The 57,671-nt window shown below is 41.7% G+C and carries 50 protein-coding genes and 1 pseudogene (1 of these 51 running past the window's edge); 29 read left to right on the top strand and 22 right to left on the bottom strand.

Annotated features, from left to right (window positions below; genetic code table 11):
* Together H6G86_RS13080 and H6G86_RS13075 are read left to right on the top strand one after the other, a co-directional pair.
* A protein-coding gene (locus tag H6G86_RS13080) for a DUF4347 domain-containing protein (protein ID WP_190934692.1) crosses the window boundary here: on the top strand, nt 1-2,589 show its 3' portion. It extends 2,022 nt beyond the left edge of the window; 2,589 of the gene's 4,611 nt are visible here — the last part of the coding sequence; its start codon lies off the left edge, out of view; its stop codon occupies nt 2,587-2,589.
* Between the two features lie 466 nt (nt 2,590-3,055).
* Entirely contained in the window at nt 3,056-4,339 is a 1,284-nt protein-coding gene (locus tag H6G86_RS13075; protein ID WP_190934691.1) for an aspartate aminotransferase family protein, read from the top strand.
* 47 nt (nt 4,340-4,386) lie between these two features.
* On the opposite strand, the gene H6G86_RS13070 is transcribed toward H6G86_RS13075, so the two are convergent.
* The 8 genes from H6G86_RS13070 to H6G86_RS39515 form a co-directional block, all read right to left on the bottom strand.
* Nucleotides 4,387-4,995 (bottom strand): DUF4129 domain-containing protein, encoded by a 609-nt coding sequence (locus H6G86_RS13070; RefSeq protein ID WP_190934690.1) that lies wholly within the window; start codon nt 4,993-4,995, stop codon nt 4,387-4,389.
* A 112-nt stretch (nt 4,996-5,107) separates the two neighbouring features.
* Nucleotides 5,108-5,596 (bottom strand): DUF2243 domain-containing protein, encoded by a 489-nt coding sequence (locus tag H6G86_RS13065; RefSeq protein WP_190934689.1) that lies wholly within the window; start codon nt 5,594-5,596, stop codon nt 5,108-5,110.
* Between the two features lie 126 nt (nt 5,597-5,722).
* Complete coding sequence (locus H6G86_RS13060; RefSeq protein ID WP_190934688.1) at nt 5,723-6,115, bottom strand: Alr5209 family pentapeptide repeat protein; 393 nt, start codon at nt 6,113-6,115, stop codon at nt 5,723-5,725.
* A 600-nt stretch (nt 6,116-6,715) separates the two neighbouring features.
* On the bottom strand, nt 6,716-7,153 hold the full coding sequence (locus tag H6G86_RS13055; protein WP_012411254.1) for an RrF2 family transcriptional regulator: 438 nt from the start codon (nt 7,151-7,153) through the stop codon (nt 6,716-6,718).
* 353 nt (nt 7,154-7,506) lie between these two features.
* Nucleotides 7,507-8,856: a PAS domain-containing sensor histidine kinase gene (locus tag H6G86_RS13050; RefSeq protein ID WP_190934687.1), complete on the bottom strand. Its 1,350-nt coding sequence runs from the start codon at nt 8,854-8,856 to the stop codon at nt 7,507-7,509.
* A 123-nt stretch (nt 8,857-8,979) separates the two neighbouring features.
* Nucleotides 8,980-12,021: a beta-phosphoglucomutase gene (gene pgmB / locus H6G86_RS13045; RefSeq protein ID WP_190934686.1), complete on the bottom strand. Its 3,042-nt coding sequence runs from the start codon at nt 12,019-12,021 to the stop codon at nt 8,980-8,982.
* A 299-nt stretch (nt 12,022-12,320) separates the two neighbouring features.
* Nucleotides 12,321-14,744, bottom strand: a complete 2,424-nt coding sequence (locus H6G86_RS13040; protein WP_190934685.1) for a sucrose synthase — start codon at nt 14,742-14,744, stop codon at nt 12,321-12,323.
* A gap of 489 nt (nt 14,745-15,233) precedes the next feature.
* The gene (locus tag H6G86_RS39515) at nt 15,234-15,356 is read right to left on the bottom strand and encodes a hypothetical protein (protein WP_265578552.1); all 123 of its coding nucleotides are present in this window, start codon (nt 15,354-15,356) and stop codon (nt 15,234-15,236) included.
* A gap of 82 nt (nt 15,357-15,438) precedes the next feature.
* On the opposite strand from H6G86_RS39515, the gene H6G86_RS13035 reads away from it, so the two are divergent.
* Nucleotides 15,439-15,756, top strand: coding sequence for a HetP family heterocyst commitment protein (locus H6G86_RS13035; protein WP_190934684.1), 318 nt, complete (start codon nt 15,439-15,441; stop codon nt 15,754-15,756).
* Between the two features lie 262 nt (nt 15,757-16,018).
* Here the strand turns inward: H6G86_RS13035 and H6G86_RS13030 are convergent, their stop codons facing one another.
* The 3 genes from H6G86_RS13030 to H6G86_RS13020 all read right to left on the bottom strand — a co-directional run bounded on the left by H6G86_RS13030 (nt 16,019) and on the right by H6G86_RS13020 (nt 22,257).
* The gene (locus H6G86_RS13030) at nt 16,019-16,402 is read right to left on the bottom strand and encodes a protein tyrosine phosphatase family protein (RefSeq protein WP_190934683.1); all 384 of its coding nucleotides are present in this window, start codon (nt 16,400-16,402) and stop codon (nt 16,019-16,021) included.
* A gap of 241 nt (nt 16,403-16,643) precedes the next feature.
* On the bottom strand, nt 16,644-20,531 hold the full coding sequence (locus tag H6G86_RS13025) for a PAS domain S-box protein (protein WP_190934682.1): 3,888 nt from the start codon (nt 20,529-20,531) through the stop codon (nt 16,644-16,646).
* 1,492 nt (nt 20,532-22,023) lie between these two features.
* On the bottom strand, nt 22,024-22,257 hold the full coding sequence (locus H6G86_RS13020; RefSeq protein ID WP_190934681.1) for a DUF4327 family protein: 234 nt from the start codon (nt 22,255-22,257) through the stop codon (nt 22,024-22,026).
* A 299-nt stretch (nt 22,258-22,556) separates the two neighbouring features.
* Between H6G86_RS13020 and H6G86_RS13015 the strand changes: the two genes are divergently transcribed.
* Entirely contained in the window at nt 22,557-23,789 is a 1,233-nt protein-coding gene (locus tag H6G86_RS13015) for a cysteine desulfurase-like protein (RefSeq protein ID WP_190934680.1), read from the top strand.
* Nucleotides 23,790-23,900: 111 nt separating this feature from the next.
* Here the strand turns inward: H6G86_RS13015 and H6G86_RS13010 are convergent, their stop codons facing one another.
* Both H6G86_RS13010 and H6G86_RS13005 read right to left on the bottom strand, forming a co-directional pair.
* Complete coding sequence (locus tag H6G86_RS13010) at nt 23,901-25,184, bottom strand: molybdopterin molybdotransferase MoeA (RefSeq protein ID WP_190934679.1); 1,284 nt, start codon at nt 25,182-25,184, stop codon at nt 23,901-23,903.
* Nucleotides 25,185-25,233: 49 nt separating this feature from the next.
* Nucleotides 25,234-25,860 carry a PEP-CTERM sorting domain-containing protein gene (locus tag H6G86_RS13005; protein ID WP_190934678.1) on the bottom strand — a complete coding sequence of 209 codons (627 nt, stop codon included), beginning with the start codon at nt 25,858-25,860 and terminating at the stop codon, nt 25,234-25,236.
* 207 nt (nt 25,861-26,067) lie between these two features.
* Here H6G86_RS13005 and H6G86_RS13000 point away from each other — a divergent pair, with 207 nt between their 5' ends.
* From H6G86_RS13000 to bchB, 13 genes are all read left to right on the top strand, one after another.
* The gene (locus H6G86_RS13000) at nt 26,068-26,625 is read left to right on the top strand and encodes an RDD family protein (RefSeq protein ID WP_190934677.1); all 558 of its coding nucleotides are present in this window, start codon (nt 26,068-26,070) and stop codon (nt 26,623-26,625) included.
* Between the two features lie 43 nt (nt 26,626-26,668).
* Nucleotides 26,669-26,863, top strand: coding sequence for a 50S ribosomal protein L33 (gene rpmG / locus H6G86_RS12995; protein WP_094333178.1), 195 nt, complete (start codon nt 26,669-26,671; stop codon nt 26,861-26,863).
* A 2-nt stretch (nt 26,864-26,865) separates the two neighbouring features.
* The gene (gene rpsR, locus H6G86_RS12990; RefSeq protein WP_012411240.1) at nt 26,866-27,081 is read left to right on the top strand and encodes a 30S ribosomal protein S18; all 216 of its coding nucleotides are present in this window, start codon (nt 26,866-26,868) and stop codon (nt 27,079-27,081) included.
* A 304-nt stretch (nt 27,082-27,385) separates the two neighbouring features.
* The gene (locus tag H6G86_RS12985) at nt 27,386-29,446 is read left to right on the top strand and encodes a ribonuclease catalytic domain-containing protein (protein WP_190934676.1); all 2,061 of its coding nucleotides are present in this window, start codon (nt 27,386-27,388) and stop codon (nt 29,444-29,446) included.
* A gap of 116 nt (nt 29,447-29,562) precedes the next feature.
* Nucleotides 29,563-29,847, top strand: coding sequence for a type II toxin-antitoxin system ParD family antitoxin (locus H6G86_RS12980; protein ID WP_190934675.1), 285 nt, complete (start codon nt 29,563-29,565; stop codon nt 29,845-29,847).
* Nucleotides 29,847-30,152 (top strand): type II toxin-antitoxin system RelE/ParE family toxin, encoded by a 306-nt coding sequence (locus H6G86_RS12975; RefSeq protein WP_190934674.1) that lies wholly within the window; start codon nt 29,847-29,849, stop codon nt 30,150-30,152. The genes H6G86_RS12980 and H6G86_RS12975 overlap by 1 nt, the downstream gene beginning before the upstream one ends.
* A 132-nt stretch (nt 30,153-30,284) precedes the next feature.
* Nucleotides 30,285-30,482, top strand: a complete 198-nt coding sequence (rpmI, locus tag H6G86_RS12970) for a 50S ribosomal protein L35 (RefSeq protein WP_012411238.1) — start codon at nt 30,285-30,287, stop codon at nt 30,480-30,482.
* Nucleotides 30,483-30,501: 19 nt separating this feature from the next.
* On the top strand, nt 30,502-30,858 hold the full coding sequence (rplT, locus tag H6G86_RS12965; RefSeq protein WP_069069781.1) for a 50S ribosomal protein L20: 357 nt from the start codon (nt 30,502-30,504) through the stop codon (nt 30,856-30,858).
* A 12-nt stretch (nt 30,859-30,870) separates the two neighbouring features.
* A complete protein-coding gene (locus H6G86_RS12960; RefSeq protein WP_190934673.1) occupies nt 30,871-31,686 on the top strand; it encodes a transporter substrate-binding domain-containing protein in 816 nt (271 codons plus the stop codon).
* A 90-nt stretch (nt 31,687-31,776) separates the two neighbouring features.
* A complete protein-coding gene (locus H6G86_RS12955; RefSeq protein ID WP_163930454.1) occupies nt 31,777-32,301 on the top strand; it encodes a tetratricopeptide repeat protein in 525 nt (174 codons plus the stop codon).
* Nucleotides 32,302-32,603: 302 nt separating this feature from the next.
* Nucleotides 32,604-34,592: a primary-amine oxidase gene (locus H6G86_RS12950; RefSeq protein WP_190934672.1), complete on the top strand. Its 1,989-nt coding sequence runs from the start codon at nt 32,604-32,606 to the stop codon at nt 34,590-34,592.
* Between the two features lie 118 nt (nt 34,593-34,710).
* Nucleotides 34,711-35,280, top strand: a complete 570-nt coding sequence (locus H6G86_RS12945; RefSeq protein WP_114084641.1) for a peptidylprolyl isomerase — start codon at nt 34,711-34,713, stop codon at nt 35,278-35,280.
* A gap of 452 nt (nt 35,281-35,732) precedes the next feature.
* Nucleotides 35,733-37,259, top strand: coding sequence for a ferredoxin:protochlorophyllide reductase (ATP-dependent) subunit B (gene bchB, locus H6G86_RS12940; RefSeq protein ID WP_190934671.1), 1,527 nt, complete (start codon nt 35,733-35,735; stop codon nt 37,257-37,259).
* Nucleotides 37,260-37,322: 63 nt separating this feature from the next.
* Here the strand turns inward: bchB and H6G86_RS12935 are convergent, their stop codons facing one another.
* The gene (locus tag H6G86_RS12935; protein ID WP_190934670.1) at nt 37,323-37,748 is read right to left on the bottom strand and encodes a type II toxin-antitoxin system VapC family toxin; all 426 of its coding nucleotides are present in this window, start codon (nt 37,746-37,748) and stop codon (nt 37,323-37,325) included.
* Complete coding sequence (locus H6G86_RS12930) at nt 37,738-37,995, bottom strand: hypothetical protein (RefSeq protein ID WP_190934669.1); 258 nt, start codon at nt 37,993-37,995, stop codon at nt 37,738-37,740. The genes H6G86_RS12935 and H6G86_RS12930 overlap by 11 nt, the downstream gene beginning before the upstream one ends.
* 387 nt (nt 37,996-38,382) lie before the next feature.
* Here H6G86_RS12930 and H6G86_RS39510 point away from each other — a divergent pair, with 387 nt between their 5' ends.
* Complete coding sequence (locus tag H6G86_RS39510) at nt 38,383-38,511, top strand: hypothetical protein (RefSeq protein WP_277883590.1); 129 nt, start codon at nt 38,383-38,385, stop codon at nt 38,509-38,511.
* A gap of 204 nt (nt 38,512-38,715) precedes the next feature.
* The gene (locus H6G86_RS12925) at nt 38,716-41,871 is read left to right on the top strand and encodes a plasmid replication protein, CyRepA1 family (protein WP_190934668.1); all 3,156 of its coding nucleotides are present in this window, start codon (nt 38,716-38,718) and stop codon (nt 41,869-41,871) included.
* Between the two features lie 46 nt (nt 41,872-41,917).
* On the opposite strand, the gene H6G86_RS12920 is transcribed toward H6G86_RS12925, so the two are convergent.
* The gene (locus tag H6G86_RS12920) at nt 41,918-42,202 is read right to left on the bottom strand and encodes a DUF2470 domain-containing protein (protein WP_190934667.1); all 285 of its coding nucleotides are present in this window, start codon (nt 42,200-42,202) and stop codon (nt 41,918-41,920) included.
* A gap of 251 nt (nt 42,203-42,453) precedes the next feature.
* On the opposite strand from H6G86_RS12920, the gene H6G86_RS12915 reads away from it, so the two are divergent.
* The gene (locus H6G86_RS12915; protein ID WP_190934666.1) at nt 42,454-43,209 is read left to right on the top strand and encodes a metallophosphoesterase family protein; all 756 of its coding nucleotides are present in this window, start codon (nt 42,454-42,456) and stop codon (nt 43,207-43,209) included.
* 83 nt (nt 43,210-43,292) lie between these two features.
* Here H6G86_RS12915 and H6G86_RS12910 read toward each other — a convergent pair whose 3' ends face one another.
* The gene (locus H6G86_RS12910; RefSeq protein WP_190934665.1) at nt 43,293-44,153 is read right to left on the bottom strand and encodes a M48 family metallopeptidase; all 861 of its coding nucleotides are present in this window, start codon (nt 44,151-44,153) and stop codon (nt 43,293-43,295) included.
* Between the two features lie 394 nt (nt 44,154-44,547).
* On the opposite strand from H6G86_RS12910, the gene H6G86_RS12905 reads away from it, so the two are divergent.
* A complete protein-coding gene (locus tag H6G86_RS12905) occupies nt 44,548-45,081 on the top strand; it encodes a DUF4330 domain-containing protein (RefSeq protein ID WP_114084633.1) in 534 nt (177 codons plus the stop codon).
* Between the two features lie 100 nt (nt 45,082-45,181).
* Here the strand turns inward: H6G86_RS12905 and H6G86_RS12900 are convergent, their stop codons facing one another.
* Nucleotides 45,182-46,174, bottom strand: coding sequence for a metal ABC transporter solute-binding protein, Zn/Mn family (locus H6G86_RS12900; protein WP_190934664.1), 993 nt, complete (start codon nt 46,172-46,174; stop codon nt 45,182-45,184).
* Nucleotides 46,175-46,807: 633 nt separating this feature from the next.
* On the opposite strand from H6G86_RS12900, the gene H6G86_RS12895 reads away from it, so the two are divergent.
* The 6 genes from H6G86_RS12895 (at nt 46,808) to H6G86_RS12870 (ending at nt 51,547) form a co-directional block, all read left to right on the top strand.
* A complete protein-coding gene (locus H6G86_RS12895) occupies nt 46,808-47,143 on the top strand; it encodes a hypothetical protein (RefSeq protein WP_190934663.1) in 336 nt (111 codons plus the stop codon).
* A gap of 237 nt (nt 47,144-47,380) precedes the next feature.
* Nucleotides 47,381-47,731, top strand: a complete 351-nt coding sequence (locus H6G86_RS12890; RefSeq protein WP_190934662.1) for a YtxH domain-containing protein — start codon at nt 47,381-47,383, stop codon at nt 47,729-47,731.
* An 11-nt stretch (nt 47,732-47,742) separates the two neighbouring features.
* Nucleotides 47,743-48,282: a DUF948 domain-containing protein gene (locus tag H6G86_RS12885; RefSeq protein WP_190934661.1), complete on the top strand. Its 540-nt coding sequence runs from the start codon at nt 47,743-47,745 to the stop codon at nt 48,280-48,282.
* A gap of 379 nt (nt 48,283-48,661) precedes the next feature.
* Nucleotides 48,662-49,471: a TPM domain-containing protein gene (locus H6G86_RS12880; protein WP_041565603.1), complete on the top strand. Its 810-nt coding sequence runs from the start codon at nt 48,662-48,664 to the stop codon at nt 49,469-49,471.
* A 104-nt stretch (nt 49,472-49,575) separates the two neighbouring features.
* Nucleotides 49,576-50,205 (top strand): precorrin-8X methylmutase, encoded by a 630-nt coding sequence (locus H6G86_RS12875; protein ID WP_114084626.1) that lies wholly within the window; start codon nt 49,576-49,578, stop codon nt 50,203-50,205.
* A 100-nt stretch (nt 50,206-50,305) separates the two neighbouring features.
* Entirely contained in the window at nt 50,306-51,547 is a 1,242-nt protein-coding gene (locus tag H6G86_RS12870) for a right-handed parallel beta-helix repeat-containing protein (protein ID WP_190934660.1), read from the top strand.
* 351 nt (nt 51,548-51,898) lie between these two features.
* Here H6G86_RS12870 and H6G86_RS12865 read toward each other — a convergent pair whose 3' ends face one another.
* The 4 genes from H6G86_RS12865 to H6G86_RS12850 form a co-directional block, all read right to left on the bottom strand.
* Nucleotides 51,899-52,585, bottom strand: a complete 687-nt coding sequence (locus H6G86_RS12865; protein ID WP_179073515.1) for a DUF8619 family protein — start codon at nt 52,583-52,585, stop codon at nt 51,899-51,901.
* Nucleotides 52,586-52,624: 39 nt separating this feature from the next.
* Nucleotides 52,625-53,461 carry a 4-hydroxy-tetrahydrodipicolinate reductase gene (gene dapB / locus H6G86_RS12860; RefSeq protein ID WP_012411217.1) on the bottom strand — a complete coding sequence of 279 codons (837 nt, stop codon included), beginning with the start codon at nt 53,459-53,461 and terminating at the stop codon, nt 52,625-52,627.
* Nucleotides 53,462-53,810: 349 nt separating this feature from the next.
* Nucleotides 53,811-54,014, bottom strand: a complete 204-nt coding sequence (locus tag H6G86_RS12855) for a hypothetical protein (RefSeq protein WP_190934659.1) — start codon at nt 54,012-54,014, stop codon at nt 53,811-53,813.
* A gap of 100 nt (nt 54,015-54,114) precedes the next feature.
* On the bottom strand, nt 54,115-55,449 hold the full coding sequence (locus tag H6G86_RS12850; RefSeq protein WP_190934658.1) for a hypothetical protein: 1,335 nt from the start codon (nt 55,447-55,449) through the stop codon (nt 54,115-54,117).
* Between the two features lie 534 nt (nt 55,450-55,983).
* Here H6G86_RS12850 and H6G86_RS12845 point away from each other — a divergent pair.
* Both H6G86_RS12845 and H6G86_RS38665 read left to right on the top strand, forming a co-directional pair.
* The gene (locus H6G86_RS12845; protein WP_190934657.1) at nt 55,984-56,781 is read left to right on the top strand and encodes a peptidylprolyl isomerase; all 798 of its coding nucleotides are present in this window, start codon (nt 55,984-55,986) and stop codon (nt 56,779-56,781) included.
* Between the two features lie 391 nt (nt 56,782-57,172).
* A pseudogene (locus H6G86_RS38665) lies at nt 57,173-57,573 on the top strand (ISKra4 family transposase); the annotation flags it as partial.
* Nucleotides 57,574-57,671: the final 98 nt, after the last annotated feature.

The raw sequence follows: 57,671 nt of genomic DNA, 5'->3' as shown, positions 1-57,671 counted from the left end.
AGCAGTGGGGCATTAACAGTCAACTTCTCTGCCAATGGCAATGCGAGTATTGCAGACTACAACCTAAGTGTGGGTGGCAAACCTGTCAGTGGCAACAGTATCGTGATTGCTAATGGGCAAAGCTATGTAGATATCACTTTGACACCTGTCAACGATATTCAGGCAGAAGCGGTGGAAAATCTGACTCTCAACTTGGCAGCAGATTCGGCTTACCAAATCGATAACGTGAATTATACCGCCACAGTAGCGATCGCAGCCAATGATTTAGTCGTCACTAATACCAACGATTCTGGAGATGGGTCGTTGCGGCAAGCTATCCTCAATGCTAATGCTACTGCTGGGGCAGATATTATTACCTTTGCAGGAGTTTTTGGTGATGCCACTCCAGATATCATCACCCTCACCACCGGCAAACTAACAATTACCGATGATATTACCCTTTTGGGCACTGGGGCAGCAAACCTCACCGTGAGTGGAAATAATGCCTTTGGCGTGTTTGAAATATCAGGAACAGGGACAGATGCCAACATTGATGGCTTGAAGATTGCTAATGCTAACGATGCGTTTGGCAGTATTTTGGTTAATAACAATACTAGTCTCAACTTGACAGGAAGCATCGTCTCTGGAAACAAGGGAACAGTAGGCGGCATCTTTAACAAAGGTACTCTCAGCCTCACTAACAGCACTGTCTCTAATAACAGTGGGTCATCCTTCGGCGGAGGCATATTTAACAAAGGCAACCTCAGCATTACTAAAAGTATTGTCTCTGGTAATAGTGCATCTATCAGTTTCTCCTCAGCCTTCGGTGGTGGCATATTCAACATAGGTACTCTCAGCATAACGGGAAGCACTATCTCTGGTAATGGGGCTTTTGCCAGTGGTCTTAATCGCGGTGGGCCTGACCCTTACCCGTCCTACGGTGGCGGCATCTTTAACTCTGGCAGTGTCAGCTTGAGTAATACTACTATCTCTGGTAATTCAGCACTCTCTGGAGGTGGCATATCTAATTCAGGTATCCTTAACATCACCAGCAGTACTGTCTCTGGCAATAAGGCAAGTGGAGGGAACGGCGGCGGCATCTCTAGCTCAGGCATCCTCAATCTGAACAGCACCACGATTACTAATAACACCGCAGAAGACCTTTACAACTGGGGGGGCGGCACTGGTGGAGGTGTTTCTGGTGGCGGGACTATCAACGTTGGGAACACCATTATTGCAGGCAACTTCAACAATAGGAATCTTTATGGCGGTGATATCAACCCCGACGTTTCCGGCGACTTCATCGATGACGGTAATAACCTGATTGGAGATAACACTGGTAGCACTGGTTTTACTAGCAGCAGTAGCAGTATCGTTGGCAACAGCACCAACCCAATCGATCCGAAACTTAGCCCATTGCAAAATAACGGTGGTACAACCCTTACCCATGCCTTATTTGAAGATAGTCCCGCCATTAATGCTGGTAACAATGCCCTGATTCCGGCAGGTATTATAACAGACCAGCGCGGCATCGGATTTGACAGAATATCTGAGGCTAAAGTTGATATTGGTGCATTAGAGTTCAACGGTTTGATTGGAACTAGTGGCGCTGATAATCTAGTGGGCAACAACTACGCTGACATAATTTATGCTAAAGCTGGGAACGACATTATTGCAGGTAATCAAGGCAACGATATCCTAACTGGTGGCGGTGGCAAGGATAAATTTGTTTACAACTTAGGTGACGGCGTTGATACCATTACCGATTTCGATGGGTTAGGTAAAGGCTCAAATCCGTCAGCAGCAATCATTGGCCAATTGGATACCCTGAAATTTCAAGGGGCTGGATTGACTGCCCGAAATTTACTACTCACCCAGAATAGTAACAATCTGGAAATCACCTTTGAAGGAGTAGGTGATGACAAAGTTATTCTGCAAAACTTTCCCCTAGAAAACTTAGACAATCTCTCCAGTATTGGCAATATCCTGTTTGATGGGCAAACCAAAATTCGTGACAGCTTTGATGTCTTTAATGCCAACTCTACCCAAAGCACCATCTTCAACAAAAATACAGTTACCTTTTTTAATGACCTAAACAACAATGTCAATGGCTTTGACAACTCAGCTGATGTTATTAATGGTCAAGGGGGAAATGACCGCATTGATGGCAAGAGTGGCAACGACCTACTACGGGGTGGTGAAGGTAACGACACCCTGCTTGGCAGTCTAGGTAATGATAGCCTTCTCGGTGGTGCTGGAAAAGATAGCCTTCTTGGTGGTGCTGGCAATGATATTCTTATTGGTGGTTCAGGTAGCGATACCTTGACTGGCGGGAGCGGTTATGACCAGTTCATCTACCAAACCTTGAACGATTCCGATGATACAATCACTGACTTTGATCCGAGCCAGGATAAGTTAGTCTTCACTGACCTGTTTAAGAGTCGGGGCTACAGTAGCAGCAACCCCATCTTAGATGGCAATCTCCAATTTGTGCAATCGGGTACTTTTACATTAGTTCAAGTCCTTGGTTATTATTCTTTTTACACCTTCGCAACTTTAGATAATTTCACAGCGACAAATCTAGTAGTTGGTGGTAATGTTTTTGTCTAGCACTCAGATTTAGCATATTATGGCGGGAATACACTTTTACCGGACACCATAACCAGGGACTTCCGGTAAAAACATATACCATCGTGGTAGCGTGGCAAGACTAAAATAGTGCATTGGACGTAAGCTGTTAAGCATTTAATTTGCACATTGAGATCGCAGGGGACAGGGAGCAAGGGAGAGGGTTTGCAGCCGTGCTAGTAGGTTAGGTGGAGTGAAACGCAACCCAACATTACCACCTTATTTATGTTGGGTTACGCGATCGCTGCACCCAACCTGCATCCTAGATTGGCTATCGCTCAGACTCTTGCACAAGTGTTAAAGTCCAAAGTTTTTTCACCACCGCCAAGGTTATATAAGCGTTACTCTAAGAAGAAGTGCGAATTGTGCTAAATAAAAAGTATTTTTTAGGGATTTCTAGGAAACTAGTAAATAACTATATAATGAAAAACTTTCAGGAGGAGCGGTAGTGAGCCTACAAACTCTCGTTGACCAAGCCACCATCCCCCCAGATTCAGGGTCTGTAGCATCTAGTCCCTTTGATGCAGATAGCTTCAATGAAGCTGTCATGTCTACCTATGGTCGGTTTCCTTTAGCTCTAGAACGGGGTGCTGGATGCCGGGTTTGGGATACACAGGGGCGAGAATATCTGGACTTTGTAGCGGGAATTGCCACTTGCACTTTGGGACACGCCCACCCAGTTATGGTAGAAGCGGTAACACGCCAAATTCAGAAGCTGCACCATGTCTCTAATTTGTACTATATTCCTGAACAAGGTGAATTGGCAAAATGGCTTGTTGAACATTCTTGTGCCGATCGCGTATTTTTCTGCAACTCTGGAGCTGAAGCTAACGAAGCTGCAATTAAACTGGCACGAAAATATGCCCACACAGTATTAGACATTGAAAAACCAATTATTTTAACCGCCAATGCCAGTTTCCACGGGCGGACTTTGGCCACCATTACCGCTACAGGACAACCGAAATATCAAAAGTATTTTGATCCTTTGGTTCCTGGGTTCTACTACGTAAATTACAACGATATTAACGCTGTGGAAGTGGCGATTAGCGAGTTGGATGAAGGTGATTACCGAGTAGCAGCAATTCTGATTGAGCCATTGCAGGGAGAAGGCGGTGTGCGTCCGGGAGATGTTGCTTATTTTAAAAAGCTCCGGCAGATTTGCGATGAAACTGGTATTTTATTGATTTTTGACGAAGTGCAAGTTGGTATGGGGCGCAGTGGCAAATTATGGGCTTACGAACATCTTGGCGTTGAGCCGGATATCTTCACCAGTGCCAAAGGCTTAGGTGGCGGTATCCCCATCGGTGCAATGATGAGCAAGAAATTCTGCGATGTTTTTCAGCCAGGGGAACACGCCAGCACCTTTGGCGGCAATCCTTTTGTGTGTGGTGTAGCACTCAGTGTTTGCCAGACATTGGAACGGGAAAATATTTTGCAGAATGTGCAAGACAGGGGTGAACAGTTGCGATCTGGGTTGAGAGCGATCGCAGCGAAATATCCTCAGCACATTAGCGAAGTTCGGGGTTGGGGTTTAATCAACGGTTTGGAGTTGCGAGCCGATATCCAATTAACCGCAGCAGATATTGTCAACGCTGCCATCAAAGAGGGTGTATTACTAGTACCAGCCGGGCCAAAAGTAGTCCGGTTTGTGCCACCGCTAATTGTCACAGAGGCGGAAGTAAACACTGCCTTGCAAGCTGTAGACAAGGCGATCGCGGTTCTCACCAAATAGAATATTGTTTGTTTTGTGTAGAGACGTTGCAATGCAACGTCTCTTTTTCATTCTGGGGAAATTTCCCGATAAGCTTGTCGGCACTGCTCATAATTGTCTGGCAAAATCTCGGCATTCCCAAAACATAATTGCTCGTGAGTGGTAATTAAAGTTTCATAAGGCTGTATGGGAGTCACAGCCGATCGCAGCAATTGCAGATATTCTCCATCTGTACGGCTGAGTTTGTGGGGTGCGATCGCTTTTTGATGCAACTGCTGCAACATTGCTAAATAGACACAACGGCAAGCCTCACGGTAGTTACCTTGACGATAAAATTCTTGCGATCGCTCCAACAAAAGTGCTGTAGATGCCTCACTAGAGCGAGTTTTTGCACGAAAATCAGTCAGGTTGCCACTTCTATTCAGCCAAGAATATACATAAGGGCTGAATTCCCGCCATAATTGCCAACCCACCCAAACTACAAATAAGCCAATTACCAGCCAAAACAGAAATTTCAGCAACTCACCTAACCAAGGGCTAATCGACCATCCATTAGGCAATTCTGGTAGAGTTTTCTCAAAGCGGTAAAACTGGTATTCCCACCATTCTCCCGCTTGTTGTTGAAATTGGGAAAGCTGCCAACTCCAGCTAGTTTTTTCAAAAGTATCTGTAGGCATAGAGGGGATGAGGGAGCAGAGGGAGCAGGGGAGGCAGGGGGAGCAGGGGGAGAATTCGTAACTCCTAACTCTTCACTCATCACTCAGCACTCGGAACTGTTTTGCCCAATGACTAATGACTAATTACTCTTGACTCCTTTTTTATCATTATCCAGCCGATAACAACAAGTAGCGCACCGAATGCCAGAAATCCTAGATCCCAAGCTAACTCATTTGGGCCTGGTTTCACATGATGAACACCGAGAATTTGGTGGTCAATTAAACCTTCAACCAAGTCGAACAACCCACTGCCAATCAGTATTGATCCAATAAAGGTCTGTGATGACCAAGGAACATCATCACGCCGTCCAGCACGCCATAGTAACACAAGTCCAGTCGCGGTGAATATCCAATCTAAGGTATGAAAGAACCCATCCCACACCATGTTCAAATCGATATTCGCTCTGTTTGTCAGAGGTCGAATGTTACTAAGCATGTGATGCCACTGGAGGATCTGATGCAGTAAAATTCCATCAATAAACCCCCCAAGACCCACACCAAGAAAAATCCCAGCAGTAATTAATGGTGCGCGTCGGTTGATGGTTCCACTTTTTGCCTCCATTGTCAACCTCATAGATAGGCTTTTTCACCAAAATACAACTCTTTTGGCAAAAATATCTTCTATCTTGAGGCAAGTAGGATCTTGAAGGAGGCAGGAGGGCAATATTCTTCTCTTTTGAAAAATTAATTAATCTTCAACTTTTATTTGCATACCAGCTTTCACTGGGTCGAAATCTTGGGGAAAATGGGTGCTGCGATCGTAGTCTGCTTTTTCCAGCTTTGCTCCTTTGAGATCGGCTTGGCGAAGATTCGCTGACATCAACAATGCTCCCCTAAGATCGGCATCCCTCAAATTAGCTTGTTCGAGATCGGCGAAACTCAGGTCGGTTCCCCTGAGATTAGCGCCACTTAGGTTAGCTTCACTCAAGTCAGCATAACTCAGGTCACATCCTTTCAAGTTAATGCCTTGCAAATCGGCATCACCCAGTTCTGCTTTACTAAAGTCCCGTTTTCCTGCTGCATAACTCTCCACAAGAGTAGCGGCAGTATTTATGGGCTGTTGGGAATTAACTTCAGGCATATAACAGCCTCACAGGTTGTCTGGTTATTAATATTAATAAGGATTACATCACAAAAAACGTCTAACTAGACAATTGAGATAGCAAATTTTTGAAACCTATCTTGCTTGAGGTGTGGTTCAACTGGCTAGTTACTCAAAATTTTCTTCTTTTGACTATATTTTTTGTAAAAAATATTTTATATTATGTCCATCTGATTACTTACTAAACCGACAAAAAGCCGCCTTGCTAAAGCTATACTTTGTATCTACTCCCTTTGCTCTGTATAGAAATAGCAGATTAGAGGCTCTGACTCTAGTGATACATTTAGCCAGAGCCTCAATGAATGCATTCCCATACGGTGTATGGGAAGGGAACGAGCAAAGCCTCATCAAGCTAGATTTTTATTACTTGTGTAGACACCGTAGGCTAAGGGGAAGGGTGAAATGACTGTGGGAATTGTAACTAATTACCCAGACTTGATATCATACTAAGAATTTTCTGCTTACTTACTTGAAATTACTGCAAATCTACATGTAACATCCAGATGTGCTAAATATGGTCAAAGCGGAAATGACTATCAATTCAAGATAAAGGATGAAAATTTTCCCACTTCACCCTTTCTAAATGTAATACATGAGTTCCTTCTGCTTTCTTAGCGATCTTCGTTCACAAAGGTCTTGGAGTGTATATTTTTCCAAAACGGAGTTAGCAGCTTGACGTGCTTCCTGCCAGACTTCTTGAATTAGCTCACCTTCTACCGTGTTGGGAGTCGGCTCAGAATCAGATACAACAATATCTGACCCCTCCATGCAGCTAAAAGCATCTAACACTGTAATCTTTCCAGGGTCTCGTGCCAAAACATAGCCACCTTTGGCTCCGCGTATACTCTTAATTAAACCTCCACGTCTTAATGTTGCCAGAAGTTGTTCCAAATAGCGGTTTGGTATATCTTGTAAGACCGCTATTTCTCGAATTTGCAGCGCTTCACCCTTAGGGTAGCAGGTTGCTAACTCTAACAGGGCTAGAAGTGCGTATTCTGATTTGTTAGAGATTACCACAGGCGTAATATTTTAAACTCACACTTAAATATACAAATTCCTTGAGTTTGTTTCCCTAAGCTATTGTTAAGAAAAACTTTACAATCAACTAATTGTTGACCGGCTAACTCTACTTTAAAGACCTTTTAGTATAGAAGCAATTATTTTTTGTTTTGAATTCGATAAATAAAAGTGATTGATTATTGTACGGTCTTCCTCGGTTTAAAGTGACTCAAAAACTTAGTATATCTAGCTTGAAACCCAATGTTGTCAGAGTTTGTTAGCCTGAAATTGAAGGTCTACGCATCCATTGGAAGGCAAGAACATTCAATAGTAAACCAATAAGAAATAAAAAGAAGCATTAGTGCAAGCCACTATACATGCAAATCTCTCGAAAATGGCAGGATGACTGTAAAGGTAGTTCCTGCATCGATCGCACTTTCGACAATAATCTCGCCGCCATGTAAATCTACAGCCTGCTTGACGATGGACATCCCTAATCCCATTCCTGGGATATTACCTGTATTACTGGCGCGATGGAAGGGTTCAAATATATGTTCAATGTCAGCAGGAGGAATGCCAATACCAGAGTCTTGAGTCTGGAATATAGCTCGCTCGTTGGCAGTGGTTACAGAAAAAGTAACTGTGCTACCAATGGGAGAGTATTTTAGACAATTCGAGAATAAATTACTCAAGATTTGTCGCAGTAGTTTTGCGTCTAGGTTAGCTGTGGTACATTGGCACTCACTGCTAAAAACGATCGCATGTTGGGAGTGATCGCTCTGTTCTAATTCTTCTAATAAATCGCGGCAAAATTCCACCAAATTTAAGGGTGTTGGATTAAATTCTAACTTGCCTGTTTCATCCTGATTCAGCACCAATAAATCATTCAGTAACTGGGTTATATGCATAACAGATGTTTGAATGCGACGTAGATGAATCTGTTGGCGCTCGTCGCTCCATAGATGGCGATAATGTTCTAGTAGTTCCGCCGAAGAGTGGATGGTAGCCAAAGGGTTGCGAAACTCATGAGAGGCGGTGGTGAGCAACCGAGATTTAAGTTCACTAAACTCTCTTTCTTTGGCAAGTGCTTGTCGCATCGCCTCTTCTGCCCATTGCAGCTTGGCTTGAATGCGCTTGCTTTCGCTAATATCGCGCAATAGCCAACGCAGACCAACTAAGTTACCTTGTTGATTACGGATAGCAGCCACCTTCATTGCAGCAACAATGGGTGTTTTGTTACGTGGCCGCAGATTTACTTCCCACTCTTGCATTTTCCAGTCTGGAATTTCGGAGCGATCGCTCAGATGAGTCAGTTTCAAATGAAAAGCAATCAGTTCTTTCTCAAGTACAAAAATTCCTAAAGGTTTGCCCAACAGGAAATTCTTTAAGATGTTCAACATATTCTGGGCGGCAGAATTAGCTTCCTGAATTACTCCTCTTGGATCAGTTACCAAATAGGCATCTGGTACTTCCTCAAACAATTCTTGGTAGCGTTGACCTTGTGCTATTAACGACTGTTGAGCGTAGAATAATTCTTCATTCTGTTGCTGTAAGTCTTCATTAGCTATTTGCATTTCTTCCAGAGCTAGGTAGAGTTCCTTGAATACATCTGTGATTAATTCAATCTCTTCCTCTGCTTTTTGCTGTTCACTCTGGCGTTGCAAAAGGGCGACGCGCTTACGCATAAGCTGTATCTGTAAGGCTAAATCGTCCAAATTCACGCTTTTACTCCTAATTTGGAACTCTAAAGTTGGGTTTTATTTTAGATTCTCTTCTTGGACGATCTTAGCTTTATATCTCCTGGTCTAAAGGCAAGGGGTTTTACGCATCACACTTCATAAATTTTATTGGGAAGTCCCTGAATGTTTTTGTCTGGCAATATCACTCAATTTGGCTCTTAAATCTGCCCATTTGATACCTTCTAAGCTGGGTAAGACAACATGAGCGGCTCCAACTCGTTCAACGGGGCCAAGTCCTACTGCCCACATCCCAGCAGCTAGAGCCGCCTCAATGCCTGCTGCGGCATCTTCTACAACTACAGATTGCGCTGGTTCAAGTCCTAGCTGCTTGGCTGAGTACAAAAATAGATCGGGTGCTGGTTTAGGTTGCTGTACACTATAACCGTCTGCGATCGCATCTACTTTATCAGCAATGCCCAATCGCTCGATTACTGTACGGGCATTTTTGCTGGCTGAACCAATGCCGATTTTAATCCCAGCTTGTCGCAGTTCATCCAAGAAGGCAATCGCACCTGGTAACAAATCCTTGGATGTCATATTTTGAATCAATTCCACATAGTAGCGATTCTTCCGCTCCATCATCTCTTGGATTTGTGCTTCCGAATATGGTCTATCCCCAAGAATTAGCATGAGGGAAGCACGACGAGATACACCCCGCAGCGCTTCGTTATCCTGCCGATTAAATGGTATACCCTCTTCATCTGCTAACTTCTTCCAAGCTAGATAATGAAGTTCTGCTGTATCTGTCAGCACACCATCTAAATCGAAAATGAATCCTTGGATGTTGGGGGACTGGGGATTCGGTATTGGGGAAGATGAGACAGATAAAGAAGAATAACTCTTACCTTCTGCCCCCTGCCCCCTGCCCCCTCCCTCATTTGAGGGGGGATTTGGAGATAGGGAAAGTTGGAGATATTGTAGTTGACGATTTATATCTTGGCGGACTTGCCCTTTGCGGAGATCGAAGTCGTGCCATTTATCGCCCCAATGCAGTTTAAACTTCAGGCGCGTCCAGCCATCAGGCAGATGGGGGTTGGCTACTGGGCCATTTTCGGTGATTTGGATGCCACCGAATCCAAAAATTACAGCTTGCCAAATGCCACCAGCACTAGCACCATGAATTCCATCGCTGGTGTTACCTCGGTTATCTTCAAGATCCACCATTAATGCGTGCAGAAACACTTCGTAAGCTTTGGTTGATTTGCCCAAATCGGAAGCTAAGATGGCGTGAACTGCTGGGCCAAGGGAAGAACCATAAGTAATATCGGTACGGGGTGCGTAATAATCCCAGTTTGCCTGCAATGCTTTTTCGCTGTAGGGAAAATCTGCTGATTCTCTCATTAAATAAAGAAGCATCAATATATCTGGTTGTTTGATTACTTGATATTTGTTGATTTTCTCAACACCCAAGATCGGTTGCATAGAGCGATCACGTGGTTCGTAGTCTGCTAAATTTATATCTTCTAATTGGAAAAACCCCTCGCACTGCTCAATGAGTTGTGTTGATGGGTCATAGAGAAACAATATTTTGTTGATAATATCTTGCCAGTGCGTTCGCTCTTGGACGGTGAGTTGTAGTTTTTCTTCTAATTCTCTGGCTCGTTCGGGGAATTTTTGAACCAGCCAATCATAGACTGCGATCGCTTTCTCTAAATGCCATTGCGCCATCCGGTTTGTAAAGGCGTTGTTGTGAACGAGTTCATGGTATTCATCTACTCCGATCACGCCGCGAATTTCATACTGTTGATGCTCAGGATTGAATTCTACCCGACTTGCCCAGAAGATAGCGGTATCTAAGATGATCTCTGCGCCGCACTTTTGCATCCACTCATCATCACCAGTGGTTTGCCAATAATTCCAAGCGGCGTAGGGAATATCTGCATTGATATGAATTTCGCGATCGCGACACCAAATCCGCACATCTTCACCATAAAAATCATTTCCGAGGGCCCAACGTGGTGTTACTTCATCTCCACTATCAGCACTTTCCCAGGCAAACATTGCCCCTTTATAGCCGTAATGGGCCGCCTTGCGTCTAGCTCCTGGTAAGGTATGCCAACGGTAAGTAAGTAAGTTTCGGGCGATCGCTGGCTGGGTGAATATAAATAGGGGCAGCATAAAAATTTCTGTATCCCAAAATATATGACCGCGATAGCCAAACCCTGAAAGGGTTTTAGCAGGAATGCTCACCCTATCATCATCCCGTGCGCCAGCAATCAGCAGCTGAAACAGATTGTAGCGAACAGCAAAAGCAGCTGTGCTATCCCCCTCAATCAGGATGTCACTTTGTTGCCAAACCTCATCCCATGCCTGCTCATTGGCTTTTTGTAGTGTTGCGTAGTCTGGGAGGTGTGCGAGTTTTTCTTGAGCGGCTGAGACTGGGGTATCAATCTCCCGCGAGGTAAAAATTGTCACTAATTTTTCTACTGTTACAGTCTGTTGTGCCTTAGCTAAGAAGTTACTGCTTAAGGTTGGATAACCAGGGGCAGTATTGACTTGCAAAGATGCTTCAGCACCTAATATTGTCACCTTAGCTCCCATCCCAAGTTCAATTCGGGAGTGGCGGGTGCGGCGTTGCAACCAGATTCCTTGGTCAGTTTTGCCCTGATCTAGTCCTTCCCAGTGATTAAAACCCTGATTTTCGGGATAGCCGTTGATACTAGCTTGAATTTCAATTAACCCATCAAAATCTATTGGCGTTAAATGGCAGCGTAGCGCCAAAACGTGCGGATCTGCGAGACTGGCAAAGCGTTCAAAGCTGATGTCTATGGTGTTTCCACTAGGAGAACGCCAACGCAAAGCCCGGATGACTAATCCCTGACGGAGATCGAGTTGGCGATCGTAGCTCAATATCTCACCTTGATCGAGACGGAAGCGATCGCCATTCACAATTACTATCATGGGTAGCCAGTCAGGGCAATTTACCAGTTCCGTGTACACTACCGGCACATCGTCGTAGACACCGTTGATAAAAGTAGCTGGTAATGAATGAGGATACCCTTCCTCAAAACTACCTCTAGTTCCCAAGTATCCATTGCCGATTGTAAAGACGGTTTCTTTAGATTGTAATTGGTCAGGATCAAACTGGGTTTCGATTAATATCCAGTCTGTGTAAATAAAATGGCGAGAATGGTCTTTTGTTTGCATAAAGTGGGGAGTAGGGAATGGGGAATGGGGAAATGGGAAATGGGAAATGGGGAAATTTGATTTAGAGGTGGATGAACCACTGATTTGAGCCTAATGTTTCAAGTTCTAAGAGTGTGATGTTAATCACATTTTTACCCCCCTTAATCCCCCTTGGAAAGGGGGAAAACTGTTCCCTCCCCAATACATACGGGGAGGGTTAGGGTGGGGTAAAAAATATTTGATACACTACTATAGACTTTTCAAACATCCTCTGAGTCCTCCTGATAGACTCAAAATCACCATCCAGTCACAATTACGAATTACGAATTACGAATTAGCCCCATGTGCTTTTCTAAAATTTTTTCGGCTCTAGGTTTATAAATGAGATGGAATAATGTTTCCATATAGCGATCTCTGGCTTCGTTATTTTCTGGCGCAACAAAGTTCCAAAAAGTAAACATTTTTGCCAGTAGTAGTAATTGATTACTATGTAAATGCCAATTGTATCGGTTATGAACTCGCTGACTCATCCACTCTGAAACTTCGTACCAATGTTCAGGATGAGTATTGCATTGGTCAATAAAATCTAAAATTTTCTTTGCTGTTTCTCCTAAATCTGTAGGATTAACATTAAATTCCTCCTCTTGGTTTTCGATAATTTCTAAAGAACCGCCAAATTGAGTAGCAAAAGTTGGCAAGCCCGAAATCATCGCTTCCAAAATGCTCCGTCCAAAGGATTCAAAGCGGGCAAAGTGGACAGAAATTCCCTGACAATCTGCAACTACTCGGTAGGCTTCGCCAAGGTTGCTGCTAGGAATACGCATCCCCAGCCAGCGAATCTTACTATCGAGATGATATTCATCAATAATATTGTGGAGTTTTTGGATTTCTTCTGCTTCTTCTGGGTTTGTAGCTTCATCAGGATGCAGTTTACTACTCAAGAGGATCAAGTTACAATGCTCTTGCAACCTCTGACTTTGACCAAAGCACTCAGCTAATCCCGCAAGGTTTTTGATTGAACTGATGGAACTAACGGAAAAGATTGGTCGCTTATTAGGGCTATCTAAATGACCTAATATTTGGGGATCTTCGCGGGTAAAGAGTAGGTCGTGAATTTCTGTACAAAGGTTAGAATCTCGGTTTTCTTTGTGGCTATAGGGAAAGAAAATACTTTCATTTACTCCCGGTGGTACTAAGTTGAATTTGGGACTAAACAAATCAATCCCATCAACTACGTGGTACAACTGCGGCATAGTAAAGCATTTATACGATTCGTATTGACCTATAGTGTCTGGTGTGCCGACAATTTCTTGATAGGAAGATGTGATGATAAAGTCGGCTGCATTCATGCTAATTAAATCAGCAGTGAATTGTGCCGAAAAGTGGTATTGATTTTCTAAATCTTGCCAATATAAACTACTAAATAGATATTTAGGCTTTTCTAAAGAATGGGCAATATTGCACTGGGTAACTTTCATCCGGCGAGATAAAAGAGAAGCTACTAAGTTACCGTCGCTGTAATTGCCAACAAGAAGATTAGGTTTACCTTTGAATTGAGTTAGTAATTCTTTTTCTGCATCGATAGCAAATTGTTCTAAATAAGGCCAAATGTCAAATTTAGAAATCCAATTGTTAGTAATTTCTGGATTGAATTCACCAAAAGGAACGCGCAATATCCAAGCATTTTCAGTATCTTCGACTTTTTCTAGGGGCAGGTAGCAAAATGTCCCTTCACAGTTAGGGATTAGTCGGGTAAGAATAATTACATGGGGTTTGATACCTAGCTGGTCTAGTCCAGCGAGTTTGATTTGTTCACGCAGTTCGTTTTCTAAGCTGCGAGCTTGTTCTAGGACGTAAATAACTTGACTGAGTGTTTCATCTCTTCCGACAACATCTTCCTGTCCAACCCAGCCGTGGATGGAAATGAGGACGACACGAAAAACGGCGGGGACGCGGGCCACAAATGCTTCTAATATGCCCGGTTCTGGAGAGTAAATGAGTCGGTCGAGAAGTGCTAGGGTTTCGGAGACTCGCGCCACAGTGTTACCCCAACCTGGTTCAAAGCCTAGTTCTTGGAGGTCTAAGCGGAATTTTTCATAAGGTTCATCAGGCGATCGCTCATTCAGTAATTTGAGCGCTAGCTTAATTTGTTTGGCTAAATGAATACCGGAGGGAATGCGATCGCTCAACAGCAGCCGAATCCCATCATGTTGTAGCCCCTGTAATGCTTTAAACAACATTTCTACCCAATATTCGGGGTCAGCCAACAATTGATTGCACAGGTAACGGTTAAGGTAGGCTAAACCTTGACCAATATTTCTGGGGTCGTCAATTCTTGGAGAATCCTCGTAAAAGGGGTGGAGGTCGATTTCGAGGATACCGGGTTGGTAGCGGTTGACTAGGCGATCTCTTACATCTAACAGCGCTTGTTGCGTCATCTGCTCGAAGCTATCCAAATTGGCTGTCAATCGCCAAACTTCCTGGTTAGCAATCGTGGGTCGAATCACAAACCAGATACTTTCCTCTTCGATAATTATTTCGTGAGTGTACTGTATCAGTTTGCCAATAGAAGAAGAGTGGTAAAAATAGGCTGGCTTTTGGGATTCATGACAGTAATCGGCAAAAGCTTGCAAAATCTCATTTCTCAGAAAATAACCCTTACCTGAAGCACTCAACGTATAAATTAACTGATGCAGAGCAGTTTTTTCATCACCGTTGAAGACAGCTTGAACTAGTTCATACATGATGACGAATTCCAAAACTTTAGCTAGTCCACGACCTCATTCTTTTTTCCAGTTTCCGGTTCCGTGAGGTACATTTCCCACCTAATAGTAGGTAACTATAAAGACCACGCGCGTCTAGCTATGGGATGAAACCTTGCGAGGACTTCAAATCTATGGGATGAGGGAGTTACCTGGATTTCTCATAAGTGAGAAATCCAGGAGTGTGGAAGGTGTGGGAGGATGGGGAAGAAATCTGACCCCACACACTCCCCACACTCCTCTGCCTACACTATGCGTGAGAAATCCGGAGTTAGTCATTTGTCATTTGTGAGCAGAGAAGAACTTTTTGTTTGATTCCATACTCAATGCTCAATTCAAAAAACTGTCAATTTGGCTGGAGTAACAGCAAAGACAGATTATTCTATGTATAGTAGTTAGTTCTCAATCAGGCATAAAACACTATTCTCGGTCAAGCAATACAGCCAAATTTGAGCGATCGCTAGTAGAAAATTACTCCATAAATAAGTTAAATCCAGCAAGTTTTAGCATAATCAAACCAAATGTAAGCAGATTAAAGGCTGGTAAAACAGTCACTGCTAAAATTATCATCCGTCGTCGTTGTATTGCAGACATACTACTCAGCCAAATTCCAGCAACAGCTTATGGTGGCATAAACTGATACACCTCGATTTAGATAAGTTACATCAGGTTAGCTATGAACTACCACATTTCTTCTTCTGGGAAAAATTTTCATAAAGCCATTAGTCCAGAACAATTAGAGCAAGTTATGGAAGCCATTAGTGATGGTCGATATTCCTGGGCCTGTGTACTAATTTTGCGTTTCGTTGGTTACAATCCACTCCACTTTATTCCCCAACGAACTTACAGCCGTTTAATTAAAGACAATAGCCAGGTTTCAAATTCGTCTACATCTACAACAAATCAGAGCCAAGCAAATATCAAATCTTCTGTGACTAGCTCTAGTGCTTTTTACCCCACCCTAACCCTCCCCTTGGAAAGGGGAGGGAATTAGATTTCCGGCTTCCCCCCAATCCATCGGGGGGATCAAAAGCCTGTGGCGCAACTCTAGAAGACTTGTGTGTACACCGTAGCCTAAAAAGAGAGAGGTCAAACTGTATTGCTTCTATTCGAGAACCGCTATAGGAATCAAGAGAATAGAGAATTCCGATCCATCACTGATAGTGTAGCGCTAGCGATGTGAGGGTTTTTGCACCGAATTAATTATTAATTCTTAATCCTGAATTCTTTATATTAAAAATAAATTTAATTTGTAATTATATTAAGCCTAAAGTAATAACTTTTTGCAAGGCTTTTTCAAAAGTTATGCCCTGTTTGATAGCGATATACAACAATACTATTGCGGCGGAACGAATTGAATTATCACAATGTATCAGAGTCGGTTTGGGTAATTCAGCGATCATTTGATATATCTGGAGCATACTTTGATGATTAATGTCTTCAGTTTTGGTTGGGAAGTTAACATAGTACAATCCCAAAAACTCAATCTTCTTCTGTTCGTCAGCTAACAAGCCTGTTTCATCGGGTAAACGTAAGTTCAATACAGACTTATAACCCTCATCAGCTATTTGTTTGAGCTGGTCTAGTGTAATTTGTCCGGCGATCGCTAACTGATCGTTAATCTTCCTAACAATATTCATTAGCTACATTTATCCCTTTTTATCAATGTTGGCCATCCTCTAAATTTAAGAAAACAATTTGAGGAACTTGTGAGGGATAGGGCATTGGGAATCAAGACTTGTCGGGTTTTGGGGAATTGGGTTTGGGGAAAGAAAAAACCTTTAACCTTTTCCCCAAACCCAATTCCGAGTTAAAAATTCTTAACCGAGCAGTATTGCATTGGGAATTAATTCTTACCAATACACAATACCTACTCCTAGCTCATAACTCAGCACTGCCTCTAAATAAGTTGTGTAAACTTTTCAATAATTCTCTGGCCGTATAGGGTTTTGATAAAACTGCTTTCACATTAGCATCACAAGCTTGAGAAAAGATTTCCATCGAGTTCAGTCCGCTACAGGCAATGATTTTAACCTGGTTGTTCATTTTTTGCAGGGTGCGAATAGCGGTGATTCCGTCCATCTCCGGCATCATTATATCCATCAACACGGCATTGATTTGATGCTTGTATTGGGCATAGAGTGCGATCGCTTCTATGCCATTGCTGGCAGCTAGTATCCTATAGTTATAGTTTTCTAAAATGATTGCAGTAATTTCTCTAATTTGAGCTTCATCGTCTACAACTAAGATAAATTCTCCCTCTCCTGGAAGGACATCCAGGTCTTCTATCTTGAACGCTTCAGTTGCTTCCACTGCTGGTAAAAACAGGTCAAATTTGCTGCCTTTACCAACATTGGTAGACACTTTGATAAAACCGGCATGGCTTTTAATGATGCCTAACACTGTTGAAAGTCCGAGTCCTGTACCTGTGTTGACTTCTTTTGTAGTGAAAAATGGCTCAAAAATTCTATCTAATATTTCTGGCGGTATCCCAACTCCGTTATCGGCAACGGTAATCATAATGTAATGCCCAACTTGGGCATCGAGATTCATTCTGGTGTAAGCTTCATCAATAAACTTATTTTCTACAGAAATTGTGATCTTGCCACCATCTGGTAAAGCATCGCGGGCATTTACTACCAGATTCATCAACACTTGATGCAGCTGTGTGATGTCCCCAGTGATAGCCCAAGTGTCTTCTGGGATAATCGTGGACAATTCAATAGATTTGGGAAATGTTTCTTTAACGATTTGGGTAATTTCTGAAATCAGATACTTAACTTGGATAATTATCCGCTCTCCTTTAAATCCTCGCGCAAATGACAAGACTTGCTTCACTAAAGCTGCTCCACGTTGGGCGTTGCTTTCTACAAGTGCTAGCAGTTGTCCAGACCGCTCTTCGTCTTGGAAAAATTTTCCTTGTATCAATTGGGCTGCTGCCAAAATTGGTGTCAATATATTGTTTAAATCGTGGGCAATACCACCTGCAAGGATACCAATACTCTCCAATCGTTGAGCGCGAAAGAACTGTTCTTCAAGTTGTTTCTTTTCGGTGATGTCAGTGTCAACACTCAGGATAGATTTAGGTTTTCCTTCAAGATCGCGCATCAATGTCCATCGGCTTTGCACAACAATTTCTTTACCGGATTTTGTCACTTTAGATAACTCACCTTGCCACGAGCCACTCTCAATTACACTTTTTAGAGGTACTTCCAGTTGGTGCTGGGTTCCTGCTGGGTACAAAATTTTCCGGATGTCTTTTCCTATAACCTCTGTAGAGAGCCAACCATACATCCTCTCTGCACCTTTATTCCAAACTAATATTTGAGATTGGAAATCTCTAACTAATATGGCATCGGTGGTGATATCAAGTAGAGCGGCTTGTTCGGAAATTTTTTGTTCGGCCAGCTTGCGCTCAGTGACATCCCTATTTGTGCCGATCATCCGAATCGGCTGACCAATTTCGTTATAGTAAGTCTGACCTTTGCAGTTTAACCAGTGTAGGCTGCCGTCGGGCCAGATAATCCGATACTCTACAGATCCCTGTCCTTCCGCAATCATCCGAGCTATATTCGCAGCCACAGATTCCCGGTCTTCTGGATGGATTAAATTGAAATAATCTTCAAAGCTTGGACACAAGGTGTTGCTCGGTAGACCATAAAGTGGCCCCATATTGGCAGACCAAATACAAGTATTGGTGATCAGGTTCCGATCCCATATACCCATTTGGGCTGCTTCGGTAGCTAAACTCAATCGCGCTTCACTTTCTCGCAATGACTCTTCTGCCAATTTACGCTCGGTGATATCTTCGGCGATACCACCATAGTACTGAACTTTTCCTTGGTCATTATAGATAGCAAAGCCCCGATCCCAGATCCAGCGCATCGATCCATCAGGTCGAAAAATTCGATATTCTATTGAAACCAACTCACTAATAAGCTGTTGCTTTGCTGCAATAGTTAAGCAATCGCGATCGTCTGGATGAACGTTGTCTATCCAAGACTCAGGTTGCTCCAATAGACTTTGGCAAGAGCGACCCCAAATTTTTTCATAGGCAGGACTAACGTACAAGGTTCGGAATGAATCTGGGCTGGCAATCCAGATGACTGCATGGGTATTTTCGGCAAAAGTGCGAAATTTTTCCTCGCTTTGGTGTAATGCGGCTTCGGCAAGTTGGCGTTGGTGTAACGCGGCTTGCTGTTCAGTAATATCTCTGCCTACCCCTTGGATTTCAACAACTTCCCCTTTGTCATTATGAATTGCGATCGCATTCCATTGAAACCAACGAATACCTTTAACTGTAAATATCAGTCGTTCAGAATTAGTCAAGGGTTGGGATGAAGATCCTAAAGCTGTGATATTCTCCATCACTTGAGGCAAGTCATCTGGGTGAAAAAATTGCCAAAATGACTGACCATGATACTCATCTTGTTTCCAGCCAAAAGTTTGACAGGCAGCCATGTTAGCGAAGGTAATCTGCCCCTGCAAATCAATGCGGATAACTATGTCAATTTGACTTTCCACAAGTTGGCGATAGAGGTTTTCGCTTTGCCGTAATGCAAGTTCTGCGCGTTGGCGATCGGTAATTTCTTGTTGCAACAAAACGTTGGACATGGCAAGTTCTGCTGTCCGTTCCACCACTCGTTGCTCTAACTCCTCGTAAGCTTGGCGCAGTGCTTCCTTTGTCTGTTGACGTTCGCTAATATCGCAGAGTAACCAGCGCCAGCCAACAAGATCCCCTTTCGAATCGTAGATAGCAGCGACTCTAATTCTAGCCGGAAAAGCTTTACCTCCGCGTGGTTTTAGGGAAATTTCCCACTCCTGTAACTGCTGCGAATTATTTAGTCGGGCGTTAAAAGCCTGACGGTCTTGATGAGCAATAAATAAAATTAATGGTTTGTTTCGTAAATATTTTTGCCGGACAGCCAGCATGGTTGCTGCCGCTCGATTAGCCTCTTGGATAATCCCTGCTACATCAGTTACCAAATAACCATCTGGAGCAAATTCAAACAAATCCTGGTAACGTTGGCGCTCCAATTCTACTAGCTCACGGGCAACAGACAACTCTTCGTTTTGTTCGCGTAGTTCTTCTTCCACTACTTGGAGTTCTTCGAGAGCTAGCTGAAGTTCCTGATTAACTTGCATGATTTCAGCCGATTGTGCCTCAACCCATACTTTTAAGTAATTTTGAGTTTGGCTGCGGACTTGCTCTATCTCAATTGGCTGATTAACCCGCCTGAAATCATCTGTGGGTTTTTGTAAATATTCTTGCAAGCCTTCAACGACCCCAACCATTTTTACCAAGTCAAATGCTTGTAGCAGGCTAGCCTGGGTAATGATTCCTAGTAACTGCCCGCGATCGTCCAAAACGGGCAAATAGTCAGTCTGATGCTGACGCAATAATGACAAGGCAATGAAAATATCATTAGAATCGGATTGTCTAAGGGTAACTACTGGCTGCGTCATCACTTCAGCCATTGTCAGCGTGGATAAGTCTACTCCAGAAGCTATAAGTTTGATTACGTCCTTTCCTGTAAAAATACCTAATAATCTTCCTGCCTCCAAAACGAAGATGCAACTAGTTAGTGGTTGAGTTCTAAAGCCTAAATCTAATGAATTTAAACTAATAGGTGCATAATTGCTAGCTATTTCTTGACTCATTAAGGCAATAGCTTCGACTACAAAACTATCAATGCTAATCGTTAAGGGAGAACGATTAATAACATTAGTTAAACTAGGTATGTTAATCAGAGGATCGTTGAATCGCATAGTTAATTCGTCAATTCTAATGATCTTTTCGATATCAGTACGAAATAATAAAAGCTAGAGTAAGTAAATTGTTGAAAATCAATAATTATTCTGCTGCAATTGCTAATAAGTCAACTATTTGCCCTGTAAACCTTACAAGAGCTAACACAGGCGATACGATACAAGTTAGTAACTAAACCAGGAAGTAGATAGAATTTTAGAATTGCTAAACTCATTCTATTGTCAAATTAGAGATAGCAGATCATCTATCTCAAGAGATTACCCTAATTGATGGTCTTGGTAGTCTTATGAGTATGAAATATTTGCAATTAATTGAATAGTGTAAAGATTAAAACCTTGCTCCCGAACATTTGTACTTTTGGCTTTTATTGATAAGGCTCCAGCCACACTTTCAAGAGACAGAAGCCTTAAAGGAAAAGGGTTTTACATGTTTATTCAATCATAGTGACCTGCACGCCACCAGTAAGGCTGCTCTTAAGCCCAGATAATTAGAGAATTTCTCAATAGCCTAAAGTTATTACTTAAAAACTATGTATAAATATTGCAGAAATATTAAGTATCTTAAATTTCTTCACAAGTTCCTCATTTTTTTAAACTATAGTCAAAATATAAACAAGTTGTTTTAAATACCTACGTGCTTGTCAAGTGACTACTCTGATTTGCAATAACACTTTTATTAACAGGTTTGAGAAAATATGAATTACTGTCCTTGCTGTTCAAGCTTACTTTTAGAACATATACGCGGTGCAGATAGTTACTGGTTTTGTCGACACTGCTGGCAAGAAATGCCAGTTTATAAGCTGAACGAATCCAGTTTATTCACAGAAGCTGTCATAGGGAAAATACCTAGGAAGCCTCAAAAAGAAAAATGTAAAAATAATACTGTTTACGCAAGCCAATGGCAACCTATCAAAGAATGGATAGGGCTACAAGATTTATCTGCCTAATCTGAACTTACCGTGATCGTTTTGGTATAATTCAGATCTCAATAATTTGGCAAGTAATAGTCATAAAGTGTAAGGCTAGAGTTCAACCATAAGGTATTAACTGACACGGCTAGAAATATCAAGTCTAAAAAAGCTTGATTTTCGATTGTTATCTCATTTATCGCCTCTACATAGGAATGGCTAATAGATGCCTTGCCTCTAGTCAGCCATTAACAATTCGTAACGCTAGCACTGGTTCTCTGCTATTCTCCAGCACCTAACCCATTCATTAAGATTTATTGTTGACTTCAATAATTTCTTCTAGGACTTACGCAAACAATAGTCAAAACCCTGATTCTCTGGTAGGGGCGATTCATGTAGATGCGGAGCGGCTACTCTTACGAGAACGCTTTCAGCGAACCCGCAGGGTATTGCCCCTACCATGTGTAGTTTTGTGTAAGTCCTATCTTGTTTAAAACCCCCGACTTAATTCGAGGGTTTTAAATGCATGAAAAATGAATTTTTAATTTTGATTTTATCGGGATACTGCTAATGGGGCACTGCTTCTAGATGTACCCTGTATCATCTTCCCAAGATTCATGATTGAGTAGGTCGATAATTCTATCTCTGAGTAGAAATTCGTTTTTTTCTAACTCAAGTTCAAAATTAACCCAGTCACGATGAGGAATATATTTACATAGGGTATAAATCGGCTGCTGACGGTTAACAAGTCTCTTTTTAACAAGTTGAAGTGCTTCTTCCTTGATAACTTCGATGTTGTATTTAACCGTAGTGTTCATAGGTCGTTCCTTTATTTTCAATCAAGGAATTAAGAATCAAAACAATGGTTTCTTTGACTCTACCTTAAACTTATCAAATAAATTAGCGAGAATTGTGAAGAATCAAGACATTAACTCTTGCTGGAAGTTAGATATCTCAGTAAGATACTCTTTGAGTTTCCCAGTATACCCCCCCAGAGAGATTTTTGCAGAGCAATAACGCTAATATAAGAAGCTGTAAATAGCAGATGTAGATACTCTTTGGGCGACTTACCAAAAGGTAGGTTAGGGTAAATAACATTCTCTACAAAACTTATACTATGCTTTTGAATCTTGATAAAGTTCGTCAATATTTTCCTGCGCTAGCTGGTGAATGGACTTTTTTTGATAATGCTGGCGGTTCACAAACTCTAAAAAAAGTAGTAGATAGAATTAGCGAATTTCTCCTAAGTTCCGATGTCCAGTTGGGAGCTTCTTATGCGGTTTCTCAACTTGCGGGAGAAAGATTAGCTTTAGCAACTAGAGGAATGGCTACTTTGATTAATGCCAATTCTTCTAAAGAAGTAGTGATGGGCCCATCTACGACAATGATGTTGAAAGTTCTCTCAATTTGTCTAGGTCAAACCTTTACATCTGGTGATGAGATTATTATTACTAATTGTGACCATGAAGCCAATATTGGTGCTTGGGTGGCTTTGGAAAAACAAGGCATTAAGGTTAAAGTATGGCAAATTCGCCCAGATACCTTAGAACTTCATTTAGCAGATTTAGAACAATTGATGAGTCAGCGCACTAAATTAGTAACTTTGACTCATGCTTCTAATGTTCTAGGAACTATTAACCCAATCAAAGAAATTGCTACATTTGTACACGATCGCAACGCGATGATTTGTGTAGATGGTGTAGCTTATGCACCCCACAGATTAATTGATGTGCAAGATTTGGATGTTGATTTTTATGCTTTGAGTTGTTATAAAGTCTACGGGCCACACCATGCCTTACTTTATGGCAAAGAAGAACATTTATTAAGATTGCCCGGACTTAATCATTATTTTATTCAACAGACAGATATACCTTATAAATTTCAGTTAGGGAATGTCAATTTTGAATTAAGTTATGGAATGTTAGGCTTATGTGATTATTTAAGTGAATTAGCACAACTGCACTACGGCGATAAAACTGCACCTGATTTGAGAAGTCAGATGGTGCAAGCGTTTGATTTAATTAGCATACATGAAGAAGAAATTAGCGATCGCCTCTTAAGCTACCTCAACAGTAAGCCTAATGTCCGAGTAATTGGCCAACCAAATGCTGACCGTCAATGCCGTGTACCGACTATATCTTTTGTAGTAGATGGAATGAATAGCTCAACCATTCCGCCAAAAATTGACAAACATCATATTGGGATTCGCTACGGAGACTTTTACGCTAAACGGCTTATTGAATACTTGGGGTTAGCCTCACAAGGTGGAATAGTCCGGGTGAGTATGGTACATTACAACACCCTTGAGGAAGTTAACAGCCTGATTGAGGCTTTTGAGCAATTATTTTAAAATTGGGACTTGGGAATTGAGAATTGGGAATGGGGCATTGGTCATTGGTGATTAATCAATAATTCTTCTTCCCCTGCCTCCCCCGCTCCCTTGCTTCTTCCCCATTCCCTATTACCCATTACTAAGCTGCAAAACTTGTACCTCTTCTTGTGGAGAAATTAATGTTTTACCCACCGGGAGAACAGCTAAAGCATTAGTTTGAGCCAAATTAATTAAATTTCCAGAACTGTGACTACCACCAGCTTTGTGAAATTCATAAACACCATCAATTAAATGCAATTTACCCCAAAGGTAAGTTTCCCGCTTGCCATCAGATCGCAATTCATCATGCGATCGCACTTTCAAAAACACTGGTTCCCAACCTTCAGTAATTCCCGAAAGTTTATTGATTGCTGGTAGCACAAACCGCCAAAATGTCACCAACACAGCCGCAGGGTTTCCTGGTAAACCAAAGTAGAGTGGGAAGTTTGTAGAGACGCGATTAATCGCGTCTGTAGGATTAATCGCGTCTCTATTGGGAAAAGTGGCGACAGTAAGGGGTTTCCCTGGTCTCATTTCCACAGATCGAATGTGGATTTCTGCTTTTAGAGACTCTATAATTTTGTCAACATAGTCATAATCTCCCACTGAGACACCACCAGAAGAGAGAACTATATCAGCGATCGCAACGGCATGGGCAATAACTCTCTCCAGAGCAACTGGATCATCTTTCACAATCCCTAACAGTATTGGTTCTGCGCCACTCTCCTTTACCAAAGCTGCCAGCGCATACTGATTAGAATCCACAATTTGCCCTGATTGCAACGGTTGATCAACAGTCACTAATTCATCACCAGTAGAAAAAATTGCCACACGTGGACGGCGGTAAACATTTAATTGCGGACATTGTGCTGCCGCCAATACAGCTATTTCTGAGGCATTTAACTTAATTCCGGCTGGTAACAGTTGTGTTCCAGCTTGGTAAAAAGATGCTTTGTGTCTGACAAATTCTCGCGGTTGTGGCGCAGCCAGGATAAATACACAGTTTTCCTCGCGGCGTGTCCTCTCTTGGATGACTATAGTATCCGCACCTGCTGGAATCACCGCACCTGTGAAAATCCGCGCGGCTTCTCCTGATTGAATCCTAGACTTAGGTTGATATCCAGCCGGAATATCTTCAACAATTTCTAAAACGGCTGGTTGTTCCATGCTAGAGTGCTGCACATCTTCGTAGCGAACTGCGTAACCATCCATTGCCGAATTATCCCAATGGGGAAAATCTAGCGGACTGGTGACAGGTGTTGCCAAAATCCGACTATTGGCTGCCAATAAATCTACAACTTCTGCATCTCGTTGATAATCCAACGGTTGTACTAAATTTAAAATAATTGCTTGTGCATCGCTGACTGATACCATAGCGATCGCCTCCGACTTTTTACTTTATCTCTGTAAAGTAGCACTGAGTCTACTCTTGATTAGCTCTGGAGAGATTTCTATGAGCAGTTAATCCCAAACTACACACTGCTAGTAAACCTATAATTATGCTTCCTTCGGGAACTTGGGATACCTGAACGGAATTGTTACTTAAATCTAATATTTGCTTTGTGCCTGCTGCATCTCTATTGTTAAAACCAAATTCTTTAGCTAGAACCTCATCGCTAAAACCTTCATCTATGAGTGCGAGATTATTATTAAGCCAGGTGTCGCCAGGAAGTTCATCATCCTTGCCAACATCAAAGGGGCCAAAAATTTGCTGAGTAGTGTTATCAAAGTTAAATCTCAAAAAGCTGTAGTTAGATACACTACCAAGTACTGGAGTGAAACTATTTATCAGATTACTAAATGGATCGAAGAAGGAAATTGAGAGAGACTGCAAGTTCTTCGTAGCTCCCAAACCTGTTTCAGAAATGACGCTTGGAGCAGTTGTTGTGTCGTAGTTAAATGAACCTTTAGCTGAATAACCGGTGTCTCCCTTCCAATTAAAGTTAAACTCAGCAGCATCAGCTAGATCGTGAGTGGTTATGGCGATCGCTAATGCTAAAGCAGTAGTCGTCACCATCCCAATAGCTGTTTTAGCAAACAGATTTGTCATAGATACAACTTCCAAATAGGTTTTACAACAAAACAATACAATATTTACCAAAAACAGACTCTTGTGGAATGGGCAACATGAATGCCCTAATTATGGAACTTTTGTTTGTATGTAAGGGTTTAAAGACCAAACCCAAGTCATCACCTTAATATAAAAACAGCAGCAATCATTATTCTCCAACCCCTAAATAAAAATACTTAATTTTGTATGACTATCGAACGACTTCCCCAAAAACACTATCCCAAGGCTGAAATTGGGCGGCGAGGTATGGCATTAGGGCTTGATTTCCTTGGTGTCTGGTTAGTCAGTTCCCTACTGGGAGGAGGCGATATTGGGATTCAATTTTTGCAAATCCTAGTTTTTGTCATATTTTGGCTGATTTTGCGGGTGTTGGTGGTATACAACAATCAAGGGCAAAGTTTAGGGCGTTGGGCGTTCGATTTAAAGGTGTTAGAAGTCGAAGATGGGGAAGTCGTGGGCAGAATTCCAGATTTGCTCTCACTGGTGAAGCGAGAGGCGATCATCGGCTTGGGTGCGCTTTTGGTGTCAATTGCCCTGAGCAATATTAGAGCCAATCCCACTGCTATACTGCTAGTACTTCCCCTAGCAATTGATTGTGGGGCTGCCTTCTCTGATACCCAGATGCGGCAGGCTTTACACGATCGCTATTGTGGAACTTTCATTGTTTCGTCGCGTCGTGGCTACTCACTTGATATAAAAGTTAAAAGATTAGTTGAAAATATGCGGCGGAATGTGAGAAGATAGTCATTTGTGTTAATTCTCTTCAGGCTTCACTGTTTGTAAGATTATGGCTAAGAGTAAAGGTGCCCGCATTATTGTGACACTAGAGTGTACCGAGTGTCGGACAAATTCAGATAAGCGTTCTGCTGGTGTTTCACGTTATACCAGTACCAAGAATCGCCGCAACACCACTAACAGGCTAGAACTGAAAAAGTTCTGCACCCACTGCAACAAACATACCGTTCACAAGGAAATTAAGTAGAGATGAGTTATTTCCGTCGTCGTCTTTCTCCGATCAAGCCAGGAGAACCAATCGATTATAAAGATGTTGATTTATTGCGTAAATTTGTCACCGAGCGGGGTAAAATACTGCCACGGCGGATTACTGGGCTTACGTCTCAGCAACAGCGAGAGTTGACATTAGCAATTAAACGTTCGCGGATTGTGGCTTTGTTGCCATTTATCAATGCAGAAGGTTAGAGCAATTTTAGATTTGGAATTTTAGATTTTGGATTATAAAGGGAAGCTGCATTTTAAATAAACATCTGGCTTTGTCTTTCTGATTCCAAAATCTCAAATCTGAATCAGAGAGTGTAAAATGAATTGCTGCATGAAAAATTGTTGGATTTAGGATTTAATAAACACCAGTTATAAAATCCCTTCGGGTTCAGCAGTCGCTCATGGGGGAAACCCCCAAGACCGCGCTGCTTCACCAAAATCCAAGTTGCGCTGTAAGCGCACCAAAGGTGGAATCAAAATCTAAAATTATTAGAGCGCGAGAGTTGTGGAGAAGGGCACGCTAGTTGAATTTAGGGTTCAAGGCGATCGCCGTCTGGGGATCGTAGAACGTCCAGACGGTAAAACCCGCTGGTTTGTGGTAGACGAACGTGGTCAATCCCACAGCCTCGCGCCTAGACAAATAACTTATACAGTTACCGGACAAACTTACAAGCCCTCTGAGATCGCGAGCTTTTTAGAGCAAGTCAACCCTTATTTAGACCCATCTAGCTTAGAGGTAGCTTGGGAAATACTGGTTGAAGATGGGGAAACAATCACCCCAGAGCTGATGGCGAATCTGTTATTTTCGGAATCAGCCGCGCCTCATTGTTACGCCGCCTATTGCTTGTTATCAGACGATAAACTTTATTTCAAGCAAAAAGGAGACGCTTACGAGCCGAGAACTGCTGCTCAGGTGGCAGAACGTAAGCACCAGATGGAAGTAGAGGCATTAAAAGCTAAAGGACAGCAGGAATTTTTAACTCGTGTTGAGCAGGCGCTCAAAGGTGAAGCAGTAGAATGGCAGCGCCACGATCGCCAGCGTCTAGAAGGACTAGAAAAATACGCAGCGTTGCTTGCTGACACAGTGCGGACGGGAGTTAATTATGACTCATTAGCTCGCGCTTACCCGCCAAGCGCTCCAGTATTAGAAACTATGACTATGCTGGGACGGCCCACAACGCCTCAAGGGGCTTTTCAACTATTAGTAGATTTGGGTTGCTGGAGTCCTTATGAAAACTTGTTCCTGCGTCGTTCTTCAATTCCGATTCAATTTCCTAATAAGGTGTTAGAAGTGGCGCAACAGCGTTTGGATTTCCCGCCGATTGACTCAGATACAAACCGCCTTGATCTGACTCACCTGAAGGTTTACACCATTGATGATGAAACTACCACAGAGATCGACGATGGTCTAAGTTGGGAAATTCTACCCGATGGACGGGAGCGCCTGTGGGTGCATATCGCCGATCCCACCAGATGGTTAGTGCCGGAAGATGAATTAGATTTGGAAGCCAGAAAGCGGGGCAGTACAGTCTACTTACCTACGGGGATGATTCCGATGTTCCCAGAGGTATTGGCAACTGGGCCAATGAGTCTGATCCAGGGACGTGTTTGTTGCGCCCTCAGTTTCGGAATTGTTTTAGGTACAACTGGGGGAGTAGAAGATTACAGCATTCATACCAGTTCCATTAAGCCGACTTATCGCCTCACCTACGAAGATGTAGATGAAATGCTGCAATTACGGGTACAGGCAGAACCAGAAATTGCTGCGATCGCAAGTTGGGCACAGAAGCGCAAAGCTTGGCGTTACGCTCAAGGGGCAATTAGTATCACAATGCCCGAAGCGATGATCAAAGTCAAAGGTGACGAGATCAACATTGATATTTTGGACGATTCCCCATCACGGCAAGTAGTCGCAGAAATGATGATTGTTGCCGGTGAAGTTGCGGCTCGTTATGGTAAAGCTCATAACATACCTTTACCCTTTCGCGGTCAGCCCCAACCGGAATTACCCCCAGAAGAAGAATTACTGCTACTTCCAGCCGGATTCGTTCGCGCCTGCGCCATGCGTCGTTGTATGCCCAAGAGTGAAATGAGCATTACGCCTCTGCGCCATGCTGGTTTAGGTTTGGATACCTACACTCAAGCAACCTCTCCCATCCGCCGCTACAGTGATTTGCTTACCCACTTTCAACTGAAAGCCCATTTGCGCGGTGAAGTTCTGCCATTTTCCGCAGATCAACTGAAAGAAGTGATGATGAATGTCACCAGCATTACCCAAGAGGTGACGATGGTAGAACGGCAAACCAATAGATATTATGCTCTAGAGTATTTACGCCGTCATCCAGAGGAAACTTGGGATGTAACTGTATTGATGTGGCTGCGAGAAGACAGCAACTTGGCCTTAATTTTGATCGAAGATTTAGGTTTGCAGTTACCAATGGTTTTCAAACGTTCTGTGAACTTGGGCGAACAGATAGTAGTGAAAGTTAGCCATGCCGATCCGCAAAAAGATATGATTCAGTTTCAAGAAATAATTTATCAAGAAGCCCAAACAGCAGCGAATTAACTAATTTGTCATTTGTAATACTTGCTAGAGGCTAGTCTTATCAATTACAAATTATTTTAGCCTTGCTCTAACCCCTGTCGGTTAGGATATAGGGTAAATGGAATGAGGTAATAGTTGTGAATATATCTTTGACCCCAGAACTGGAGCAGTTGGTTAAGGATAAAGTTAGTAGTGGGAAATACCACTCAGTTAGTGAAGTGATGGGCGAAGCATTGAGATTGCTAGAAGAACGCGATCGCCTTCGAGATCAGCGTCTAGCAGAATTGAAAGCTAAAATCCAAGAAGGAATAGAAGCCTCAGAGCGTGGTGAAGTAGTCGATGGCGAAGAGGTATTTGCAGAAATTGAAGAAGATATCCGACGCGCTGAAGCTCAAATGCAAGAAGCAGAGGCCGCTAAATAATGAGTCGGTATGTTTTAACAATTCCAGCCAAGCAAGACCTCAAGGAGATTAATCGCTATATTATCCGCTTTAATCCTGGTGCGGCTCGAAGCCTCAACGAAAAAATAAAACAGCAGTGTAAACTATTGGCTGATTTTCCTAATATGGGGCAAAGTTGCGATAATTTTGCAATCGGTTTACGGAGTTTTCCAGTAGAAGATTATTTGATATTTTATCGTCCCATTGATGGCAGTGTCGAAGTTGTACGTATTGTGAGTGGTTATCGGGATTTAGAGACAGTTTTTTTAAGTGAGGATATCCCTTAAAATTGCATTTGATCTTAGCGATCGCCTTTCCGGAGAGTGACAGAAGAGAGTTATAACGGACTATCTAACTTAATTTCCATTCCAGCAATTTTATTAGTATAATAATGGATCGTGTCGAATTAAAGCTATACCATGCCTAAACTCAAGACTCGTAAAGCCGCAGCGAAGCGATTCCGTGCCACCGGCACCGGTAAAATCGTCCGTCGGAAAGCTGGCAAAAGCCACCTTTTAGAACACAAATCTTCCGACAAAAAACGTAGCATGTCCAAGACCACACTTGTACATGAACGCGATGAACTCAACGTGCGCTTAATGCTCCCATATTTGTAAGTCCTTCAGGAAATAAGTTATGACACGGGTAAAACGCGGTAATGTAGCTCGGAAGCGCCGCAATAAAATTCTCAAACTAGCTAAAGGTTTTCGCGGTTCTCACTCAACTCTGTTTAGAACTGCCAACCAACAAGTAATGAAGGCACTACGCAGTGCCTACCGCGATCGCAAAAAGAAAAAGCGCGATTTTCGTCGCCTCTGGATCACCCGCATCAACGCTGCTTCAAGACAACACGGCTTGAGCTACAGCCAATTGATCGGTAACTTGAAAAAAGCTGATATCCAACTAAATCGCAAGATGTTGGCACAATTGGCAGTCCTCGATCCAGCTAGCTTTGGCAAAGTTGCGGAACTAGCAAATCAAGCTAAAGGATAAAGGTGGCAAGGGATGTATAACAGATGTAACAGATGGCAAATAATTACTCGGTTACATCTGGTATTATCCGCCACGATATTTTGGATATCTTGCTTTTCCATAGTGGGGACAGGATTCACTGCATCTGCCGCCGAAATGCCAGAAATTCAGCAGCGCGGCTATCTAACTGTTGCTGTTAAAGACAACTTGCGTCCCTTGGGATTTAAAGATGCCAATGGTAATTTGCAAGGCTTAGAAATTGACTTGGCACAGCGATTAGCACTTGACTTGATTGGGAAAAGAGATGCTGTCAAATTGCAACCTGTAGCGAATCGCGATCGCCTGTCTGTTGTTTTAGACAAGAAAGTTGATTTTGCGATCGCTAGGGTGACAGCAACCGAGTCACGCAGCCGTATAGTTAGTTTCAGTGTTCCCTACTATTTGGATGGCACTGTATTAGTTACAAAAGATGCCTCTGTGAATAAGTTGAGTGATTTGGCAAAACAAAAAATTGCCGTACTTAACAACTCCAGCACCATTGCTCAAGTACGGTTCTATCTGCCAAACGCCGAGTTGGTAGGAGTAAATTCATATCACGAAGCGCGAGAGAAAATAGAAAGTAATACCGCCGTAGCCTTTGCCGCAGATGCTAGCGTTCTAAGCGGTTGGGTGCAACAATATCCTCAATATCGGCTACTGCCAACTAAGTTATCAACTGAACCCTTGTCTGTAGTTATGCCCAAGGGATTGCAGTACGATGAATTAAGACGAAATGTGAATCAAGCGATCGCTCGTTACTTAGAACAAGGTTGGCTCCAGCAACGCTCTCAATATTGGGGTTTACCGTAAATTGGTCATTAGTCATTAGTGAATAACAAATAACAAAGGACAAATGACAAATGATAAATAACAAACTTTATAATATTTGTATTTGCAGCAATGGATAACAGTCTAGCCGTTGTTTATCTCTCAATTTTGGTGTTTATACTCACAATTGCAGCCGTGAGTGTTTTTCGCCAGATTTTCAAAACTCGCAAGATTGAAGGCTCCTTTGCAAAATTGCGAAAGAAGTTAGAGAAAGAAAAGGGTACGACTCAAGAATATTATGAGTTAGCCAGTATCTATTCAGAAAAAAAACTATATTCCCAAGCGATCGCGCTGTTTCAAAAAGCTCTGAAAGCTGCCGAAGAAGAGGGAGAAGAAAATATTGCTCCTATTTACAACGGGCTGGGTTATATTTATTTTACCCAAGAGCAATATGACCTCGCAATTCGTCAGTATAAAGAAGCCCTGAAATCTAAACCAGACTACGTAACAGGGTTGAATAATATCGGTCACGCTTACGAGAAGAAAAAATTAACTACTCAGGCGTTACAAAGTTACGAAGAAGCACTAAAGTTTGATCCAAATAACCCTATTGCTAAACGCCGTGCTGAATCTTTACGCCGTTTGGTTTCTGCGTAAATGAGAGAATACAATACGGTTCGGTTAAGGAAAGAGACGCGATAAATTGCCGTCAAGACAAAGGACTGATTATTGTAAAGACGGCGATTTATCGCGTCTTTGTGATCTAGGGCGTGTCATCAAAAAACCTTATCCGAACAGTATTGTGAGAGAATTGGACATGAGGTATGGAAAAAAACTTTATTAGTCCCCAATTACCCTAATCGCTAACAAATTAATTTGGCTTTAGCTTCTTAATTTATCGGGTTTCAAGCTTCGGCTTAGAAATAGATAACTATACGTCTTTTGTAAGAATGTGAAAGATGATTAAGCGGCTAAGGCATTTTTTGTGGCTAGCTATTGCCATAATTGTTTTTATTTGTATCTCACTTGGTTTCATCGGAATATTGACGGCTCAACAGCCTGCGATTTCCCATCCTCTCGCTTCGCTAACAGAGGCAGAAATTAGTACAGCTGTTTCGGTCATTCAAAAAGAAAAAACTTTGAGCGAAATGGCAGCTTTTCCACTGATTGCTTTACAAGAACCAGATAAAGAAGAAGTTCTAAAATTTACACCTGGTAAAGCTTTCGCAAGAAAAGCTTTTTTAGTAATTTATGAGCGATCGCAAAACAAAACTTATGAGGGTATCGTTGACCTGAGAAGCAAAACCTTAAGTTCTTGGAAAGAAATACCCTCTGTTCAACCTGCGATCGTTGCTTCAGAATATGAACTGGCAACTCAGGCTTTTAAATCCGATCCCCGATGGCAAACAGCGATGCGAAAGCGGGGAATTACAGACTTCAACCAAGTCAAAATAAGTTGTTGGTCGCCAGGAATCCTGAGTAAACAGGAAGCAGCAGCAGGAAACCGTCTTTGTCGAGGTTTATTTTACTACAAGGGCGAAAGCGAACGCTGGAATTATTACGGCAGTCCAATTGAAGGAATATTAGGAACCGTCAATTTGAACACAGGTAAAATTTCTAGTTTCGTGGATAGGGGGATAGTTCCTTTTTCCCAGGAAAACTGGAACTACGATGTCAAGTCCTTGGGTAAATTACTTTCACCACTTAAAGCATTAAAGATTCTGCAACCAAATGGTGCAAGTTTCCGGCTCAATGGCAATGAAATTAGCTGGCAAGGTTGGAAGTTCCGCTATGTAATGAATCCCCGTAGTGGATTGGTGCTGTATCAAGTGACATACAACGACGGCAAAAATATCCGACCAGTTTTATACCGCGCTAGCTTATCAGAGACGGTAGTGCCTTACGGCGATCCAGATCCCACTTGGTCATTCAGAAATGCTTTTGATGTTGGGGAATACAATTTTGGTTCCCTCGCAACCACGATGGAATTAGGTAAGGAAATTCCTGAAAACGGTCTTTTGCTAGATGCTGTGTTTGCTAATGGCGATGGAGAGTCTTATGTCATACCAGGAGTTATCGGCATATACGAGCGAAATAACGGTATGCTCTGGAAGCATTATGATTATGGCACTCAGCGTAATGATGTTCGTCGTAGTCGAGAACTAGTCATGACGATGACTGCGGCCATTGACAACTATGATTACAGCATTAATTGGATTTTTCACCAGGATGGGACTTTGGAACTCCAAAATGAATTAACGGGTATCGTACTGGCGCAGGGAACAGCTGCTCAAAAGCAATCTGAGGATAATTCCTATGGTCGCCTAATCGCAAAGAATATCTTTGGAGTAAATCACCAACACTTTTTCAACTACCGCCTGGATTTTGATGTCGATGGTCAGGCTAATTCTGTAATGGAAATGAACGTGAAAGCTTTGCCGATGGATGAGAAAAATCCATTAGGAAATGCGATCGCAGTTGCAGAAACCCCACTCACTAAAGAAACGGCTGCTGTGCGCGATTTGGATCTAAAAAGCAGTCGGGAATGGATGATTGTGAGTGCTGATAAGGAAAATCCGCTAGGGGCTGCACCTGGATATATGCTAATGCCTGGTGGAAACTCCATGTTTTTGCCAGTGGAAGGCTCAAAAATCCGTCAACGGGCAGAATTTGCGACTCATCACGTCTGGGTAACAAAATATAAACCTGCTGAACTCTATGCGGGCGGAGATTATCCCAACCAGACTCAACCAGGACAAGGTTTACCAAAATATATTGCAGACGATGAATCCTTGATGGGTGAAGATATCGTGCTGTGGTACACAATGGGCGTAACTCATATTCCGCGATCGGAAGATTGGCCTGTGATGCCTGTTCACCGAGTTGGCTTTAAGCTAGTCCCTAGAGGATTCTTTAGCCGGAATCCAGCAATAAATTTACCTGAGTAAAATATTTGTTGGCTTAAGTTTCCTTCCTTCAGGTTTTTTGTCATGTCTAAAGGCGGTAACTTGAATGCTGATAAACTTATATAGGTCAAATACTGGCACTTGTTAAATAGGATATCTAATGAACTTTCCAGAAATTAATATTCCCGGTAATGGCAAGCTGCACGCTCGTTTAATTACTTCCTTGGGTGAAATTGTAGTTCGTTTGGAAGAAGAGCGAACCCCCAACACCGTCAAAAATTTTGTCGGTCTAGCAACCGGAACAATCGACTGGAAAGACCCTAAAACTGGTGAATCTGGCAAAGGAACTCCAGCTTACGATGGGGTTCGCTTTCACCGGGTCATCCCTGATTTTATGATTCAGTGTGGCGATCCCCTGAGTCGTTATCTAGATACAGCCAGCCGATGGGGTACTGGTGGCCCAGGATATCAATTTGAGGATGAGTTTCATCCTGAATTGAGACACACTGGTGCAGGTATCCTGTCGATGGCTAATGCTGGACGCGGTACAAATGGTTCGCAATGGTTCATTACAGAAGCACCAACGCCTCACCTTGACAACAAACACAGTGTTTTTGGTGAAGTTGTCCAAGGTCTAGATGTAGTCAGCAAGATTGCTAATGTGCCTACGACTAGAGATCGTCCGAATCAAGAAGTGGTGTTACAAAAAGTAGAAATTTTTCGGCAGTAATTAACATCTCTCTAGTAAGAATTCAGGAGTCAGGAGGAGGCAGTGCGGTCTGAAGGGGTTTCCCCATGAGCAACTGCCGTTCAGAATTCAGAATAGTTGGAAAATCAATGGCTGTATACCTACTTGATTCTGAATTCTGACTTCTGTATTCTGCATTCTTTTCCAATGATGATTAGCACCCCACCCCAAATTGAAAACAAACTTTCCGAAAAATTAAGATTTATTTAAATAAAACAACAGCCATGTTGTTAAAATCAGCAGCTACATCCCAATCAGTAAGCAGGTTTGAGGTATGCCTAAGCCTATGAACTCCAGATAAACCCTTACAACTCTTCACTTCATTAGGGATACAAGTTTTGAGACAATCAGAAACGATTTAATAATAATCAAGCACTTATAGTCCACTCTTATCGGACTCCGTGTTATTTCTATTGAAAAGGGAGAACACAAACATGAAATTGGCTTACTGGATGTATGCAGGCCCAGCCCACATCGGCACTCTGCGAATCGCTAGCTCTTTTAAAAATGTCCATGCGATCATGCACGCCCCCATTGGCGATGACTACTTTAACGTCATGCGCTCAATGCTATCGCGGGAGAGGGATTTCACTCCGGTAACAACCAGTGTCGTCGATCGCAACGTTTTGGCACGCGGCTCCCAAGAGAAGGTAGTAGATAACATCGTCCGCAAGGATGCCGAGGAACACCCAGACTTAATTGTGTTAACTCCCACCTGCACCTCCAGCATCTTGCAAGAGGATCTGCACAACTTTGTCGAACGGGCGCAACTGGAAGCGAAAGGAGACGTAATGCTGGCGGATGTGAACCACTACCGCTATAACGAACTGCAAGCCGCCGATCGCACTCTGGATCAAATCGTCCAATACTACATTGAAAAAGCCCGGAAGCGGGGCGAATTAGCACAGGGCAAAACAGCAAAGCCCTCGGTGAACATTATCGGTACTACCACCCTTGGTTTCCACAACAATCACGACTCCACCGAACTCAAACGGCTGATGGCTGACTTGGGAATTGAGGTAAATACCTTAATTCCCGAAGGTGCTTCGGTGAATGACTTGAAAAAGATGTCCCAAGCCTGGTTTAACCTAGTACCTTACCGCGAACTCGGTTTAACCACCGCTCGTTACCTAGAAGAACAATTTGGCACACCTTATATAGACATTACTCCAATGGGTGTAGTGGAAACTGCCCGTTGTATTCGCAAGATTCAGCAGGTAATTAATGCTCAAGGTGCAGAAGTTGACTACGAAAACTTCATCAATGAGCAAACCTTGCATGTATCTCAAGCTGCTTGGTTTTCCCGTTCAATTGACTGTCAAAACTTGACTGGCAAAAAAGCTGTAGTTTTTGGTGACAACACCCACGCCGCCGCTATTACCAAGATTCTGGCGCGAGAAATGGGAATCCATGTTGTTTGGGCTGGAACCTACTGTAAATATGATGCGGATTGGTTCCGCGAACAGGTGAGCGAGTATTGCGATGAAGTGCTAATTTCCGAAGATCATGGTGAAATTGGGGATGCGATCGCTCGTGTCGAACCCTCTGCCATTTTCGGTACTCAAATGGAACGCCACGTTGGTAAGCGTTTGGATATTCCTTGCGGCGTAATTGCAGCACCAATCCACGTCCAAAACTTCCCCATTGGTTACAAACCATTTATGGGTTATGAAGGCACCAATCAGATTACAGATTTGATCTACAATTCTTTCACTTTGGGAATGGAAGATCACTTGTTAGAAATCTTTGGCGGTCACGATACCAAAGAAGTTATTACTAGGGGAATTTCTGCTGATTCTGATTTGAATTGGACAAAAGATGGTCAAGCAGAATTGAATAAGATTCCTGGATTTGTTCGCGGCAAAGTGAAGCGTAATACTGAGAAATTTGCCCGTGATCGTGGTTTCAAAGAAATCAACGCTGAGGTGTTGTACGCAGCTAAGGAAGCTGTCGGGGCGTAGGTTAACGGGTTAGCGATTTTTAATAATAAAGGGCATATCTTAATGAATGCCTTTTATTATTATTTATTCTGATTTCAGCAGACGAATAAAGCCAGCTTGTTCAAAGTGGTGATCTGTAGTTAATGCCTCTTTTATGCCAAGCTTTTGCATGACTATAAAAGAAGTGCTATCTACCAAAGACCAAGCTTTATCTTCTCTAGTTTTGAGTAGCTCCCAAGCTGCTGAATCTATTGTTGGTTCAATATAAATCAAGTTGATATAAGGAGCAGTTCTAACAGCTTCTACGTATTTAAATAACTGCGGACGAGGTACGCGTAAAGGGCTATTCAGCAAAGCCACCAGTTCAATAACAACATAATTAGTTGTTACCATTGCTTGATTTTGCTGACGTTTATGTTGAAACCACTGCTTTGCTTGTTCATGGTAGGACTCAGTTGCAATAAATAAATTAGCCCACCCCGATGTATCTATAAAGACTTTATTCGCCAATTTTTAACTCCTGCTGCAAAGTTTGCTGGAGATATTGATCGTGGTTTTCTCCTACATCAGAATTATCAAATTCCAATGTACCGAGTAAAGGTAAAATTGGATCTAATTCGGAGATATTTTCCTGTTTAGCTGATTGAGATAATGATTGCAGAATTAAATCTTCTAAAGATAGATTCAGCTTTTGCGCCTGAGTAGTTAATTTACTTTCTAATTCATCTGACAACTGTATTGTTAATGTTTTAGCCATTTGATTCACCAGTTACGGATATTCAATAATCCCATTATATGCACCCATAGCAAGTAGAGGATACAATTTGTCTAAAGTGGAAATAACCACAACTATTCGTGAAATGTCAATTAGAACTTTTACGTGCTATTTAGTAATAATTTTAGTTAACAGAATATAAATCTATTACAGCAACAATAAATTTGTCTGCGATCACGGGTTCAAAACAAAAATCAATGTTGAGAGATGTTTTAGCCCGCGAAAGAGGCTATCGGGGCTTTGCTTAGTTTCTTGATATACAGCGCTTCCGGCTATTATGCAATACAGTTTTTCTCCTTGCCCTCTTCTATCAAAGCTTTCAGATTTGAGGATGTACCTCATAGCTGCCGCAAGTGCTGTAAGTGATATTTGACGACAACCTACTGTGAGTCTACAAATCTTGACAAAGCTTATCTTGCAAGATGTTACCCTCTAGCGATCGCTGCTGCAACCCCTCCAGCGATCGCATTCTTTAAGCAGAGATTTACTGATAAATAAAAATTAAAATAGAACAAATATCACAATACAAAATTATTACTTTGGGGATCTAATAGGCAGAATAACCTACTAGAGGCTTAACCGATGTGTCTCCCGTGACGAAGTAAAAAAAGCATCATAAAAGCCTAGCAATCTCGCTTATAGAAAAAAAACAGATGCGTGCTAATGTTTTAATCTCATCGTCTTCTCTTCGGGTCTTTCCCTATGCATCTGCACTATTTACACCCCCAACACCTTGAGGAATTAGTCAAGAGTAGTGGTATAGACTTACACTTAGTGCAACTCAATTTTAGGTCGCTTCAAGGCGTAACTGCTTATGAGTACCTATTGATTTCTGAGCTACTCCCCCGCACCAATACCGGAATGTTGAAAGCTGGCTGGTTGCAGCGTTATGCTCATATTACTGAAGGGGGTTGGTGGTGTTCGGGACTAGACCCTTTGAATAGTTGGCAAAAGATGGAATGGGGATGCTTTAAACCAAACCAACCCCGACAGAATCACAATGCTAAGTCCATCAAATACGAGCATCCCCCTAGCACACCAACGCGGGTATTTTGTTTGCGGGTAACGCTGCAAGTGTGGCAGCAAGTTGCTGGACGTTACAATCTGGTCATGCCTGAAAATATCACCATTACTGCTGATGGTGAAGCTAGAGGTTTTTGGCAATGGGTGATGCAACATAACATTCCCCTGATTCTGTGCGAGGGTGTGAAAAAAGCAGCAACGCTGTTGACACAAGGATATGCAGCTATTGCTATTCCCGGAATTACTAGTGGTTATCGGGTTGTTAAAGATGAATTTGGCAAAGTTACCCGTCGTCAGCTAATTCCTGACTTAGCAGCGTTTGCAATTACAAAGCGTAGCTTTTATATTTGTTTTGATTTTGAAACTCAACCTAAAACAATTGCTGCTGTAAATAATGCTATTTCTCAACTTGGTTGTTTATTCCAGCAAGAAAATTGCCCTGTTAAAGTTATCGAACTTCCAGGAATAGAAAAAGGGGTTGACGAGTTTATCGTTGCCAAAGGTGCAAGTAGTTTCGAGAAAATTTATCGGCAAAGCGTTGACTTAGAAATTTATCTTGCTCAAACCAAACCCCACACTGAGTTAACTATTCCTGCTGCACTCACCTTGAATCGACCTTTTATAGGTGAAATCCCTTTTCCAACTTCTGGATTAGTAGGAGTTAAGTCTGCAAAAGGAACAGGTAAAACTACAGCACTGCAAGCCGTTGTTCAGCAAGCAAAAATTAGAAATCAACCCGTTTTATTAATTACTCACAGAATTTTACTAGGACGATTTTTGTGCGAAAAAATTGGTATTCAATGGGGAACGCATAAAGAAGATGGGGATAAAAGGATTAATAAAACACTTACCCCCGCTCCTCCCATCCTCCGTTCACTCTCTCCACAGCAATCCCTTGGACTGTGCGTTGATTCCATTTGGAAACTTAATCCTGAAAATTGGCACGGTGCAATAATAATTTTAGATGAAGTAGAGCAATCTTTGTGGCATCTACTAAACAGTAATACTTGTAAACATAAACGTGTAAAAATATTAAGATTATTCCAGCAACTAATTTCCACAGTTTTAACAACTGGGGGTTTAGTAATTGCCCAAGATGCTGATTTGTCAGATGTATCACTTGAATATCTCCAGGGATTAGCCGGAATTAAATTAACACCTTGGGTAGTTCTCAACCAGTGGAAGCCTCAACAAGGTTGGGATGTAACTTTTTACGATTCGCCGAACCCAACACCGCTAATTCACCAACTAGAATTAGATTTACTTGCTGGACGTAAATGTTATGTTACTACCGATAGTCGCGCTGGGCGTTACAGTTGTGAAACAATTGAACGTTATCTCAAAGAACGCTTACAAAAATTACGACGGCAATTTCCTAAAACTTTAGTAGTTAGTAGCCACACTACAAATACGCCTGGCCACGAAGCAGTTGACTTTATTGCAGCTATCAATCAAAAAATCTCTGAATATGACGGCGTTTTTGTTACCCCTAGCCTTGGTACGGGAATTAGTATTGATGTCCAACATTTCGACCGAGTTTATGGCATTTTTCAAGGGGTAATTCCTGACTCGGAAGCAAGACAAGCATTAGCAAGAGTGCGAGATGATGTGCCGCGTGTTGTTTGGTGTGCGAAACGAGGTATTGGCTTAATTGGTAGTGGTAGTACAAATTATCGCTTGCTATCTGACTGGTATCAAGAAAATCAAAAAGAAAACTTAGCTTTGCTTAGTCCATTACACAAAATAGATGTCGATTTACCTTTAGTTCATGACCCGATTCATTTGCGAACTTGGGCCAAGTTATCTGCACGGGTAAATGCTTCTATCCGCCTCTATCGTCAATCGATGCAAGATGGTTTGATTGCTGATGGGCATCAAATTCAGATGCGGAGTAATGCTGTTCACAATAATATTATTCGAGATTTACGGCTGGCATTTTTGGCAACTGATGCCGATGATTTAGCTACCCGCAGAAGATTAGTTTTAGAAATTGTCAAAGTTCAAAAAGATTGGGCGCAAAGCCGTCAAAAAGCTAAAGAAATTAAACGTAAAATTAAAGATATTAAGCAGCAAAATCAACTATCAGTAGCAAAGGCTGTAGCTAATGCTAAAGATATCGATTATGTAGAATATGAGCAGCTATTAGTAAAGCATTCTCTAACTGATGGAGAACGTAACCAAATTAATAAATATGTTCTCAGACAAAGGTATGGTGTAGAAGTTACTCCTTGGCTAAAATTGCAGGATGACCAAGGATATTATCGTCAACTGTTAATTCATTATTATCTAACTCACGAAAGCGAGTACTTTCACGTTAGAGACCAGCAAGAATGGCATCAACAATTGTCTTGGGGTGAAGGGAAAGTTTTTCTACCAGATTTAAAAACTTACACACTCAAAGTTGAGGCGATGAAAGCGTTGGGTATGCTTCAGTTTCTCGAAGCAGAACGAGAGTTTGCCGAGAGTAATCCAGATTTAATAATGCTTAAAAATATTGTTTTTCAGCATAGTAAGCATATTAAAAGGGCGCTTGGTATTAACTTAGTCGGGGAAAAAGAGCAGGTTTCGGCAATAAAAATACTCAGCCGACTCTTAAATTTGTTGGGCTTGAAACTAAAGCGGGTAAATGAGGTTTATAAAATCGACCTAGAAACGCTTGACGATGGCAGAGAAAGCATATTTGCTGTTTGGCATCAACGGGATGAGTTGATGCTGGCTCATGTTAAGAGTGTTGGCTATGATTTACCTGATTATTCTTCAGACTGGAAGTTTGAAATTATTCAAACCAAGCCTCATACCACAGTAGTCAAGGAAGAGGTAGTTATCTCTGGGTGAGAGCTAACATGAAGCGCAATGGCGGTCTTTAGGGAGTTCCAAACTTCTACTTTGCGTTTACCCGCGCCTGCTTCACCATTGCAATGAGAGTTTGATGAGCATCTTCTGCATCCACTAAAACATGATCAAACTGAATGTGAACTGGTACAGCTTCACCATTGACTTGTGCTGTCAAATACATACCTTGTGCATCAATTGACAACATTTTTGCTGCGATCGCATCTGTTACACCACCAAAAGCTTTAGCATAAAGAACTACAGCATCAGCATGATCGTCATTCATGTGCTGGCAGATGCGCGAACTAATCTCAGCAGAAAAATCTTTAGACATTTTTGAGGTAAAAAGTTAGAAATACAGCAACAGCTTAGATTTTAAGCTAACGCGAGTGGAATTTGCTAGTTTTCTTTCTTAGCAGTAAAGACTGTCCATATTACTCTATGTTCATCATTAATAATATTTATTTCTGGAATAATAATTAAATTAAAATAAAACTTAGTTCAGTATTTTTACCTTTCATTACGGAAACCAGACAGCTTAAACTGTAGCAGAAGTATTAGCAAAACTATTGAAGCTAAGAGACAATGAGCGAAACTAGCCCCAGACGAATAGTAATTGGGGATGTACATGGACACTATGAAGGTTTGATGACTTTGTTGGAGGCGATCGCCCCCACGTCAGACGATCAAATCTATTTTTTGGGAGACTTAATTGATCGCGGGCCTCATAGCTCACAAGTAGTTAATTTTGTCAAACGACATAACTACCCATGTTTGCTGGGAAATCATGAGCAGATGTTATTAAACATTCTGACTAATGAAAGAACTTCCTCCCCGACGATGCAAGCATGGTTGTACAGTGGAGGGCAAGCTACCGTAGCCAGTTACCACGAGGCTTCAATCCCCGATGACCATCTGGATTGGTTCAAGAGTTTGCCTACATATCTCGACTTGGGAGATATTTGGTTAACTCATGCTGGGGTTGACCCTTCCAAGTCGGTGACAGAACAAACTGCCGATCAACTGTGCTGGATACGAGAGGAATTTCACAGCATCGAAAAACCCTACTTTCCAGATAAGCTTATTATTATCGGTCACACGATTACTTTTACTCTGCCTGGTGTTTCTCCTGGGAAACTGGCACAAGGACAGGGATGGCTAGACATAGATACTGGCGCTTATCATCCCCGGAGTGGCTGGTTGACTGGACTGGATATAACGAATAACCTGGTTTATCAAGTTAACATTTTTAAAAACTATCTCCGTACCCTCCCTTTAGAAGAAGTTGTAATTACCGTTAATCCAGCCAAAATCAAAGTTGATCGTCGCAATAAGAATTGAATAATATTCGAGATGAGGTGGAGGGAAAGATGTGGAAGATTAGGGAGACAAGGGAAGTAAGCAATTCCCCATTCCCCATTCCCTCAAGACTTTACTAATGGTCGAATATTAGCTTTATAACTAGCATTATCCAACCCATAGTTCCCATTACTAGGTTGGGAGTTAATTGCACGTCTGAGGGCATCAATGCGATCGCTAGTTCCGGGGTGTGTACTCAAAAATGTTGGTGCAGAACCCTTTCCAAGCAGCTTTTTCATAAACGAAACCATTGCAGACTGGGCGTAACCAGTGCGTGTCAAAGTTCGTAGTCCTCTTTGATCGGCCTCAAATTCATTGTTACGACTGCGGGGTAAGTCTCGCGCTAACTGGACACCAATTTGCACCGCCGTACTTCGATCTAAGCCTGCTGCTGTTAATAGACCACTTTCGAGCGCTTTTTGTTGCATCTGTTTGACTACGTGTTTCCCACCAATGTGACCAATCTCATGGGCAAGTACACCTGCTAGTTCCGCTTCATTGTCTGCGATTTTCAGCAAACCCGTATGAACATAGACATAGCCACCCAAGGTAGCAAAAGCATTAATACTGTCATCCTCAACAACCTGAAAGGTATAAGGAAGATTCGGGCGATCACTATTGGCTGCTAAACGCCGACCAACTTGTTCTACATAGCGATTAACTTCGGGATTACGGTAAAGTCGCACTTGACTGCCAACTAATTCCTGATTAATCTGCTTACCAAGATCAACTTCTTGGTTAGGGGATATATTAGAAAGCTGAAATGCCTGAACTCCTTGGAGTAGAAGAGGCAAGAAATCTAAAGCTCTTCCAGGCACGGGTGTACTCAGGCACACACTCAGGGCAACTACCACCGAAATTAAAGGATAAAACCAGCTACGCCGCCACACTCGGTAATTTGCAACAAAAACTTTCCAATTGAACATAATAAGCTCTGAATATTATTTTGGGAGGACATAAAATAATCGGACAAATTATGAGACGGATTTAGAGGATTCTAAGTTGCATTCTTAACTCAATAGTAAATGAGTTGTGATACAGCTAATGCTTACGCAAATCTACCGAATTGTGGTGGACTAGAGATTCCCTCTAGAGATAGGCTTAAACACTAGATATTACTTTCTGGGTGCGTCAGTCTGAACGGGCAAAAGTTTCAGGGTTAGCTGCCACCCCTGCTAACTTACGAAACTCGTGATAAACTGTCGCATAACTGCAACGCCCAGCCGCTTTGAGTTATTACCAAATAGGAAAAATTGCCGTTTTCATCGAAAGCCTTCTTGCTACAATCAATTACTTCGCTATTACCTCGGAAAAATTTTTATGGCTATTTTAGATTCAAAAGGTCGCTTGTTCGGCAAAATCAACCTCTTAGATTTAGGTGCTGCACTGGTAATTCTGCTAGTGATATTCGGCATCTTTGTCTTTCCTGGAACTTCTGGTTCTGTTGCCCAAGTTGGTGCGAAAACAATACCTATAGAAGTAGACTTAGTAGTTCGTGGCTTAAATGTCCGTGACCCTGAGCAATTATTTAACCAAGGTTTAAAAAAAGGTGGAAAGACTAATGTGATTATCCGCAATCAACCTTATGGGCAGATTGAAATTAAATCCATTCAACAGCTACCTAGAACAGTCAATGTTTTCCAACCTGATGGCAGTGTAAAAGAATTACCAGATCCAAAAACTAACAATTTTAGTACAGATTTGCTTTTGACTCTAGACGGTAAAGCCCAGGTTACTGACAATGGCCCCGTTCTAGGTAACAGTAAAGTTAAAATTGGAATGCCATTTGAGTTGGAAGGCTTTAACTACAACTTCAATGCAACTGTTATTGATATCAGATTAAAAGACAAATAACATTCATCTGCTCATCTTCAAAAAAGAGGCTAATAAACCGAAGTTCCTGTAATCTAAATAAAAAACTTCGGTTTATCAGATTCATTAATCTAAATTCTAACTAATTAGCAGCTCTCGCTTGAAACATCAAATACGTTCCTCCTAATCCTTCTACAATTGTGCGTGTGTTGGCGATCATCATTTTCTGATAAGTATCTGCCTCGGTTCCTGGTTCACCAAGCCCCTCAATATATAACTTCCTATCAGAAATTTTCACTTCAGCAACTCTCGCTACAGATTGAAGTGAATTCTCGTTAGTTGCCGCGTCAGAAAAAATTGTTGAGACTTGAGTTCGTTTAATATTTGCAACCAAATTTTTCATTCGTGTCGCTGTTAAGTTTTCGTCAGTACTAATACCTTGTAATCCTCCTGCTAATGGAATATTGTATGCTTTAGCGTAATAACTCAGTGCATTAGATGTTGTAACTAACTTACGTTCTTTGGCAGGAATACTCGTAATTCTTGACTTAATCCAACTATCTAGCTGAGTAAGTTCATTTGTAATTTTTTTGGTATTGCTGTTATAAGTTTCTGCATCACTAGATTCTAATTTTCTCAGATTACTATTAATTACCTCCACCATTCTGATAGTATTCTTGGTATTGTGCCAAAGATGAGGATTAATGAAATTCTTGCCGTCTTTCTGAAATTTTTGTGGTTTAGATACCGCAAGTTGCCCAACGGCTATTCTCGGTACAGTGTTTTTAGTCGCTTTAATTAATTTGATCAGATTTGGTTCTAAATTATAGCCACTATAGAGAATAAGATTAGCTTGCTCGATGGCTCTACGATCTTCCGGCTTTGGTTTATAAGTATGAGGATCGGCACTAGGGTCAATTAAGCAGGTGAGGTTAACTGTATCCCCAGCAACTTGCTTGGTTAAATCACATAGTACACTTGTTGTTGCTACAACTTGAGGAAGGTTCTCATTTACCGGGGTGGTAGTTTGAGTGAATGCAGTTCTTGCAGCTTGATTTCCACACCCAACAAATCCAATTGTCAAAGCAACTAAAATGGCTCGGAAGGAATTAGTTGATGGTAATTTTTTTGACATCCTTACCTTCTACTGGATATAGAGAAAAAGTAATCATTATTAGTAACGAATTAGTGAAATATCAGGGATAAGCCTTCAACAAGAAGTTTAAAGGAAGAGGGACAAGCCATCGGCTAGGAAAATTGTATAAGGGAAGAGGAATTAATGGACTCTTTCCTTTCCCACTTTCCTTGTCTCCACCGCACATCCAGCAATTTGAAGCACTGGCGAGGGTTTGCAAGCAAAATGTTAGTGAACTTCACGCGACAGACTGGAAAACTGGTAGAGGTAATAGCACAATAATAAAGGCGATGCTGAGGAGGCTCCAATAAGGAGTGTAGTTCTCTCACAGGATGTTGAAGGGCTATGCCATTGTGCTTAGATACCGCAAAGGTCGCAAATTGACTAGGATTATCAGGTTAAGGAGTGAAACGTAGTAAAACTGGGGCTTTTTAAGCATACGGGTTGATTTCGCAAACCGAGTCATGAATCTAAGGCAATTGTAGCTGTGGTTTTGCGAGGTGTGGGCATATAGTTGTTACAAAATTGGTGAATTGGCGATTTTTTGGTTCATCCCCAAAAAATCTAAAATCTAAAATTCGTAGTCAAGTATATAGAACAATTCCTCAAAGCTGATATTGGTGAAGATAAACAATGGTAATTTTAGTTATCCTCGTTAATACCCTCATTTCGTTGATACTACTCTATGTGGCTTGGCGAGTGTGGCAACTCAAGCAGCAGCTAGCATATATAGCAGATACGTTAACTGTTTATGAAAATTGTACTCATACAGTATTAAATAAAGCACCCGAAAATATTTATCTCAGCCAGGAGAATATTTATAACTTACGGCAGAAAAATCAAGCACTAAAAATGCAAATCCAACAAGTGCGACAAATTATCAGTCTACTTTTGCAAGGACAACAAATCTGGCAGCGTTATTTTCGCAGGCTAGAGTTAATATCCGGGAAAAGAACTGTTGCCAAATGAGTTATGTCAAGTTCACATGAACATTTATAATTAGGGCTGACACAAGGGTAAAAAGATACAGAGGAAAAGGAACCCAGGGAGTTTTGAATCATAAGTAATTAATGGTTTTAATGTTTAATGAATAAAAGCAACATTTTTGGCTGATATTTTGTCAGGATAGATTAACTGAATAAAATCGGTGAGCCTTACAAGGAGAGAAAACGCACCTAAAATAGGTGTAAGGAGAGAAACAACAATATGTCTAATAACCGTTCTGGAGTATTTATTGGCGGTTTGATGCTGGGAGCTACCATCGGTGCTTTAACCGGTTTGCTCGTGGCTCCACGTACAGGGCGCGAAACGCGTAAAATCTTGAAGAAATCTGCCAATGCTATCCCAGAATTGGCAGAAGATTTATCAACGAGTGTGCAAATCCAAGCAGATCGTCTCTCTGCCAGCGCACTACGAAACTGGGATGAGACTTTAGATCGATTACGGGAAGCGATCGCAGCAGGTGTAGATGCCAGTCAGAAGGAAAGCCAAATCTTACAGCGGCAAACATCTGTTGAAGACTCAGATTATCTTCCCCAGCCATTAGAACGCTCATAAATGACATTACCGTGATTGATCCCCTGTTTTGGTTGGGACTCTCCTTACTTCTAGTCGCCACAAGCTTGACTGCGGTTTTAGTGGCGGCCATACCTGCTTTGCAAGAGTTAGCACGCGCTGCTCGCAGTGCAGAAAAGCTATTTGATACACTCTCACGAGAGTTACCGCCCACTCTAGAAGCTATTCGCGTGACTGGTTTGGAAATAACTGACTTAACTGATGATGTTAGTGAAGGTGTCAAAAATGCCAGTCAAGTAGCTAAACAAGTCGATCAAACCTTCGATAGTGCAAGAATTCAGGCTAAAAATCTGCAAGTAGGTACACGCAGCATCTTTGTTGGCGCGAAAGCTGCTTGGAGAAACTTCACACGCCCAAAACCGACGAGGCGAAATAGCGATCGCTTGCCAAGCAATGAACAATCACCACTAAAGTTGCGAGAACGAGAAGTGCTAAGGCAAGAAAATCGCCGCATAAAAACAGAAGTATACCGCGCTAACGAAGGTTACGACGACGCTGCTAACTGGGAAACCAATTTTGATGACGAAGATTGAATTGGGGATAGGTTATGGGAACTAGGGACTAGGAGCTAAGGAAAGAAGCCGCAAAGCAGAGGGCAAGGAACTAGGGGGAGAATAAAAATTATCTCTTTTTCCTCTGCTTTTTGTGCCCAATGCCCCAATACGGTTCGGATAAGCATTTTTCACTTTCTTTGTGGTCTGGGTAAAGGGGAAAGGATGTATTCAAAACCTTTTCCCTTTCCCCTTTCCCCTTTAACCGAACCGTATTGCCCAATGCCCTATTCCCAAAAACGCTTTGCTTTGATCCCTTAGATTAGAGTAAAGTAAACAAGTGTAAAGAACTATCATTTTTCCCGTACTCTTTTAAAACAACTTGTTCACCTCTACCGTTGATATTTGTATAAAAACGTCCATGCAATCTTGTTTTTGGCGACGAATTCTGCTATCTATCGCAGTCTTTTTTCTGGCTGGGTCAATTTGGGTCATGAATTCTCCCCCAGCATTGGCTTATGACAATCCTGAGTTACTCCCTGATACCTTTACCCCAGTTGTAGACTTAGCTAAATCTCTGCCTGTGCTGCAAGAAGAAAAGCTTGTCAAAGATTTAGAACAGTTTGAAGCCGATACAGGCTGGAAACTGCGAGTATTGACCCAGTATGACCGCACCCCAGGCCGGGCAGTTATAAAATATTGGGGTTTGGATGACAAAAGCATTTTACTAGTTGCCGATTCTCGTGGCGGTAACATCCTCAGTTTTAGCGTCGGGGATGCTGTTTATGAACTTTTACCCAGAACATTCTGGATAGAACTGCAAACTCGCTTCGGTAATTTGTACTTTGTGCGCGAACAAGGCGAAGACCAAGCCATTCTGCAAGCTTTAGAATCTGTTAAAGGCTGTTTGCTCAAAGGTGGTTGCAATGTTGTTCCTGGACTACCACGAGAGCAATGGATTCTCACCTTGATTACCTCAGTTATTGGTGGGATAATTTGTGGATTTGCAGCTCAACCCCGCGAGAAAGGACAAGTTTTTGCTTGGCAATGGGCTTTAATTTTCTCACCTTTATGGGGGATCTTATTTATTGCCTTTGGTATTGGGCCAGTGGTGACACGTACAAGCGACTGGCTACCTCTAGTTCGCAATATCTCTGGCTTTATTATCGGTGTCTTGGTTGCCTACTTATCTCCTGTTTTCAGCCGACCTTCTTCTAGTAATGAGTTATAAGTGCTGAATTAGGAGTTATGAGTTTTTAATTAACTCCTAACTCCTAACTCCTAAATCCCTGAAGCTGATAAGCTGAAAGCTAATATTTAAGAAGCTCAAGAAAAATGGAATGGCACGTAACTGATGCTCAAAGTTTAGCAATCATTGATAATGAAATTGAAAATCATGTCTTTTCACCCGCAGAATACGAGATTGTGCGTCGGGTAATATACTCTACAGCTGACTTTGAGTACAAGTCTTTGATTCGTTTCTCTGAGCGTGCCTTACAAGCAGGAGCAGCAGCACTAGCCGCGCGTACCACGATTGTGGTAGATGTCCCGATGGTACAAGTAGGTATTGCATCTGAGATTCAAAACACCTTTGCTAATCCGGTGTATTGCAGTATGGAAGCTTTGACACGCCCTCAAAAAGAAAAAACTCGGGCAGCATGGGGAATCGAAACCTTAGCAAAGCGTTATCCAGAGGGCATTTTTGTGATTGGTCAAGCACAAACAGCACTAACAGCACTAGTTGATTTAATTGAGGCTGAGGAAATTAGACCCGCTTTGATAATTGCGACTCCAGTAGGATTTGTCAATGTTGATGAAGCGAAAGCGCGTTTACAAGACTCCTTAGTGCCCCATATTACAATTGAGAGTCGTAAAGGTAATGCAGTTGTAGCAGCTGCGATCGTTGATGGATTGGTAGACTTGGCTTGGCAAGCTTATGGACAAGATGGAAATCGGGGGAGCTAGGAAAGTCGACTCTATTGTATTTTGTATTCAAAAGAGCATTCAAAATCACTGAATATCCTGATATTTTTGTTAAGTAGTCCCGAACAAGGAGCCGTTTCTTGTGGTAATTACAGGTTTCAACTTAAGTGCATACTTTGCAATTCCCTTAGTATTGAGTCTTTTGGCTAAGGGAGAAAATATAAAAGTATCTTTAGTTGAAAACGTCCATCAAGTATCTACTAACAAGGAAATGATCTTATCCAGTCGCCAGCTAATCAGCACTAAGACGACACCGAAAACATACTACGTTAGTGGTACTGGAAAAGACACAAATAGCGGACTCTCTAATTCATCCCCCTTTAGGACAATTCAAAAGGCAGCAAATCTGACCAATCCTGGGGACACCATACTGATTATGAACGGAGTGTACAGGAATTCAAGCCCAAATGGGCAGGTAGTCTCTATTACTCGCTCTGGAAAAGCAAACGCATGGATTAAGTTTAAGGCATATCCTGGGCATCGTCCGAAAATTAAGCACAATGGATGGAATGGAATTTTGATTCACAGTGGAGCGTCATATATTGAGATAAATGGGCTTGAAGTCATAGGGAACAATGACAATGTAACCCTAGATTATGCAATGAGTCAGAAAACTAACAAACTAAACCCCCTCACTAATGGAAACTGCATCAACGTAGATGGACGAAAAAATGGTCATACTCACCATATACGTATTGTCAACAACAAGGTACACAAGTGTGGAGGAGCAGGCATTTCAGCCATTGAATCAGACTACGTGACAATAAATAATAACGTGGTGTTCGATAATGCCTGGTACAGCGTTTATGGTTGCAGTGGTATTTCCATGTTGAGCAATTGGAATTTTGACAACAATCGGGGATACAAGATGTTTGTAACCAACAACAAGACCTATAACAATCGCATGTTCATCCCTTGGATTGCAGTCGGAAAGATCACAGATGGTAATGGCATTATTCTCGATACATCAAGAAATAATCAAAATAACTCAAAGTTGGGTGTATATAAAGGACGCACTTTAGTTAAAAACAATCTTACATTTAATAATGGTGGTTCAGGTATTCATACATTTTTAAGCGATCATGTTGATATTGTAAATAATACTGCTGTTTTAAATAATCAAAGTCCCGAAATTAAAGATGGGCAAATATTTGCTAATGTATCATCTGATGTCAGGATTTTAAGGAACATTCTTTATGCTTATCCTGGCAAAGCTGTTAATAGTAGTAATAAAAATAAAAACGTTATTTACGATTACAATATATACCTTAATCGTTCTAAGGTAAGTCTTAAGGGAACTCACGATATTGTTGCAGACTCATAGTTTTTAAAAAAGTATCCCACTCTAGAAAAAATATCTGGCAATTGGAAATGGCGACTAGATAAACAAAATCCGCCTATGCAAACTTATGCAGAGTCTGATTTGCTAGGTTTTGCTTGTGGGTCTGTTACCTATCGTTTAAAAGGCAAAATCATCAAAGTGGGATGCTCTCGTTAGCAAACTGATTAAATCATCCCACCTCCTTCAGCAATTTTTCGATTGAAAGATTTAAAATTCAAAAAGGTTTAAAGCCCCCAAATTTAAACGCGAGAATAAATTTAAAAATTATTTATTCAAGCCTTAGCATCAAAGGTATGGGGTCAATCTAAAATCCAAAATTGTTTGACTTCTTTTTCAATCCTCGTCTCTACGACGGCGACGACGCGGCTTTTGTTGTTGGTCTTCACGCAAGCGACGACCAACTTCGTTAAAGAAATCGCGCCGCAGATAAGGATAATCACTAATCCACAGGTCACGACTGGGAATGTATATATCGCTGAATTGTTCAATACTGCTTAAATCTGCACGGTTTGACAGCACTACCATTTCGGCAATTTGACCGCGAGTAATAACTTTGTGAGCAGGACGTAATGGTGCTACAAACTCAATGGTAAATCCTGTTTCATCACCCACCTCTAAGTTAATTTGTTTTTCTCGGTTTTCCACAATTACCAGTTGGCCCTTGCTGTTGACTGTTTCTTGTTTCCCCATCAACTGGTCTGTGATCCACCAATCTAGGACTCGACCACGGAAAAAGCCGCCATACTTATAACGGCGGCATTGCAAATTCCGCATACTTGCTTGAAACACTGGATACCACAGCCAAAAAAAAGCGCTAACTACCCCCAGCACAAATACTATTGAAGCAAACTCAAGTTTAAAAATGACTGTCACAAGCAATAGAACAACTATGGCAACTACAGAAATTAACAGCCGTTGCAAAAAATTTGAAAACTTCCCCCAATAGTACTTGTACTGCAAACCAGTGGCAATTAGGGGGATAACTTGTTCAAATTTCTGGCGAGTCAGTGGTACTAACATGAGTGCTGAGTGATGAATGCTGAATAGTGTATTTAAAGTCTAAAGTATCTTTTCTAATCCATATACTAACGACTTTAGCGCTAAGACTTTGCGAATCGCTAGTAGTACTCCTGGCATATAGCAAGCGCGATCGCTCGTATCATGTCTTAAAGTATAAATCTGTCCTGCTGCGCCAAAAATAACTTCTTGATGAGCAATCAGTCCTGGCAAGCGCACGCTATGAATTCTAATCCCTTCATCTGCTATACTACCCCTCGCTCCTGGTAATTTCTCCGTCTCTTCTACAAGAGCAGGGTTAAAAGTTTTACCCAATTCTCCTAGTAACTGCGCCGTTTGAATGGCAGTACCACTGGGAGCATCAGCTTTTTGATTGTGATGCAGTTCGATAATTTCCACATGGTCAAAATATTTGGAGGCTGCGATCGCGGCTTGTTGTAACAGCACCATACCAATGGAGAAGTTAGGAATAATTAGACAACCAGTGCTAGCTTTGTCGGCAAAGTCTGCCAAGTCTTGAATTTGTTCTGGACTTAACCCAGTAGTGCCGACTACTGGACGAATACCGTAGGCGATCGCACTACGAATATTGTCATAAACTGAATCGGGATGAGTAAAGTCTACAATTACTCCCGGAGGAGACTGTCTGTCGCCAGCCACATACCCCAACATCGGTTCTAATTGATTGGTAATTGGTACTTCTAGGGGTTCGCTTAAACCCGCTAATTCTCCAGCGTCTTTATCTTGATGTTCCAAACTGTGGTCAATTGCACCCACTAGGTTTAAGTCAGGCGCTTGCGCCACTGCCTTAATCACCTCACGGCCCATTTTACCAGCAGCACCGTTGACAATAACCGGGATAGGAGCTTGATTTGTCATAGGTCGAGAAATACTTTTTGAGCTAACAAAGGAATTGTAAAGACTTTGGTGATCTAGTAGCTAGCTTCTCAAATCTCTGGCTTAATTCCGACTACCTTGATTGATGCAGCTAATCCCTCAGTTTTCTCACTCTAAAGCAGATCGGTTCTCCTTTTCTTCCCACTATCTTAGCCAGTAACCCGTTTTGTTTTGCCTATTTCGTTTACCGCATCTCTAAAAAAATTCTATACTCTGACTGATAAGTAGTTCTCATAATAGCTATCAGAATTTTTTGTCAAGCCTCGTTGACTATTTGTAATATTTTTGTTAAATTTGTTTACATAACTTAGCAATAAATAAATTTAACTACCTAACTGGTGTTAGCTAAGAAAAACAGATTTCGGTATCGCGATATTTCATCGACATTTGGACTTCTCCCATCTACCTCGGCTATAAAGTCGGGGTTTTTTGTGTACTGTTCGCCTAATAGAGAATTAATTTGATGAAATAAGGGATATGTAAAGAAACACGCTTTCCACAAACAGGCGATCGCTATGGCATTCCCAAATGTCATCAAAAAAATTGTTGCAAGAAGCTACAGAAATTCTGCGCTAACACCGAATCGAAGGGTTATTTGGTTTCGAGCATGAATGCTATTACGCAACGGTGAGTTACTAACCTCGTTGAAAACCCTTTGCTGGCTTTGCTTGCCCTTTACCCTTTGGTTTAGATTTGTTAACTTCTCCTAAAGCTTCCTGAAATAAGTTATGCAAATGTATGGGTACACTAGCAATATCTGGTAACTCTGGCTCAATAGGTTTATGATATTCTTGCAAAAGCACATCCAAGTCGCTTTCAAGGTGAAACTCTGGACGTTGTAGAACTATTTGCAATATATTTTGTAATTGAGTTGGATATTGTTGCGCTAATCGATGCCAAATAAAGGCATTAATACTTTTATCTTCGAGATAGTAGCGAATTAGTTTTTCCGCCCCTTGAACACTTTGCCAGTCTTCTGCTGATAAGATTGCTTGTACCTTACTATATGTAGGTAAAAACATTTGTCCCCAACGGTGATGAGAAAGAGCCGTTACCTGTTCTGCTTTCTTGAGTTCGGCAGGTAAATCAACCTTTGGCATAACCATTTTGCTATTGCTGCCTTTGCTGTTCAACATCTGAGAGACTACATTAGAATCAGCGCCAAACTCTTGTGCTGCTGCTTTGATTTCCTCGTCTCCAATGCCAGCTGCTTCTGCCACTTCCGCCAAGGATTTGGAAGTATCAATTCCTGCTGCTGCGAAGGTCTTTTCAGTAATTATTTCTTGAAATTCCGCGATTTTCTTATTAAGATGGTATCCAGATAGGGTGATTTCATCAGTACCAAAAAAGTCTACAAACTGCTGATGATATTGTTCTACTGACTGCCAAGCTTCTTCTAGCAAGTCTGGAGCATCGCTGTAAAGATTACTTTTATAGTTTTCTTTGAAGTTGCCAATTGCTACAGCCAGTTTGGGTTTACCTAATTTACCCATTATTGTATAGGGCCCAGACAACATCCAGTAGCTATCGGTAACAGGAGAAATGCGAGTTAGTAAAATTTCTCCTATTTTCAACCGAGATATTGCCTGTAATGTTTGGGTATTGTTAGGCTTGACGACGTAGCATTTATCTGTTAACCAGTTCGTCAATTCAAAGCCATCAGGTAGGATGTTACTAATGGCAAATAAACCAATAAAACTATGATGCCAACTTTTGATCAGATTGCGATCGCTCTCTTCTAAATCTGGATGGCTTTCGATAAACAACTCTAATGGAGACTTATCACCGACTTTCCCTGCTGTTAGAAAGCTATCAATGATTAAGTCCTGCTGTGTACTATCCCCACTTCCACGGCGCAACTGTGCTGCTGCATAAGTTTCCAATGCTTGTGCCAGTTCGCCTTCAGCATCAAGGACAAAATCAACTAAGGCTTGTTTTAATTCGTGCGATCGTTCTAATATGACATCCACAAGTTAATCTCTCTGTGCAACAGATGTAGATTATAGCGTTTGAGAGAATTACAGCATCTAGCAATAGCTAGATTTATGGTTTCCTGCACTTAGCTAGCAGATTTTACCCATCTTCTGGCTGGGAGCGAAAGAGGAATAACCCTATTTTGTCAATCTCGGATAAATTAACGAGTTTTCTACGTTACAGTCAATGAAGTATAGCGTTTTCTAAGCTACTGAGGTACACCCAAATATTTTTTCCCAAGCTTTAGTAGCTTAGATAACGTATCTCACCATTGTCGAGAACTGCTATCAGGTTTTAACCCACTTTCATGAAAGAGGGATTATCCCTTTTAATCTTGTCTTCACGTATGACCGTTTTTACGTAAAATTTTTATACAAACATACATGATCTGTATATTTTAAAGTGTGTAATTATTGAGAAAGTGAGGTAAGTGTACCTAATTGGGTAAAATTAAGACAAAAGCTCCCAGTGAATGGGCTAAGGTTTAGCTTCTTTAACAAACTAGATATTATTGAGATGCCCGAAAGCTAATGACTGAAGCGATCCAAATCGGTAATCGTACAATCACAGCGAGTGAGCTGATTTCCTTGCTAGGAAATTACCAAATGCTGCCACAGTTGCAGAGAGAATTGATCATCGATGAGGCCATAGAGCAAAATTCACGCTCCGAGAAGATAGCAATAGAGTGTACACCTGAGGAAATAGCCCAAGCCAAACAGCAGTTTTACGTTGAAAAACAGTTCAAAAATGAAGAAGATATCCAGGCTTGGATGGCACATCAAGGGCTGACTACCGAACAGCTAGAAGTTATTACAACTCGTAAGCTTAAAATTGAAAAATTCAAGCAAGCCACTTGGGGTAATAAACTGGAATCCTACTTTTTTCAGTCCAAAGCAAAATTAGACAAAGTAATTTATTCCCTACTGCGAACCCAGGATGTGGGAATTGCCCAAGAACTTTACTTCCGGATTCAGGCAAAAGAAAATTCTTTTGCTGATTTGGCGCGTGAATATTCGCTCGGGCCAGAAGCCCAAACTGGCGGCTTAGTAGGTCCGATTGAACTGAATGCACTACATCCGGTAATGGTGCAAATGCTATCTAGCAGTCAACCAGGCCAGATATTGCCCCCTACCCGCATCGCCGAGTGGTTCGTGATTTTGCGGCTGGAAAAATTTATCCCCGCACAACTAGATGAATTTATGAAAGTCCGACTACTGAATGAACTCTTTGAAACTTGGTTACAAGAACAGCAAAAGCGAATCATGTCTGCACCACGACCAGAGACGAGGACGGGAAGACAGGGAGAGGGTGATCAACCTTTAACCTAAATATTATGGGAAGTAACTTCTATGCTTGCCTTGAAAACTGAAGATAGCGATCGCTCTTTTAGTTTTCCAGGCTGGATGAGTGATCATTTTTGATGTTATTCATATAATAGGTAGAATCCCACCTTATTAATTTTTAAAAAGTGGAATCTCGCTTTTGCCAAAATAAAATAGGGGTAGTTAGACTAAAGATTAGGGAACTCGCAGCAGAAAGAAGTTGGACAATCAAAGAGGTGGCTGAACGTGCCAAGGTAAACTACAAGACAGTGAAAATTGACGTTCGACATCCGGGGAATGAATATGGGGAGCATCTCAGAATTGTTAGAACATATGAACTAGCAAGTGGAAATCAAAATCAGCGAAAATAAGGGAAGAAATTAATCCCTACCCAATAATGGAACCAGCTAATCAGAAAAAACTCCAGGAGCATCTACAAGCCATAGCCGAAATTCTCTATCAAAAAGCGGAAACTGAAGAATTACAGAGTCTAGCTGGAATTGAAAAAACAATCCGAGGGCAGACTCTGGAGTATATTACGCCAGAATTAGGAGTTTTTTTCTCAAAGAAGCAACAGGAACTTCATCGGGAAGAGTAAGAATAATTAAAAGTATTTTCGGAGAATTACCAGTCAGTGAGAAACAAGCGCGAAAGTTAAAACTAGAAAATCATCAAAAAATCAGTCTTTATTTATAGGAATGTTGTTTGAGAGCCAGTGCAAATGTCTCTTATGAAAATGCAGTAAAAGATATTTATAAATATATCGGTATATCGCTCTCTGCTAGCACACAACAAAGAGGATGTTTTAAAAGTCGAAGCGAGTTAAAAATTATGCCAGTCGCCTGACCATAATCCGGATCATCGCAATGTAAATAAAAGTCTCAGAGGTTTCTGGT

This window comes from Nostoc sp. FACHB-133, assembly GCF_014698055.1.
GTDB lineage: Bacteria > Cyanobacteriota > Cyanobacteriia > Cyanobacteriales > Nostocaceae > Nostoc.
The sequence above is the reverse complement of the archived record's forward strand: the minus strand, read 5'-3'. Positions and strand labels throughout refer to the sequence as shown.

Excerpts from the sequence above, each read along its gene's own strand:
- H6G86_RS13000 (WP_190934677.1), top strand. The coding sequence starts at position 26,068 with ATGACTATCGAACGACTTCCCCAAAAACACTATCCCAAGGCTGAAATT.
- H6G86_RS12890 (WP_190934662.1), top strand. The coding sequence starts at position 47,381 with ATGTCTAATAACCGTTCTGGAGTATTTATTGGCGGTTTGATGCTGGGA.
- H6G86_RS13060 (WP_190934688.1), bottom strand. The coding sequence starts at position 6,115 with ATGCCTGAAGTTAATTCCCAACAGCCCATAAATACTGCCGCTACTCTT.
- dapB (WP_012411217.1), bottom strand. The coding sequence starts at position 53,461 with ATGACAAATCAAGCTCCTATCCCGGTTATTGTCAACGGTGCTGCTGGT.
- H6G86_RS12900 (WP_190934664.1), bottom strand. The coding sequence starts at position 46,174 with ATGTCAAAAAAATTACCATCAACTAATTCCTTCCGAGCCATTTTAGTT.
- H6G86_RS12960 (WP_190934673.1), top strand. The coding sequence starts at position 30,871 with ATGTATAACAGATGTAACAGATGGCAAATAATTACTCGGTTACATCTG.
- H6G86_RS12875 (WP_114084626.1), top strand. The coding sequence starts at position 49,576 with ATGGAATGGCACGTAACTGATGCTCAAAGTTTAGCAATCATTGATAAT.
- H6G86_RS12930 (WP_190934669.1), bottom strand. The coding sequence starts at position 37,995 with ATGGCTAAAACATTAACAATACAGTTGTCAGATGAATTAGAAAGTAAA.
- rpmI (WP_012411238.1), top strand. The coding sequence starts at position 30,285 with ATGCCTAAACTCAAGACTCGTAAAGCCGCAGCGAAGCGATTCCGTGCC.
- H6G86_RS12865 (WP_179073515.1), bottom strand. The coding sequence starts at position 52,585 with ATGTTAGTACCACTGACTCGCCAGAAATTTGAACAAGTTATCCCCCTA.
- H6G86_RS13020 (WP_190934681.1), bottom strand. The coding sequence starts at position 22,257 with ATGAACACTACGGTTAAATACAACATCGAAGTTATCAAGGAAGAAGCA.
- H6G86_RS13065 (WP_190934689.1), bottom strand. The coding sequence starts at position 5,596 with ATGGAGGCAAAAAGTGGAACCATCAACCGACGCGCACCATTAATTACT.
- rpsR (WP_012411240.1), top strand. The coding sequence starts at position 26,866 with ATGAGTTATTTCCGTCGTCGTCTTTCTCCGATCAAGCCAGGAGAACCA.
- H6G86_RS12880 (WP_041565603.1), top strand. The coding sequence starts at position 48,662 with ATGCAATCTTGTTTTTGGCGACGAATTCTGCTATCTATCGCAGTCTTT.
- H6G86_RS12945 (WP_114084641.1), top strand. The coding sequence starts at position 34,711 with ATGAACTTTCCAGAAATTAATATTCCCGGTAATGGCAAGCTGCACGCT.
- H6G86_RS13030 (WP_190934683.1), bottom strand. The coding sequence starts at position 16,402 with ATGAATATTGTTAGGAAGATTAACGATCAGTTAGCGATCGCCGGACAA.
- H6G86_RS13025 (WP_190934682.1), bottom strand. The coding sequence starts at position 20,531 with ATGCGATTCAACGATCCTCTGATTAACATACCTAGTTTAACTAATGTT.
- bchB (WP_190934671.1), top strand. The coding sequence starts at position 35,733 with ATGAAATTGGCTTACTGGATGTATGCAGGCCCAGCCCACATCGGCACT.
- H6G86_RS13005 (WP_190934678.1), bottom strand. The coding sequence starts at position 25,860 with ATGACAAATCTGTTTGCTAAAACAGCTATTGGGATGGTGACGACTACT.
- rpmG (WP_094333178.1), top strand. The coding sequence starts at position 26,669 with ATGGCTAAGAGTAAAGGTGCCCGCATTATTGTGACACTAGAGTGTACC.
- pgmB (WP_190934686.1), bottom strand. The coding sequence starts at position 12,021 with ATGCAAACAAAAGACCATTCTCGCCATTTTATTTACACAGACTGGATA.
- H6G86_RS12925 (WP_190934668.1), top strand. The coding sequence starts at position 38,716 with ATGCATCTGCACTATTTACACCCCCAACACCTTGAGGAATTAGTCAAG.
- H6G86_RS12975 (WP_190934674.1), top strand. The coding sequence starts at position 29,847 with ATGAGTCGGTATGTTTTAACAATTCCAGCCAAGCAAGACCTCAAGGAG.
- H6G86_RS13040 (WP_190934685.1), bottom strand. The coding sequence starts at position 14,744 with ATGTATGAACTAGTTCAAGCTGTCTTCAACGGTGATGAAAAAACTGCT.
- H6G86_RS13035 (WP_190934684.1), top strand. The coding sequence starts at position 15,439 with ATGAACTACCACATTTCTTCTTCTGGGAAAAATTTTCATAAAGCCATT.
- H6G86_RS12950 (WP_190934672.1), top strand. The coding sequence starts at position 32,604 with ATGATTAAGCGGCTAAGGCATTTTTTGTGGCTAGCTATTGCCATAATT.
- H6G86_RS12845 (WP_190934657.1), top strand. The coding sequence starts at position 55,984 with ATGACTGAAGCGATCCAAATCGGTAATCGTACAATCACAGCGAGTGAG.
- H6G86_RS12895 (WP_190934663.1), top strand. The coding sequence starts at position 46,808 with ATGGTAATTTTAGTTATCCTCGTTAATACCCTCATTTCGTTGATACTA.
- H6G86_RS12910 (WP_190934665.1), bottom strand. The coding sequence starts at position 44,153 with ATGTTCAATTGGAAAGTTTTTGTTGCAAATTACCGAGTGTGGCGGCGT.
- H6G86_RS39515 (WP_265578552.1), bottom strand. The coding sequence starts at position 15,356 with ATGTCTGCAATACAACGACGACGGATGATAATTTTAGCAGTGACTGTT.
- H6G86_RS12905 (WP_114084633.1), top strand. The coding sequence starts at position 44,548 with ATGGCTATTTTAGATTCAAAAGGTCGCTTGTTCGGCAAAATCAACCTC.
- H6G86_RS13070 (WP_190934690.1), bottom strand. The coding sequence starts at position 4,995 with ATGCCTACAGATACTTTTGAAAAAACTAGCTGGAGTTGGCAGCTTTCC.
- H6G86_RS12955 (WP_163930454.1), top strand. The coding sequence starts at position 31,777 with ATGGATAACAGTCTAGCCGTTGTTTATCTCTCAATTTTGGTGTTTATA.
- H6G86_RS12855 (WP_190934659.1), bottom strand. The coding sequence starts at position 54,014 with ATGACATTTGGGAATGCCATAGCGATCGCCTGTTTGTGGAAAGCGTGT.
- H6G86_RS13010 (WP_190934679.1), bottom strand. The coding sequence starts at position 25,184 with ATGGTATCAGTCAGCGATGCACAAGCAATTATTTTAAATTTAGTACAA.
- H6G86_RS12915 (WP_190934666.1), top strand. The coding sequence starts at position 42,454 with ATGAGCGAAACTAGCCCCAGACGAATAGTAATTGGGGATGTACATGGA.
- H6G86_RS13015 (WP_190934680.1), top strand. The coding sequence starts at position 22,557 with ATGCTTTTGAATCTTGATAAAGTTCGTCAATATTTTCCTGCGCTAGCT.
- H6G86_RS12920 (WP_190934667.1), bottom strand. The coding sequence starts at position 42,202 with ATGTCTAAAGATTTTTCTGCTGAGATTAGTTCGCGCATCTGCCAGCAC.
- rplT (WP_069069781.1), top strand. The coding sequence starts at position 30,502 with ATGACACGGGTAAAACGCGGTAATGTAGCTCGGAAGCGCCGCAATAAA.